The following is a 57,671-nucleotide window of genomic DNA, read 5'->3' as shown; positions in this document are numbered from 1 at the left end:
TGCGGCGCTAATCATTAAGCGGCGTGCGATGAATTGTGGCGACTCGCCTCCTTCAATCATGCGTGCCAGCCAATAAAGCGCAGCATCAGGATCGCTTCCTCGAATGCTCTTGATGAAAGCTGAGATGATGTCATAGTGCAATTCACCCTCTTTGTCATAGGCCATGGGATTGGTTTGGAGACGCTCTTCAACCAGTGCATTCGTCACAACAACATCCTTTCCCGAAACCTCGACGACTAACTCTAAAATATTTAAAAGTTTGCGAGCGTCTCCTCCACTATACCGCAAAAGTGCTTCCGTTTCTTGCAGCACGATATGCTTTTTCCGCAACTCCACATCGGTATTGATTGCACGTTTCGCCAACAGCAGCAAGTCATCCTTGGTCAAAGCCTTTAAAACATAAAGTTGGCATCGTGACAACAGTGGACGAATAACTTCAAACGAAGGATTCTCTGTCGTGGCACCTATCAACGTGACAACGCCACGTTCCACAGCCCCGAGCAAAGAATCTTGCTGCGATTTACTGAAACGATGAATCTCGTCAATAAACAATATCGGGGAGGTGGTGTTGAAAAAACGATTATTCTTTGCTTTATCAATTACTTCACGAACCTCCTTTACGCCACTCGTGACTGCACTCAATGTGTAGAAAGGTGTCTCCAACTTGTTAGCGACGATTTGTGCTATCGTCGTCTTTCCAACCCCTGGAGGGCCCCATAAAATAAAAGAAGAAATATGTTTTGCTTCTATCATTTTACGCAAGACAGCATCTCTCCCTATTAGATGTTGCTGTCCCACATAATCATCAAGCGTTCGAGGACGCATTCTTTCTGCTAATGGCTCGCTCATAATTTGGTGCAAAAATAAAGAAATCGCGTGATACCGCAAAAAAAATATCAATTAAAAGTTTGTGCATGTGGGGCAAAGTATATACTTTTGCAGCAAAGAAAATAGTATTTATGAAGCAACAAAAATCTCTTACTTTAAGGACTCTGACAAAGAGTAATATTTGGGATATTCAAGAAAATGATGTATTCCGTCTCTTAGACACCGCTGAAAGAGAAAGCGACTTGAAAGAAAACATGCGCCACTATGTGGATATTGTCAAAAGTGCTTTCGATATTGAGGAGGTAAAAATTGATAAACCGGAAGTGATTGCTAAGTTTGAAGAGCGAGGCTTTAAGGTGGGCTTTGTGAGACTGGATGATAGTGCTAAAATAAAATGGGCCATTAAAAAGAAACCGATTCTGCGTGTAACCGATCTCACGTATGAGAATATACGCCACATCTCAGCCACAAAGCTGTTAGAAGTGTTAGACCGTAACTTTGGAAGTGGCTGGGAGGGTGTACCTCAAAGCATCCAAGATATTATAGAACGAGGGTTTGATATTAGTACGACAACGCTGCCTAAAGATCGTCTACACAAGCCAGGTGGTATGTATGAAAAGAAAATTAAGGATGGCTATGAGGTTTTAGAAGTAGAGAAAGGAACTTGGGTAGAAGCTATCTTTGCAAAGGAAAAACCTGAAGTACAGACCATAAAAGAAGTATCAGATGATGACGATGATGACAACTTCGAAGACGAAGATAACTTAAATCCTGATGCAGAAGAAGAGATTACCCTCGATGATGAGTTTGAAGAAAACGATGAAGAAGAAGAGGGAGACGACTCTTATGATGATGACAAATTAATCGAAGAGAGTTATCGAACCACTTATGATGAAGATCCAGATAATTTAGATGTGGAGGCATCCTCTATGAGTGAAGAAGAGGATTTTTAAAATAAGAATATTGGGTATGGCGGAAGTTTCCACATGCCCAATGTTTGTTTTTAATCATCTTACGAGAGTGTAAAGTAAACTGTGTAAAACTAATCTTATTGTAGTATGACACAGTTTATTTACACTCTCAATGACGGTCATTAAAAATATAGAGAATAAGTTTCTAATGACCGATTTGGGTTTATGATTTCGCTATCTATATGGGGTTTTGCAGAGGTCTCACAACGTCATATCTCACTACCAAATCGGCAAGGGCTTCCTTTAAGCGAATATTTTCCTGACGAAGCTCCTTCACCTCGTCACTTGTTGCTTCACGGACGATGTCACCATCAAGGCGAGCTTTCCCAGCCTCAATAAACTCCTTGTTCCATTTGTAATAAGTACTATCAGATATGCCATACTTGCGGCAGAGCTCTGCGATGCTCTGTTCGCCACGGATTCCTTCCATCACAATCAATACCTTTTGTTCTGAAGTAAAAATTCGTTTCGTGTTACGGCGAATATCCTTTAATAAGGATTCTGATGTTCTCTGCTGGGAACCTGCTGAAAAATTCTCTTTTGTTGTCATTGTACAAATATACCTTTTTATTAATATAATTCATACTAAAACCCCGGACTCGCGTATAGCCTATGCAAAAATGGCAAAACATAAAAAATGGTGCTTGCATAGCCTATGCAAATGACAAAATATAAAAAACGATGCTTGCATAGCTTATGCAAATGCCAAAACGTAAAAAATGGTGCTTGCATAGCCTATGCAAATGGCAAAACATAAAAAACAGTGCTTGCATAGCCTATGCAAATGACAAAACGTAAAAAACGGTGCTTGCATAGCTTATGCAAATGCCAAAACGCAAAAAACGGTGCTTGCATAGCTTATGCAAATGCCAAAACATGAAAAATGGTGCTTGCATAGCCTATGCAAGCGATAACATAAACGTTTTCTTCGTTTTTATGCGTTCTGCAACGGATAAACGGGTGTCGTTCTGGATTGCTGCTCAGGATTCGAGCAAAATAAAAAAGAGTGGCAACACAGCCGTGCGCCACTCTTTTCGCTTTTATCATGCAATGACTTATTCAACCGCCTCTGGTTTCATGTTGGTGTAAACCGTTTGCACATCGTCAAACTCTTCCAAGCGTTCAACCATCTTGTCAATCGTTTCGCGCTCTTCGGGTGTCACGTCTTTGAGGTCGTTTGGTATATAAGTGAATTCAGCTCCCGTCACTTCAAAGCCTTCAGACTCTAAATGTTTTTGAATGTTGCCAAACTCTTTCGGGTCGCCATAAATGGTAACCTCATTCGTCTCGTCGTCTTCGTCATACTCGTCTTCAACGCCATAATCGATGAGGTCGAGCACCAACTCGTCCATATCCAGTCCTTCCTTTTTCTTAAAGGTGAACACACATTTGTGATCGAACAGGAATGACAGACTGCCCGTTGTGCCCATGTTGCCATTAAACTTGTTGAAGATGGAGCGCACATCGGCCACGGTGCGCGTAGTGTTGTCGGTCAAGGTGTCGACAAAAACGGCCACGCCGTGAGGACCATAACCTTCATAGGTCACCTCCTTATATTCGCTTTGGTCTTTTCCCATCGCGTTTTTAATTGCGCGTTCAATGTTATCTTTCGGCATGTTTTCGCGCTTGCAGTTGGCTATCAAAGCACGAAGCGTCGGGTTATTTTCCGGTTCCGGTCCACCGGCCTTTACTGCGATTGCTATTTGTTTACCCAATTTCGTAAACACGCGGGCCATGTGCCCCCATCGCTTTAGCTTTGTTGCTTTGCGATATTCAAATGCTCTTCCCATTTTTATTCTATTTTCTTATGATTTATACTTGGTTCGTTAGCCTGACATACTGCCGTTTGTTAGCGCAATTCAGCGCCCAACTGCGTGGTGAGCTGCTTAATCAGCTTCTGCATGATGGCATCAATCGCTTTATCGTTGAGCGTTTTCTCGGCATCCTGCAGAATGAAGTTCACCGCATAACTCTTTTTGCCTTCGGGCAAGTTCTTGCCTTCATACACATCGAAGAGTTCAACGCGCTGCAACAGCTTCTTCTCGGTTTGCTTAGCGATTTGCACTATCTGCGCAAACGAAACATCCTTGTCAAGCAGCAAGGCCAAATCGCGACTCACAGCGGGATATTTGCTGATTTCCTGGTACTCAACCTTTTGTTTGCGCACCTCACGCATCAGTGCTTCCCAATCGACGTCGGCGTAATACACGGCTTGCCCAATCGAAAATTCTTTGCACACAGCCGACGACAAGACACCTATCTCGGCAAGCACTTTGCCATTGCGTGTGCTGTAAGTCAAGCCTGCGCTGAAGATGTTGTTCTCACTGACCGTGATGCTCAGTTTCTCGACCGGAACACCCACACGTACAAAGATGTTGTGCAGATAGGCCTTTAGCTCAAACACGCTACTGTAGGCATTGGCCTGCAACCATGAGCCTTCCACCTGCTTGCCCGTCAGCCAGAGTGACAAATGCAAATCCTGGCTATAGGCCTTGTCGGGATGGTCGCTCTCCCACTTCTCCTTTGTATATTGATAGACATTACCAAATTCGAAGAAGCGCAGGTTGCTGTTCTTGCGGTTGATGTTGCGCACCAAACTCTCCAAACCACCGAAGAGCATCGTCTGGCGCATCACCCCTAAATCGGTGCTCAAAGGGTTTATAATCTTCACCGTTCGTGCTTCGGGATAGGCCGTCCATTCGTGCCCGGCATAATAAGAGAGTTTCGTGAGCGAGTTGTTCAATATCTCATAAAATCCATTGCCCACCAACTGCTCGGCTATCAGATTGCGCAGATGATGGCTCTCATCCTCTTCGCCGGCGATGACCAAAGCGCTGCTCAAGTGATTGGATATTTCCACATTATTATAACCATAGATGCGCAGCATATCTTCCACCACATCGCACGGACGTTGCACGTCGCTACGATAAGCGGGCACGAGCAATTCCAATCCCTCTTCATTTTCCGAGAGCACCCTCATCTCCAAGCCCTCTGCAATGCGCTTGATGGTGTCGGCGCCAATCTCTTTCCCGATGAGCCGATGCACATAATCGTAGGACAAGCTCACGCGGCTGCCCTCAATGGGCGAGGGATAAACGTCGTTGATGGACATGGAAACCTGTCCGCCCGTGAGTTCTTTGCACAAGATGGCCGCTTGCTTCAAGGCATAAACGACATCGTCGGGATTGATGCCGCGCTCAAACCGATAGCTGGCATCCGTGCTGAGCCCGTGCCGACGCGCCGTCTTGCGAATCCAAGTGGGATGGAAATAGGCTGCCTCCAACACCACGCTATGGGTTGTTGCATAGGTTCCGCTGCCCTTTCCGCCCAACACACCCGCAATGCACATGGGCTCGCGGGCATTGCAAATGCAGAGGTCGTGCTCGTCCAATGTGCGCTCTTCGCCATCTAAGGTGACGAATGGAGTTCCTTGAGGTTCGGTGCGCACCACAATCTGATGGCCCTCAACCATGTCGGCATCAAAGCAGTGCATGGGCTGTCCGTAGGCCATCATGACGTAGTTGGTGATGTCGACGATATTATTGATTGGTCGCAGCCCCACGGTGCGCAATTTGTTTTGCAGCCACTCTGGACTCTCTTTGATGTCGCAGTTGCTGATGCTCACGCAAGCATAGCGCTTGCAAGCCTCGCGGTTTTCAATCTCCACGGCAATAGGAAGCGACTCGTTGTCCACGCTAAACGCCTCGCAATCGGGACGATGCAGCCGTGTCTTATAGCCATTTTGCTTGAGCCACGCATAGAGATCGCGTGCCACGCCATAGTGCGAAAGCGCATCGCCACGGTTGGCCGTGATGTCAATCTCAATCAGCCAATCGCTCTCCACGTGATAATATTCTGCAGCCGGAGTGCCCACCACCGCATCGTCGGGCAACACAATGATGCCGTCGTGCGACGAGCCCACGCCAATTTCGTCTTCGGCACAAATCATGCCCATCGACTCCACGCCGCGCAATTTGCTCTTCTTGATGGTGAAGCTTTCGTCGCCATCATAAAGCACGCAGCCCAAATCGGCCACAATCACCTTTTGCCCGGCGGCCACGTTGGCAGCGCCGCAAACAATCTGGCTCGGCACATCGCGCCCCAAATCAACTTGCGTGATGTGCAGGTGGTCGCTGTTGGGATGGGCCTCGCACGAGAGCACCTGCCCCACGAAAAGCCCTTTCAAACCACCCTTTATGGTTTGCACCTCTTCCAAGGCGTCAACTTCTAAGCCGATTGATGTAAGCGCATCGGCCGTTTCCTGCGGAGTGAGCGTGAAATCGACATACTCCTTTAGCCATTTATACGAGATATTCATTTTTAATCTTTCGTTTCGTCAAAAACCGAGCACAAAGTTATAAAAAATCATATTGATACGCAAGAACAATATAAAAAAGGTGGAAGCCAACGCCTGTTCGCCGCGCCCAATAAGCCCGATGGGCCCGCCTACACCCTGCGATGAGCCGTTTAGTCCGCCGGCGAACTGTTCGCCGGCAACCTTTGGACACGGAGCCACATGAGAAATGGTAGGGGCGGCGCCTGTGTGCCCGCCCGAACGTCCGCGCAGCGGCATTTCCATCCGTAAAGAGCACGTCCCTCAGCCACAAAGGAGGCGTTTCCATGCGTAGAAATGTTTGTAGATTGCGCATGATGCACACCCGCTACCGATGGATGCCCCCTTGCAGGGTGACGCGGTCGGGCACACAGGCACCGACCCTACCAGCCTCCATCAAACCCTTCTGCCACGTAACTTTCCTTGATTTAGTCCATCGGCGAACTGTTCGCCAGCAACCTTTTCTTGATTTTGTCCATCGGCGAACTATTCGCCAGCATACATTTCTTGTATTTGTCCATCGGCGAGCACCTCGCCGGCAATCATTTCTCATGTTTGTCCATCGGCGGAGCCTCTTCCGGCAATCATCTCTTGTTTTTGTCCATCGGCGGAGCCTCTTCCGGCAACCTTTTCTTGTTTTAGTCCATCGGCGGAGCCTCTTCCGGCAACCTTTTCTTGTTTTAGTCCATCGGCAGAGCCTCTTCCGGCAACCTTTTCTTGTTTTAGTCCGTCAGCAGAGCCTCTTCCGGCAACCTTTTCTTGTTTTAGTCCGTCAGCGGAGCCTCTTCCGGCGATCATTTTTCGTTTTTGTCTGTCGGCAGAGCCTCTTCCGGCGATCATTTTTCGTTTTGTCTGTCTGCAGAGCCTCTTCCGGCGATCATTTTTCGTTTTTGTCTGTCGGCAGAGCCTCTTCCGGCAACCTTTTCTTGTTTTAGTCCGTCAGCAGAGCCTCTTCCGGCAACCTTTTGCGCGACCAAATTCCCATTCGGGTTGACGAAAGCATGCGTTTGTGATGGTGCACTCCCGCTTGGACGGCAACCACGATGACCACCGTTTTCTGCCTCGAAAAAGAGGGCACAGAAAAGGTATAGATGGGCTTAAAATCGCATAAATGTTAGGAAAATGTTCCACTATCTGCGTTTTATTTTGTAATTTTGAGCACAGATTTCAGCGTTTCACAACTTGAAATCAGCTTGATGGCACCAATCAATTATTCGCATACGGAAAGGTAGACAGACATGCACTTTAAATGGAACTATATAGCCCCCACGGCACAAGAACAGGCCGCAGCCTGCGAATTGGGCGAGAAGCTCTCGATGAGCCCCATCCTTGCGCAGCTCCTCATTCAACGCGGCATCACAACCGAGTCGGCGGCGAAACGATTTTTCAGGCCGCAGCTCTCCAACCTCATCAATCCTTTCTTAATGAAAGATATGGACGTGGCCGTCGATAGGCTCAACGACGCCATGGGGCGCAAGGAGCGCGTCATGGTTTATGGCGATTATGATGTGGATGGCTGCACGGCGGTGGCTTTGGTCTATAAATTCCTGCGCCTGTTCTATTCGAACGTCGATTACTACATTCCCAACCGCTACGACGAGGGCTACGGGGTGAGCCGCAAAGGCATTGAGTATGCAAGGGAGACGGGCGTGAAGCTCATCATCATTTTGGATTGCGGCATCAAGGCTATCGGCGAAATCGCCTACGCCAAGGAGTTGGGCATCGATTTCATCATTTGCGACCACCATGTGCCCGACGAGGCAATGCCGCCGGCAGTGGCCATCCTCAATCCCAAACGCCCCGACGACCGCTATCCCTTTAAGCATCTCTGCGGCTGCGGCGTGGGCTTTAAATTCATGCAGGGTTGGGCCAAAAACAATGGCATCCCGTTCTCCAAACTCTCTCCGTTTCTCGACTTCTGCGCCGTGTCGATAGCCGCCGACTTGGTGCCTGTGGTTGAGGAAAACCGCATCATGGCCTATTATGGCTTGAAACAACTCAACCAAAACCCAAGCCTCGGACTGAAAGCCATTATCGAGGTGTGCAATCTGGCCAATCGTGAGCTGTCGATGAGCGAAATCTGCTTCCGCATCGGTCCTCGCATCAATGCGTCGGGCCGCATGGAGAATGGTCGGGAGAGCGTCGAACTGTTGGTTGAAAACGACTATGCCAACGCCCTCGAAAAAGCGCGGCACATTGACCAATACAACGAGCAACGCAAAGACATTGACAAGCAGATGACCGAAGAAGCCAACCTCATTGTCTCGAAGCTGGAAACGCAAAAGCATCAATCGAGCATCGTGCTCTATGATGAGAATTGGAAAAAAGGTGTCGTCGGCATCGTGGCCTCTCGCCTGACGGAGATTTATTATCGGCCAACGGTGGTGCTCACACGCGATGGTGACTTGGCCAGCGGTTCGGCACGCAGCGTGGCCGGGTTTGATGTCTATGCCGCAATTAAGAGCTGTCGCGACCTGCTACTCAATTTCGGCGGTCACACCTATGCCGCGGGGTTGACGCTGCGCTGGGACGATATTCCCAAATTCAAAACGTTGTTTCAGCAATATGTGGAAGAACATATTGCACCCGAACAAACCGAAGCAACATTGCACATCGATGCGCTGATTGACTTCAAAGATATTAGCAGAAAATTCTTCCACGATTTGAAAAACTTTTCTCCCTTCGGACCTGAATGCACAAAGCCGGTGTTTGCCACATTGGGCGTCTACGACTACGGCACCAGTAAGGTCGTTGGCCGCGAGCAAGAGCACATTAAATTAGAATTGGTCGACTCGAAATCGAGCACCATTGTCAATGGCATTGCCTTTGGCCAAAGCGCCGCTGCACGCTACATCAAAAGCAAACGCGCTTTCGACATTGCCTACACATTAGAGGCCAACGTCTTTAAACGCAATCAAGTTCAACTGCAGATTGAAGACATCAGAGCCGAAGAAGCCGGCACACCTACCGAACCAATCACCGAAGAATAGTTACTCAAGATGGACTATCGCCAAATTCTGCGCGAACATTGGGGCTACGACAACTTTCGCGGCATTCAGGAAGAGATTATCCAAAGCATTTGTAGTGGTAAAGACACGTTGGGACTGATGCCCACGGGCGGCGGAAAGTCCATCACGTTTCAAGTTCCGGCCTTAGCTTTAGACGGCGTGTGCATCGTCATCACACCGCTCATTGCACTTATGAAAGACCAAGTAGACCATTTGAAGGCCAAGGGCATCAGTGCAGCAGCAATCTACTCGGGCATGACACGAAACGAGATTCTGAAGACCCTTGAAAATGCCGTCTTCGGCGCCATCAAACTGCTTTATGTTTCGCCCGAGCGCATCGGTAGCCCACTCTTTCAAAAGAAAGTGAGCCACATGCACGTGAGTTTCATCACCGTCGACGAAGCCCATTGCATCAGCCAATGGGGCTATGATTTCCGACCCGCCTACTTACAAATCATCAACCTCAGAAAAATAAAACCCGAAGCTCCCATCCTAGCACTCACCGCAACCGCCACGCTCAAAGTGATTGACGATATCCAACAGCGTTTGGCCTTCCACGAGAGAAACGTGTTCAGAATGAGCTTCGAACGCAAGAACTTGGCCTACGTTGTGCGCATTGCTGCTGATAAGGAAGCCGAGTTGGTGCATATTCTGCACGCTGTTCCTGGTTGCGCCATCGTCTACGTGCGAAGCCGCAAGAAAACAAAGGAAATTGCACAGCTGTTGCAAGACAACAACATCACAGCCACCTCCTATCATGCGGGGCTGGAGCATTTCACCAAAAACATGCGGCAAGAAGAATGGATGAATAATCATGTGCGCGTCATGGTAGCCACGAATGCGTTTGGCATGGGCATCGACAAACCCGACGTGCGCCTTGTGGTGCACGTTGATGGTCCCGACTCTATCGAAGCCTATTTCCAAGAGGCGGGACGTGCCGGAAGAGACGGTAAAAAGGCATACGCCGTGTTGCTGTATAACTCGGTTGATGCACGAAAGCTGCAAAAGCGCATTGGTGACAACTTTCCCCCAAAAGATTATATCCGAAAGGTCTACGACAGCTTGGCCTACTACTTTCAGATTGGCATCGACAGCGGCGTGGGCCACACGTTCAGCTTCGACATCAACAAGTTTTGCCAAATCTATCAGCTCTCTATCATTTACACCACGGCTGCCCTCCACATTCTATCACAGTTAGGCCACATCGTCTACGAAGACGACCCCAGCAGTTGCGCCCGAATTCTATTCTTGCTCTCGCGCGACCAACTCTACTATTTAGATCACCTCGCACCCAAAGAAGATGCCACCATCGAAGCTATCCTGCGCCTCTATGGCGGCGTTTTCAACGATTACGTCTACATCGACGAGCAACTCATTGCCCAACGCGCAGGACTCACTCCGCAAGAAGTCTATCTCATTTTAAAAGGACTGACCGAGCGCCGCATCGTGCACTTCATTCCGCAGCGCAAAATGCCCTTCATCCACTATCTGCGCGATAGAGTCGACGGCCATCGGCTCAACATCACATCAGAGGTTTATGAAGACCGAAAGGGCGAATTCGAAAAGCGCATTCAGGCCTTCATCAACTACGCTGAAAACAGCCACATCTGTCGCAGCCGCCAACTGTTAGCATATTTTGGCGAGGAGATGCAGAAGGATTGTAACCAATGTGACGTCTGCCTCGAAAGAAAACGTCAATCTGCCGATGAAGCGTCCACCTGCCAGACAGCCATCCTACAGCTGCTGGCCGATGGCGAGCCCCATGGCATGGCAGAAATGCAGACACTCCAATTTGCCAAAAAAGATTTGGAAGAGGCGCTGGCACAACTGCTCCATGAAGAGCAGATTGCATTTGACGGCACATTTATGCAACAAAAAAAGTGACACACCATTAAAACCCATAAAAAATGAAATATCTACTTGTATCCGACATTCATGGCGCATGGCCGACGTTAGAAAAGGTGCTCAGTCACTTTCACACCCTACGCTGCGATATGCTCTGCATTTTAGGCGACATCATTAATTACGGCCCGCGCAATGGCGTTCCCGAAGGATTAAACCCGAAGGAAATAGCCGAAAAGCTCAACGCCATGGCCGACAAAATTGTGGCCATCAGAGGTAATTGCGATTCAGAAGTCGACCAAATGCTGCTCGACTTTCCCATCATGCAAGACTATATGCTCTTGGTTGACGAGGGACATAAGCTGCTACTCACGCATGGTCACATCTACAACAAGGATCACCGTCCCAAAGGCCATTTCGATGCCATCATCTATGGGCACACCCACCTTTGGCAACTGTCGCGTGACGCGCAAGGCATCGTCTGCAACACCGGCTCCATCACCTTTCCCAAAGGAGGCAATCCTCCGACCTTTGCCACCTACGAGCACGGCACCTTCACCATTCTCACGCTCGATGGGATACCGCTCAAACAATGCAGCATCGAATAAAACGACGATTTATTCGGTGGGGCGGTAAGATCATCTTTATTACCGTCCCACTCCACCACTTTTTTAGGCCAAGTCTTTGCGCTTTCTAAAAAAGTTGGCTTATATGACAAAAGTGTGCTTAAAATCCTTGTAACTCACTAATGTCCATTACGCCTTTTTTCCAAAAACAAGCGAAACACCCCCTGTATCTCGTGTGTTTTTTTCAAAAACGTTTGAGAAACACCTGTTTCTTGCATGCTTTTCTCAAAAACGTTTGAGAAACACCTGTATCTCGTGTGTTTTTCTCAAAAACAGTTGAGAAACACCCGTATCTCAAATGTTTTCCAGCATGCAGGAACCGCCTGTAAAGAAAGGTCTTAAATTAATTCAATTCATAGGCTTTTTAATATTATTTAGGCGTGTAGATGGCCTTCACCTTTGCGATTTGTTGTAATTTTGCCACACATAAAAAATATCAATAAAATTCATATTATGGCAGAAGCAATAGATATTCGTGCCCTCAATATTATGATTGAGCAACAAAGTGGTTTTGTAACCAACCTTGTTTCGGGCATGGACAAAGTGATCGTGGGGCAAAAGCATTTGGTGGAGTCGTTGTTGATTTCTTTACTTAGTGATGGGCATATCCTCTTAGAAGGTGTGCCAGGCTTGGCTAAGACTTTAGCCATAAAAACATTGGCGCAGCTGATAGATGCCGACTTTAGCCGCATTCAATTTACGCCCGATTTGTTGCCTGCCGACGTAATTGGAACGCAGATTTATTCGCAAAAGGATGAGCGTTTCCATGTCAAAAAAGGACCTGTTTTCGCACACTTTATTCTTGCCGATGAAATTAATCGTGCTCCGGCTAAGGTGCAGAGTGCACTTTTAGAGGCGATGCAAGAGCATCAAGTGACCATTGGCGAATCAACTTTCCCGTTGCCAAGACCTTTCTTGGTGCTGGCTACGCAGAATCCGATAGAGCAGGAGGGCACCTATCAACTGCCCGAGGCGCAAGTGGATCGCTTCATGCTGAAAGTGGTGATTGATTACCCCACGTTGGAGGAAGAGAAACTCATCATTCGTGAGAACATAGCAGGTGCATTTCCAACGGTGTCTGCCGTAACCTCCGCAGATGAGATTTTAAAGGCACGGGAAATCGTTAATCAGGTCTACATTGACGATAAAATTGCACAATATATTGCCGACATCGTCTTTGCCAGTCGCTATCCTGAGCGTTATGGACTGGCAGAATTGAAAGATATGATCACCTATGGCGGAAGTCCGCGTGCCAGCATTAATTTGGCAAAAGCCAGTCGCGCTTATGCCTTTATCAAGCATCGCGGCTACGTCATTCCCGAAGATGTTCGCGCTGTTGCACATGATGTCATGCGGCATCGCATTGGCCTTTCTTATGAAGCTGAAGCCAACAACATCTCTTCCGAGGAGATTGTCTCAAAGATTATTAATAAGGTAGAGGTGCCTTGATGGAAGCATCAGAGATTATAAAGAAGGTAAGAAAGATTGAAATCAAGACTCGTGGCTTGAGTCAAAACATCTTTGCGGGGCAATATCATTCGGCCTTTAAAGGTCGTGGTATGGCCTTTAGCGAAGTGCGTGAATATCAATATGGCGACGATGTGCGCGATATTGATTGGAATGTTACGGCCCGTTTCCATCGTCCTTACGTTAAAGTCTACGAAGAAGAACGGGAGCTGACGGTGATGTTGCTCGTCGATTTGAGTGGCTCTTTAGACTTTGGTAGTGTGCAACAAACCAAACGCGACTTGGTGACAGAGATTGCATCGACCTTAGCTTTCAGTGCCATTCAAAACAATGATAAGATTGGCGTAATCCTTTTCACCGATCGAATTGAAAAGTATATTCCACCCAAGAAAGGGCGCAAGCACATTCTTTATATCATTCATGAATTGCTTAATTTCAAACCTGCAGGTGTAAGAACCGATATAGGCATGGCTGTATCCTATCTCACTCGGGTGATAAAGCGCAGGTGCACAGCCTTTTTGTTGAGCGACTTCTATTCGCGTTCTGATTTTAGTAAACCCATCCAGATTGCTAATTCAAAGCACGATGTCGTCGCTATTCAGGTCTACGACCCACGGGCGAAGTCGCTTCCTGACATCGGTTTGATGAAAGTGCGCGATGCCGAAACAGGACATGAAATGATTATTGATACGAGTTCGGCTAAATTGCGGCAGGCGCATGCACGCTATTGGATTGAGCGGGAAGATCTTTTGAACCGCACTTTTGCAAAAAGTAAGGTTGATTGGACTTCTGTAGCAACAAACGAGAATTTCACAAAGGCTTTGCTCTTACTTTTTAAGAAACGGATATAATGAAGATAACGAAATTACTGTTTGCTGTTGTTGCCGCTTTGTTTGCTGTGCCATTATGGGCACAACGCGTGCAAGTGGAGCAGAAAATAGATTCTATATCGATTCTCATTGGTCAGCAGGCACATCTTTCTTTGCAAGTGACAGCTCCACAAGGTGCACGTCTGCAATGGCCGAAGTTACATGTTCCAGGACAGCTTTTTCCTGGGGTTGAAGTCCTTTCTGTCGAGAAAAAATCTCCAACGGTTGTTGATGGCATGTCTGTTGAACAGCGCGTTTATACTTTAACCAGTTTCCGTGAACAGCTTTACGCTCTACCTCCTTTGGTTGTTCGTGTGAATGGTAAGCCCTATCAGGGTGCAGCTTTAGCTTTGAAAGTTTTGACTGTTCCTGTTGACACACTACACCCCAATAAGTTTTTTCCGCCGGCAGATGTGCAGGATAATCCCTTTTCTTGGAACGATTGGCGAGGAATTTTTTGGTTGAGTTTGCTCTTCCTTGTGTTGGGCATAGGTGCTGTTTATGTCTTTATATGTCTTAAACGCAATAAACCCATCATAGCTCGTGTGCGCATTGTGAAGCGTATTCCTGCTCATCGCAAGGCGTTGCATGCGATAGATGAAATCAAGGCCAATCAGTTGGTGCGTTCGGAAGACCAGAAGACATATTATACACAGCTCACCGATGCTGTTAGGCAATATATTCAGGAGCGTTTTGGATTTAATGCCATGGAGATGACCAGCAGTGAAATCATTGCAAAGCTACAGCAGGCCGATGACAAAAAAGGATTGGAGGAACTGCGAGAACTCTTTAGAACAGCAGATTTGGTGAAGTTCGCAAAACACAGTGCGCTGATTAATGAGAACGATTTAAATCTGCTCCATGCAGCAAAATTTATTGATGAAACCAAGACTGATGTGCAGGAAACAGTAGAAAAAGTTGTTGAGCAGTTGAGTGAAGATGAGGAAAAAACGCGTAAGAATCGTTTTACTTTAAAGGCCTTGCTCTATGTGTTGAGCATTGTGCTTATGGCATTACTCGCTTATATTGCGTATCAGTGGATTGAATTGATAGGATAAAAGATGGAATTTGCAAGTAAAGAATATTTTTTGTTGTTGCTTTTGTTGATGCCTTACATCGTTTGGTATTTCTTTTATCGTGCTAAGCGTGAGCCCAGCATGCGTATGAGCGACACCTATGCTTTTCAATATGCTCCTAAAAGCTGGCGCATGTGCATCATTCATTTGCCTATGTTATTGCGCTGCTTGACTTTTTTCCTTATCGTTGTTGTCATGGCTCGTCCACAGACACATAATTCATGGGGTGAGAAGCAAGTTGAGGGCATCAACATCATGTTGGCGATGGATGTATCGACCTCTATGCTTGCAGAAGATTTAAAGCCCAATCGGTTAGAAGCAGCCAAAAAAGTTGCAGCAGAATTTATTGCCGATCGTCCCAATGATAACATTGGATTAACGATTTTTGCCGGTGAGGCCTTCACGCAATGTCCGATGACCACCGACCACACTTCGCTTATTAACATGTTGCAGAGTGTGCGTACAGACATTGCTTCGCATGGGCTTATTGCCGATGGTACAGCTATAGGCATGGGGCTGGCCAATGCAGTGAGCCGTTTGAAAGATGTCAAAGGAAAGAGCAAAGTCGTTATTCTGCTCACAGATGGCAGTAATAATATGGGTGATATTTCCCCTATGACAAGTGCTGAAATAGCAAAACGTATGGGAATTAGAGTTTATACGATTGGTGTTGGAACAAATAAAGTGGCTCCCTATCCGATGCCTGTTGCAGGAGGTACGCAGTATGTGAACATCCCTGTGGAAATAGATAGTAAAACGTTACGTGAGATTGCACAGCTTACAGATGGTAATTTCTATCGTGCAACGAACAACAAACAGTTGCAACAAATCTATAATGACATCGATAAGTTAGAGAAAACGAAAATGGATGTGAAGAAGTTCTCCAAGTGGTATGAGGCTTATCAACCTTTTGCTTTGGTTGCATTCGTGTTACTTTTGTTGGAGTTGGTTTTGCGAACAACTGTCCTACGTAGAATTCCTTAAAGTAAGAAGAATTATGTTGAGATTTGAAGACCCCATATATTTATGGCTTTTGTTAATCATCCCCATCATGGCTTGTGTGCGTTTCGTGGTGTGGAGGCAGCGCAAGGCTAAGTTCTTACGTTTTGGAGATCCCGCTTTGCTACAGCAGATGATGCCCGATGTTTCAAAGTATCGCCCGACGGTTAAGTTCTGGCTGTTACAAGGGGCTGTGGCATTATTGATTATAGTGTTAGCTCGTCCTCAAGCCGGCATGAAGCTATCCCACGACAAACGTAATGGAATAGAAGCTGTAATTGCAATGGATATTAGTAATTCGATGCGTGCAGCCGATGTAGTTCCTTCACGTCTTGCAAAAAGTAAGTTGTTAGTAGAAAGTCTCTTTGACCATTTTACGAATGATAAAGTCGGATTAATTGTCTTTGCAGGCGATGCTTTCGTACAGCTTCCTATCACAAATGATTATGTTTCGGCCAAAATGTTTCTGCAGAACATCGATCCCTCTCTGATTGCGACACAAGGAACAGATATAGCTCGCGCCGTCGAGTTAAGTGAACAAAGTTTCACGCAACAGAAGGACATCGGTAAAGCAATCATCATTATTACGGATGGGGAAGACCACGAAGGTGGAGCCTTGGAGGCTGTTAAAGCTGCTCACCAACGTGGAAGGAATGTCTTTATACTTGGTGTTGGTGATACGAAAGGAGCACCCATTCCCGACGGGCATGGTGGCTATCTGAAAGATGAACGCGGCGAAACAGTTATGTCTGCATTGAATGAGCAGATGTGCAGACAGTTAGCAGCAGCAGGAAATGGAACGTATATTCACGTGGATAATACGAATGAAGCGCAAGAAAAGCTCAATGACGCATTAGATAAGCTGCAAACCGGTACGACCGATAGTGTGGTCTATAGTGAATACAGCGAGCAGTTTCAAGCTTTTGGTATACTCCTGTTGTTGCTATTGATTGTGGAGAGCTTGATACAAGAATCGAAGAGTCCTTTATTTAAAGGCGTTAACTTTTTTAGGAGACAGAAAGCATGAGTTATTTGAAAAGTGTCCTCTTGCTCCTCATGAGTATGTTGTGGTTTATTGCAAAAGCACAGACCGATCGACAGTTGATACGTAGTGGAAATCGCTATTTCCACCAACAAAACTATGTCAAGGCTGAGACTGAATACCGTAAGGCTTTGGTGAAGAATGTCAGCAACACACAGGCACTGTATAATTTGGGGACGGCACTGTTGGCGCAGCAAAAAGATTCAGCAGCAACCACCTGTTTTGAACGTGCGGGGAAGGCGGAGACAAGTAAATTGAGGAAGGCAAAGAGCTACCACAACATGGGGTATATCTGTCAACGTCACCAGATGTATGCTGATGCCATCAAAGCTTATGAAGAGGCGCTACGCAACGACCCTTCTAACCAGGCAACGCGTTACAATTTGGCATTGTGTCAAAAGTTACTGAAGAACAACCCGCAGAAGCCCAACCCCCAGTCGAAAGATAAACAGAAGGACAAACAGAAAAAACAGGACGATAAGAAAAATGATCGTAAGCAAGAACAAGACAACAAGCAGGACAAACAGCCACAAAAAGACCCGAAGAATGGCATGAGTAAGGACAATGCCGAACAGCTATTGAATGCAGCGTTGCAAAATGAAAAGGCTACGCAGCAGCGCATTTCAAGGGCATTGCAACAACGTGGAAGTAGAAGGTTACAGAAGAACTGGTAATAGTTAACATTGAACAATGCGCATATTCATCAAATATAGTTTACTTTTGGTGCTCCTCCTGTTGAGCACGGTGTCAGCCTCTGCACAACATATAACGGTGGCCGTTCCATCGAGTGTTGCAGCAGGTGAGAATTTCCGTCTTTCCTATACAGTCGATACACAGAATGTAGAAGAGTTTAAGGCGGGCACAATGCCTTCTGCTATAGAGGTTATTGCTGGTCCCTATACCTCCAGACAGTCGAGCTACCAGATGATTAATGGCCATACATCCAGCACTTCGTCTATCACTTACACTTACACACTCTATATTGCTAAGCCTGGTGTCTATACCATCGCGCCAGCCTGTGCTATCATCGGGGGACGAAAGATTTATGCAAAGGCCGTTAAAGTCTCTGTGGCAGGGCATGCAAAAGGGAGTAATAGCAATGGAGTTGCGGGAACTGGCGGAGCAAACATTCGTTCTGCCGGATCAAGAATATCAGGTAATGACCTTTTTATTCGTGTCAGTGCGAATAAAAAGCAAGTATATGAACAGGAGCCAATCCTACTCACTTATAAGGTTTATACATTGGTAGAGTTGACACAACTAAAGGGTGACATGCCCGATTTAACAGGCTTCCACACCCAAGAGATCAAGCTACCACAACAAAAGAGTTTCCATATTGAACGTGTGAACGGGCGCCCTTATCGTTGCGTCACCTGGAGTCAATATGTGATGTATCCACAAATGACGGGAAAGCTCACGATTCCCAGTATTACCTTCCAAGGCGTTGTGGTGCAGCAAGACCGCAGCGTTGATCCGTTTGAAGCATTCTTTAATGGTGGGTCGGGCTATGTTGAGGTGAATAAAAACATTCAGGCACCGAGCTTGTCGATTAATGTTCTACCGTTACCACATCGTCCGGCCAACTTCTCTGGCGGTGTTGGCGCATTCACCATCTCGGCACAGCTGACGAAAGCAAGTGTGAAAGTTGGCGACCCGGTAAACCTGCGCGTGGTAGTGAGTGGTACAGGGAACTTAAAGCTAATCAAGCAACCGGTTGTCGCTTTTCCGAAAGATTTCGAGCAATACGATGCAAAGGTTACGGATAAGACACAGCTCACAGCGACAGGCTTGCAAGGAAACATGCTTTATGATTTCGTAGCAGTGCCACGCCATCAAGGTGATTTCACTATTCCACCTGTCGAACTTACCTACTATCATTTGGGAACGCATTCCTATCGCACGGTGAAAACACAACCCTTGCGTGTGCATGTGCTTCCGGGGACTGGAGGAGAGACTTCGGTTGACGATTATGCCACTAAAGACAACGATATCCGTCCCTTAATGCGAGACAGTCGGTTATACAGCACATCGAATGACTTCTTCTTTGGTTCTGCGGCGTACGTCATCGCCCTTTGCCTACCGCTATTCCTCTTCGCAGTTTTGCTTATTGTGTTTAGGAAACGTGCAATCGCGATGAACGATAGGGTGGCATTGCGCGGAAAGAAAGCCAATAAGGTCGCTACGAAGCGTTTAAGAAAGGCGCACCAGTTGTTGCTGGCCGGCGATGAGGCACTCTTCTATGATGAAATATTGCGCACCTTGTGGGGGTATGTGAGTGATAAGCTCAACATGTCGGTAGAATTGCTGTCGCGCGAAAACATCGTAGAGCGGCTCCAACAACAGGCCGTCGCGCCGCATGTAATCGACCTCTTTATAGGTGCACTCGACGAATGTGAGTTTGAACGTTACGCACCCGGAGATGCAAAAGGGAACATGAATAAGACTTTGGAATCGGCCATGTTGGCCATTACGGAAATTGAATGCACTTTTAAAGCAAAGAAAAGTGCTACAAGTCGCCGACGAAACACGGCTACATTGTTCGCCGTTTTGATAGCTATCGCGATGCAATGGCTATCACTTTCCTCCGCACGGGCCATGACCATGCAAGAAGCTAATAAGGCCTACACAGAGCGAAACTATCAGCAGGCCATAAAAGATTACGAAGCATTACTGCATCAAGGGCGTAGTGTTGCCTTGTATTATAACTTAGGAAATGCTTACTATCGCACGGATAACATTACGCAAGCCATTTTGAATTATGAACGTGCACTGCGTCTCAGTCCTGGAAACAGTGACATTCGCTTCAATCTCCAGTTGGCGCGGAGCAAGACCATCGATAAATATGCCGACGGCGAAGAGATGTTTTTCATCACTTGGTATCACGCCGTTGTCAACCTCTTGGGTGTCGATGGTTGGGCGGTGCTCAGCATCATTTGTGTGGTTGTAGCGCTCTTCGCCCTGTTGATTTACTTGTTTACCGCTCCCTTGTGGCTAAAGAAAACAGGCTTCTTTACAACCATCGTGGGCTTTGTCTTCTTTGTGCTGGCTGTAGCAATGGCCTATCAGCAGCAGGTTTCCTTTGCTCACCAAGACGATGCCATCGTCATTGCGCCTGCAGTGGGAGTGAAAAAGACGCCCGTCCGTGGAGGAGCCGACGATTTCGTCATCCACGAAGGTACGAAAGTGCATATCAAGGACCGGAGCATACCGCTTTGGTGGGGGGTAGTTGCACCCGACGGAAGGGAAGGATGGCTGCTCCGTAGCACCGTCGAACACATATAAGGGGATAGACACATGTGGGACCTTACAACGCTCTTCACTTTAGACCGACAGCTGTTGTTGGCCATTAACAGTTGCGACAACCTCATGTTAACCGGCATCATGTCGGCGTTCACAACCGCATGGACGTGGGTTCCGCTTTATTTGTGTTTGTTCTATATGGTTATCAAGAACCATGAGACAATGCAACAGATTGCATTAGTCGTTTTCGGTTGCTTGTTGGCAGTCGGACTCTCGGGGGAAATCGATAACTTAGTCGTGAAGCCTTGGGTTGCACGTTTGCGCCCGTGCAACGACGACACGATAAAATACATGGTTAACACCGTTGTTTGGATTAGTAAGAACGATTATAGTTTCTTCTCTGCTCACGCTGCCAACACCTGCGCCATTGCAACGTTTTTCGCCTTCTTGGTACGCAGTCCACGCCTCACTGTCGGTCTCTTTCTCTGGGCGCTGATGAATGGGTTCACACGTATCTATCTCGGCATGCACTATCCCTCCGATGTCGTTATCGGGACGGCATGGGGCATCCTCAGTGGCTATTTAGCCTACAGCCTTTACCATTTTATCTACTGCCGCACCAATCCTTCCCAGCGCTATGTCTCAACGCAATACACTTCAGCCGGCTACAACTGTCAAGATGTTGACAGGGTGCTGAGCGTCTTAGTGTTATCAGCATTGGCAGATGTCATTGTTTCGCTGGTGATTGATTTCTAATGCAGATAATATTTAAACGTATGGACACAAAGCATATTAAAATAAGCGACTATCAGTATTGCCTCCCGGATTCGCGCATCGCAAAGTTCCCCTTGGCGCAACGCGATCATAGCAAGTTACTCGTTTACCGCAAAGGGGAAATCTCTGAGTCGCAGTTCTTTAATCTCCCCACGTTCCTACCACGACACTCCTTGATGGTGTACAACAACACACGCGTCATCCAGGCGCGCATGCACTTCCGAAAGACAACGGGAGCATTGATCGAGGTCTTCTTAATGGAGCCTGCACAGCCTGTCGACTATGAGCACATGTTCCAGTCCAAGGGGCATTGTGCGTGGCTTTGCATGATCGGGAACCTAAAGAAATGGAAAGAAGGCGTGTTGAAACGCAACTTTGACATCAATGGTCAAACGTTCACACTCACAGCAGAGCGGCGTGAAGAGACTGTGCAGACCTTAGGGAAAGGCACCAATTACTGGGTAGACTTCCGATGGGACAATGCACAAATCAATTTTGCCGACATTTTGGAAGCGGTAGGCGAGCTACCCATTCCGCCCTATCTCAATCGCGAAACTGAGGAGCGCGATAAGATTACCTACCAAACGGTGTATAGCAAGATCAAAGGCAGTGTGGCTGCTCCCACAGCGGGCCTTCATTTCACCCATGAAGTGTTACAAGCCATTCAGCAGCGCGGGATAGTAGAGGAAGAGGTCACCTTACATGTAGGAGCGGGCACTTTTAAACCTGTGAAAAGCGAAAGCATTGACGAACATGAGATGCACTCCGAGTATATCGTCGTGCACCGTCACACCCTTGAGAACCTTTTGCACTTCCATGGCGAAGCCATCGCCGTCGGAACCACCAGTGTGCGCACGCTTGAGAGTCTCTATTACATAGGCGTGAAACTTGCCGCAAATCCGGATGCGACAGAAGAAATGCTCCATGTCACACAATGGGAGCCCTACGAAGCGGGGCGTGACGGCACGTGGGTAGATGGCATCTCGTCCGAGCAGGCCATTCGCAACGTGTTGGACTGGTTGCAGCGCAACAATTTAGAAGCCTTGCATAGCAGCACACAGATCATCATCGCACCGGGGTATCACTATAAAATCGTGAAGATGTTGATCACCAACTTCCATCAACCACAAAGCACCTTGCTGCTCTTAGTGAGTGCTTTTGTGCACGGAGATTGGCGAAGGATCTATGATTATGCTCTGTCGCATGATTTCCGTTTCCTAAGCTATGGCGACAGCTCGTTGCTCATACCTTAGCCGATACAACCCATAAAACCATTAATTAAGCAATGAAAAAAGGAGATACAGTGCGCTTCCTGAACGAAACGGGGGGCGGAAAGATTACGGGCTTCTCGGGAAAGGACATCGTCCTCGTTGAGGATCAGGATGGCTTCGAGATACCCTTTCGCATCAATGAAGTCGTGGTGATTGACAGCAACGACCATGGTTCGGTCAGAATGGCTGCGTTGAACATCAATCAGGCTGCCATGGACAAAGAGGGAAACGCCATTCACAACGACCAACGCAGCATTAAGGCAATGCTCAACGCAGAGCAAAACGAACCGGCTTTCGATGGGACCGACGGCAACGAGCCTTTCGACACACCCGACGACACGCGCGAAGTGACCTTTCAAGCGCCGGTTGAAGAGCGCAAGGGGGGCAATCGGCTCACGGCTTATGTGGCGTTTGTTCCCTCCGATTCGACATTGCCCGCAGACACGACGTTCGACATCTACCTCGTGAACGATTGCAACTACTTCTTGCAGTTGAGTTACATGACAGGGGAGAACGACAGTTGGACGTTGGTCTTTCAAGGTGAGCTCGCGCCCAACACGATGGAGCTTGTCGCCACGCTCACCTACGCCGATTTGGCCGAGCTCAACCGTTTGGCCGTGCAAGGCATTGCCTATAAGCGCGAGAAAAGCTTCTTGCTCAAGCCAACCTTCTCGGTCTGCATCAAGCTCGACGCGACGAAGTGCTATAAGCAGAGCACGTTTCGCGACAGCGACTTCTTCGACACGCCGGCCTGGCTCCATGCCATCGTGGTCGACGATGAACCCGTCAAAGCATTGCAAGTGGATGCCGGGCATTTGGCAAAAGCAATGCAGACCAAGCGGCAGGACGACCGTCATGTCACGGCTGGCAGAGCTGCCACAGCGCCGAAAGGCAACGACCCGTTGGTGGTTGACTTGCACATCAACGCCCTGTTGGATAGCATACAGGGCATGACCTCAAAAGACATCTTAGACTACCAACTGCAAGTCTTCAAGGACACCCTCGAGGCCAACCGCAAGCATCGGGGACAGAAAATTGTCTTCATCCACGGCAAAGGGGAGGGCGTGCTGCGGCGTGCGCTCATCCATGCTTTGAACTATCAATATAAGAAATTCACCTATCAAGATGCGTCATTCCGCGAGTATGGCTATGGCGCAACACAAGTCACCATTCATTAGTTATGGAATATGGTTTTATCAAGGTAGGAACAGCCATTCCTGCCGTTCGTGTTGGCGATGTCCAATACAACACCGAACAAATCGAGGCGCTGTTGACACAGGCCGAAGAAGCGGGCATTGAAATCATTGTCTTTCCCGAGCTGTCCCTCACCGGCTACACTTGCCAGGACTTGTTCCGGCAGCGGTCATTGCTCGAGACCATCGATGCCGCTGTCACCCATTTGCTGCAATCCACCCTGCAGAAAGATGTTATTGCCATCGTGGGCGCACCGCTCGAGGTGGGCAACTTGCTACTCAACTGCGCCATTATCGTGCAACAGGGCAAGCTCTTGGGCATTGTCCCCAAGACCTATCTGCCCAACTACAACGAATTCTATGAAAAGCGATGGTTCACCTCGTCGCAGTCGCTACGACCGACAACCATTCGCCTGGCCGGCACGGCTATAGAGGTATCTGCGCAACCCAAGCTGTTCGAAACCGCTCAGGGCGTGAAATTCGGCATAGAAATTTGCGAGGACGTCTGGGCGCCAACGCCACCAAGCAATCATCTGACCCTGGCCGGCGCTGATCTCATCTTCAATCTCTCGGCCACCGACGAGTTAGTGGGTAAGCACGCCTATCTCAAAAGCCTCCTCGCGCAACAGAGCGCCCGCACCATCAGTGGTTACGTGTATAGCAGTTGCGGTTTCGGCGAGAGCACGCAGGATGTCGTCTATGGTGGCAACGCGTTGATTTATGAAAATGGCACACTATTGAGCGAAGGACAACGTTTTGCCTTGTCGCCGCAGTTGGTGACGGCACAAATTGATGTCGAACGCATCCGCTACGACCGTTGCAACAACACCACGTTTGCCACAGCCCAGTTCCACGAGGTGAGCGAAACCGCCATTGTGCCGTGTTGCCCATTAAAAAACTTTAAGCCTTTCCACTTGGAGCGCTGCGTCCCGTCAGCACCCTTTATCCCCGAAGCCATGGCAACGGAATCGGCTTGTGAGGAAGTGTTCCACATCCAAACCATGGGCTTGGCCAAACGGCTCCGGCATATTCACGCCGAAAAGGTTGTCCTTGGCATCAGTGGTGGCTTGGACTCAACGCTGGCATTGCTCGTATGTGTGCGTACGTTCGACCTCCTAAAGCTCAATCGGCAAGGCATTATCGGTGTGACGATGCCGGGCTTTGGCACCACCGACCAGACACATCAGAATGCACATCGGCTGATGCAGCTACTCGGTGTCACGATGCGCGAGGTGCCCATCGCAGCAAGTGTGACACAGCACTTCAAAGACATTGGGCATGATGGCGCCGTGCACGATGTGGTCTATGAAAACAGTCAGGCGCGCGAACGCACGCAGATACTCATGGACATCAGCAACCAGGTGGGTGGCATCGTCATCGGAACAGGCGACCTGTCGGAACTGGCTTTGGGATGGGCCACCTACAACGGCGACCAGATGAGCATGTATGGGGTGAATGCCAGCGTGCCCAAGACCTTGGTGCAATGCCTCGTGCAGCATGAAGCGCTGCACAGCAGCCAGGAACTATCGCTCGTGTTGAAGGACATCCTCAACACGCCCATTAGTCCTGAGCTTACGCCTGCCGACAATGCAGGACGTATCAGTCAACGCACGGAGGAACTGATTGGACCTTATGAACTCCACGACTTCTACCTTTATTACGTCATGCGCTTTGGCTTCACGCCTGCAAAAATCTTCTTACTGGCTCAAAAGGCATTCAATAACCGCTACGCAGACGAAGTGCTCAAGCATTGGCTCTGCTCTTTCTATCGGAGGTTCTTTGCGCAACAGTTCAAGCGCAGCTGCATGCCCGATGGGCCGAAAGTGGGGGGTATCAGCCTAAGCCCTCGTGGCGACTGGCGCATGCCGTCGGATGCTACCGCAGCGTTGTGGTTACAAAGTTGTGAAGCTCTTTAAACGAGCGCTGTCATATCGTCGTAGGACGATAACGCTCATTATCTATTCGACGGATGCACATGGTGTGCATCCGTCTTTGCTTTCAAGGCATCCATCACATCTATTTACATTGTTGCATGTCTGTGCATCCTATCTATCTTAACATTGTAATATGGCTGTCGTGCGTTCAATGATATGTTATAAAACATTGCGCCATGTTGAGAGATATCTTATATAATATCTTAAAACATGGCACCATATTGATAGACGTTTTATAAAAGTTGTCAAAACATGACACAATATTGATAAATATATTATAGAATGTATTCAAACACTGCACCATGTTGATAGATGTTTTATAAGATGTGTTCAAGCATTGCGCAATGTTGCAAAAACTATTAATGATATAGATTAAACCATGTGCAATAATAAAACAGATACAATATAAGCTGTTGTAACACTGGGCAAAGGTGATTGTGTTTCTATGAGAACACTACCAACACGGCACAACGAACAATATGCTATAGAAAAAGGCGCACGATTGGTGCGCCTTTACAGTAGAGATAATGGCAGATCCGATTATTTCTTCTTAAGGTATTCATCGGCGCGCTTGTCACCGAGTTCCTTTGCACGAAGCAGCGCCTTTCGTGCTTCTTCAGGTTTGCCCAATTCTTGCCGTGCGATGCCTAAGAGCAGGAATCCGTCGGCATAATCGGTTGCTATTTCCGTACAGCGTAGGGCTGACTGTTCGGCATCTTCATTGCGTTTCACCCGTAGGCAGAGCGAAGCCATCTCAGCATAGTAGACGGGTTCCTCTGGGTTGAGAAGAATGGTGCGCGCCAAGTCGTTGAGTGCCTGTTGGAACTGCTTGATCTTTAACTCACATTGGTAACGTTGATAGTAAAAGTCGCGGTAGCGTGACGGCCCTTGAGCAATACTGTCATAGGTATTGTAGTCCTTCACGGCCAAGCGGTATTGGCCCATCTCCTGATAGGTTGCACCGCGTGCCAACAGGTAGGTGGAGGCTATGCTATTCAGTGGTCTCGGACAAACGGCTACTGCGCTGTCTAAGAGTGCCAGTGCTTCAGTGATGGGAGCGCGCAACATTCGCTTGCATTGGGATGCCTCATAGAACAACTCGCCACTGCGCAGCGGTGTGTGGGTGAGTTGCATAAAGAGGTCGTAGGCTTTTTGATAGTCTTGCTTAGCGTAGTAGATTTGTGCCTGCTGATGGATGTATTGCGGTAGCGGCTGGATGGTGGCAGCCTTTTCGGCTGCTTGCAGTGCTTTGTCTAACGACCATGGCGCAAAGGCGCGGTTAGGATAGTGGATTTGCTTTTGCAAGATGACCTTGGCATATTCGCTGTAGGCCTCGTCCTTTCTCTCTACCTTCTCGAGAGCCGTTTGCATCACCTTTTCAGCTTCCTCGTCCTTTCCGGCATCGACGAGGCTCAGCGCCTTATTGGTGTAACCCTCCTTGGCGGCGGGGAACTGCTGGATGAAGGCGTCGATGAGCGATTGGTGGGTCAAGGAGTCTGTGAGATTGGCCGACATGAGCAATGCCACCGTCGCGTCGTCAAGCGAAGCGGGCAGGGCAGGGCGAATGGCGCAGGTACGCAACGTGGCATTGCTGAGGGCAAGGCTGTTGGCTTGCATCTCGGCAGCGAAACGGGCGTCGACCGCTGTAAAAGTGCTATCGGAGGTCGTCTGCAAGAGTCCGCAAAGCTGTCCTTGCGCATTGACGACAGGGCAACCCACTTGCTGCGCGGAAAGGGTTGAAGGGTTGAACACGTAATAGTTGAACCGCTCGTTGAACTGCTCAATGCGCTGAATGGTCAGCGGCAACGGTTTGGCTTTCTGCACACTGTAAGGCAGTAGCCAGGCTGTCTTCGTTGCGGCCTGTGGCGCAAGCGAAACGGTTGGCGTGCTGTGCTCGATGGTGAATTTGCACACATCATAGAGCTCGTTGGCACCTATCATCGCCACGACGGGATGTTCGGTTCCCGTGGCATCGATTACCACGGCACGGGCAGCCCCGACAAAGGGCTTCCAAGGCGCGATGGCCTCGCCTTGCGGACTGACGAACGTGCCATGGGCGGAGGCAATGATGTCGCCCGCAGCGTTGAAAGTGGTTAGTGAAAACACTGCTTTAGCGGCTTTCTGTGTGGCCGCTGACTGTGCGCTCACGGTGATAACCATGAGCACCGCGAATAGTGTTAATACAATTTTGTTTCTCATTATGTGATCGTTTTGTTTTGTTCTGAATGGACGTAAAAGGAGAGTGGGGCTGGGATGCCTATGTGTGGCTGAGCAGCGATTTGGCATTGCTGATGGCTTCGGGTGTGACGCTGCTGCCACTTAGCATCTGGGCAATCTCTTGAATGCGCTCGTCCTCGTTGAGCAACTGCATCTGGCTGTTGGTGCCTTTGCTCGTCTCTGTCTTTGATACTTTATAGTGGAAGGCTCCCCGTGCGGCAATCTGTGGCAGATGCGTAATGCTGATGACTTGGCGATGATGCGCACCCATCTCGTGCATTATCTGCGCCATCATTTCGGCAACACGACCGCTCACACCGGTATCAATCTCATCGAAGATGATGGTGGGCAGCTGCACAGTGCCGCTGATCATCGCTTTTAGCGAAAGCATGACGCGCGCAATCTCACCCCCTGAGGCAACTTGCGTAATGGGTTGCAGGGGCATGCTCTTATTGGCGCTGAAAAGGAAGGCAATGCGGTCGGAACCGTCATTGGCAAGCGGCTTGTTGGTAAAGTCAATCTGGAACTTCACGTTGGGAATGCCCAAGGGCGCCAGACGTTTGGCCATATCCGTTTCGATGGCTTTGGCTGCTTTCACGCGCGATTGCGTGAGCACGGCCGCCAAGGCCTTACATTCGCTTTCCAACTGCTGGAAGCGTGTGGTCAGCTCGGCCAGTTGCTCGTCGGCATTCTCGATGACGTTGAGCTTCTCGCCTAAGTCATCGCGTATGGCTATCAGCGCTTCCATCCCGTCGACATGATACTTTTGTTGCAGACTGTAGAGCAGGTCTAAGCGCTCACTGAAGCGATTGAGCTGGTCGGGGTCATAGTCGACGGCCTCCATTTGTTGGTTTATCTCTTGCCCGATGTCTTTGAGTTCGATGTGACATTCCTCCAAACGACTGCCGAACTCGTTGGCCCGCGGGAAGACTTTGGCAATGCTTTGCAATTCGCCGATGGAACGTTTCAGCAGGGTGAGTGCACCTTCGTTGTCACCATTGAGTTGGCGGTCGGCTTCGAAGAGTGCGGCCTTAATATCTTCGGCATGCGAGAGCAGTTCTGTCTCGCGTTCGAGGGTAGCAAGTTCGTCGGGCTGGAGGTTTGCTTGTGTGAGCTCATCAAACTGAAAGGCCATGAAGTCTTGTTGCGTTTTGTCTTGGCTGATGCGTTCCTTGAGTTGCTCAAGTGCTTGGTGTGCAGCGCGGAGGGCTTCGAAACGTTGGGCAAATTGCTTCCGCTGCGCTTCGTTGTGTGCCATGATGTCGACGACATTGAGCTGAAAATCCTCTTTCTGTAGCAAAAGGTTCTGATGTTGGCTGTGAATGTCGACGAGGGTCTCGCCTAACTCGCGTAGGGTTGTGAGTGATACAGGGGTATCGTTGATGAAAGCGCGCGATTTACCATTGCTGCTGATCTCGCGCCGAAGGATGCAGTCCTCGGGGTCGTAGTCAATCTCGTTGAGCTCGAAGAAAGCTTCCATGCCGTAGCCTTTGATTTTGAAATGGGCCTCGATAATGCACTTGTTTTCGCCTGTCTTGATGGCTTTGCTGTCGGCACGTTGCCCCAGGAGGAGATTGATTGCGCCGAGGATGATGCTTTTGCCCGCACCGGTCTCTCCGGTAATGACGGAGAACCCGCTATTGAACGTGATGTTGAGCTCGTCGATGAGCGTGAAGTTCTTAATGTATAACTGTTTGAGCATATTGTTTATCGTTTGATGCTCTCCCATGCGCCACTTTGGCTGGCGTTGATGGAGAAGAGGATGCTATATAGTTGTTCTTTCTCTTTGGTTGTGCCTTTTCCGTCGTAAATGGCGGCCAATTCGTCTCTCTTATAGTCGGTCCACAGTTGGGGCAGCAGACTGTTGGGACGGTTTTGGTGGGCTGACGACAGAAGGTTTGTAAGGGCGGCCGAGATGTTGACGCGAGCCTTCTCAACCTGTTGGCTCATTTGGTCTAATCCCGTGCGATAATAGGCATATTGCAGCTGGCGAAACGGGCGTAGCCGCTCATCCATGTAATCATTGATGAAGGCAAAGCGACTCTTGTCGTTCGCAAGGCTTTCCCAGCCTTTATAAGGAAGAGCTTGTGCGGCATGTGCGGTGTTGAGACAACGTTGCAGCACGTCGGTTCCGCCAAGTGGGGCAAAACTGTCCAAGTTGATGCCGATGATGAGATAAGCATAGTAGGCACAGAGCGCGCTTAGCTGTTGGACGACGTGATCTTCGCTGAAAGTGAGCTGTGACAGATCGGCGTAGTCGAAATCAAAGTGTTCATCCACATTTTTGTAAATGATTGTGCTGTAGGTGGTGCGATAGACGGGACGGTTGGCTTGCACTATGGCGCTACACTTGAAACCATTGGCATGGTCGTAATCGTTCACCGTGATGCTGAAGCTACACGGGATACGTTCGACCGTCAGGAAGTGGAGCGGTGTCCATTTCTGGTCATTGAGAAACTGTGTGAGTGCGGTTTGTAAGTGGTCGAAGCGCGTTGCCTCAACGCCTTGAATCTTAGAATGATTGATGTGAACCGTAGCTTGCAGTTCTTGCGATAGGATGGAAGTGCTAAAGCAGCAAAGCAAGCTCGTCAATAATGTCATGCGCCACTTGAACTTTGGGCTTTTTCGCATAATCTTTCTTCCCTTGTTGATGAATGATGGTAATTTGGTTGTCGTCACTGATGAACGTTGTACCCGGGTTGCACATGGAGTTGAGTACGATAAAGTCGGCATGCTTTCGGTGTAGCTTGTCGATAGCGTGTTGCTCCTCATCATGCGTTTCTAAGGCAAAGGCCACCAAACGTTGATGGGGCTGTTTCATTTCACCTAAGGCTGCTGCAATGTCGTGGGTGGGACGCAGTCGTATCACGAGGTCGTCTTGGTGGCGCTTGATCTTTTCCTCTGCCACATGGAGAGGCTGGAAGTCGGCAACGGCAGCGCAGAGGATGGCTGCATCGGCCGTGGTGAAATGGCTAACGGCTGCGGCATACATTTCATCGCTACTTTCGACATTGATACGGTGGATGGCAGATGAACACGATAGAGCTACCGGACCTGCGATGAGTGTCACATCGGCTCCCCGACGCAGGCATTCTTCGGCGATGGCAAAACCCATCTTTCCACTGGAGTAATTACCGATGAAGCGCACGGGATCAATCTTCTCATAGGTAGGTCCTGCCGTGATGAGCACGCGTTTGCCTGCTAAATCGTGCGCCTCTTGATGGTGGTTTGCTCCGACCTCTTCCTGTTTGTGATATAGTTGATCTTGGTTTGCTCCGACCTCTTCTTGCTTGTGATATAGTTGTTCTTGGTTTGCTCCGACCTCTTCCTGTTTGTGATATAGTTGATCTTGGTTTGCTCCGACCTCTTCCTGCTCGTGAGCCTGAAAGAAGAAGTCTTTGAGGGTTGCAACGATACGTTGCGGCTCCTCCATACGCCCCTTCCCCTCCAAACCGCTGGCCAAGAAGCCTGATGCTGGTTGGATGATGTGATTACCAAAGGACTGGAGCAATTGAAGATTGGCTTGCGTTGTAGGATGTTGAAACATGTCTAAATCCATCGCTGGTGCTATGAACACAGGTGCTTTCATGCTCAGGTAAGTCGTTATGAGCATGTTATCAGCCACACCATGAGCCAACTTTGCAATGGTACCGGCTGTACACGGAGCAATAAGCATGAGGTCGGCCCAAAGACCTAAATCAACATGCGAGTGCCATGTACCATCGGACTGTGTAAAGAATTCGCTAATAACGGGACGGTGGGAAAGTGTCGAAAGTGTTACAGGTGTGATGAATTCCTTCCCGGTAGGGGTAATGATGACCTGTACTTCGGCACCGCACTTAACCAGCTCCCGGATGAGAGAGCATGCTTTGTAGGCCGCGATAGAGCCTGTAATTCCTAAAACAATATTCTTTCCTGTAAGCATTACCGCTGCTGTCTTGTATGTGTGATTGCTGGAGCTGTTATGCCCATTAGTGCTTATTGAACTCCCTAAGCCGGATGCGAGTGAGAACTTGCTTGGTGTTGTTAGGGAATTCGGCTCCGAGCATCCAAGAATAGTAGCCGGGATCTTTGTGCAAGACTTCTGACACTGGCATGTCCTTATATTTACCAAAGTTAAATACTTCTTGCAGTTGCGGGGTTCCATCGGCGTTAGATAGTGGCGTCCCATCTTTATCGACTATGGGAGCCCAAATCATTCTTCCGGCGAAATCAACGTTGTCATTTTGCTTTGAAAAGGCTGCTAACTCGCTCATATCGTTGGGTAGCACACGTTCCGGATCGTCTTGATTGGCCTCACTGTACATCTCTAACTCGCCCAACAATACGCGATAAGTAGCTTCTGTATCTTGATCTGCACGATGAGCTTCAAAATCTTCATCCATTTCGCGCCCGCAATAGAACTTATACGCCGCAGCAAGATTCCGTCGCTCCATCTTGTGAAAAATCGTTTGCACGTCTATCAATCTGCATTTTGTGAAGTCGAAATCGACACCTGCTCTTAAGAATTCTTCAGCTAAGATGGGAACGTCAAATCGATTTGAATTGAATCCTGCAAAATCACAACCTTTAAAACTCTCAGCTAATTGGGGAGCCATCTCCTTAAATGTCGGCTGATCAGCTACCGTCTCGTCACTAATCCCTGTTAGGTCTGTCACAAAAGCAGGGATGGCTCTCTCAGGATTAATGAGGTGATTACCTCTAACCTCTGTTCCATCAGGAGTTACTTTAATATAAGAGAGCTGAATAATGCGGTCTGTTATAATGTCAAGCCCCGTTGTTTCGAGGTCGAAAACAACGAGGGGCTTTGTTAAATTGAGTTTCATATAAATGATATATTGACTTTAGTCGCTGAGTAACATCGGCATAATGAGCGCTAAAACATTTTCATTCTCTGGCTGAACAGCAGGAACAATAACACCTGCTCTGCTTGGATCGGCTAATTGGAAAATTACTTCATCACAATCTATATTATTTAATATTTCTTGCAAAGAACTGCCTTTAAAGCCAATGTTCATCGTGGGACCAGTATAATCACATACGATTTGTTCATGGGCACTTGTAGCAAAGTCGATATCTTCAGACAATGCTTCCAACTTCCCTGGTTCAATATGAAGACGGACGAGCTGACTGCTTTCGCTGGCAAAGGGGAGTATACGACGCAGGATTGCAATCAGACTCTTGCGATCAATGCTCATATTATTGGGGTTCTCGGGGATAACGCTATTATAATTTGGATAGCTACCTTCAAGCAGTCGGCAAATGAGTTGCCCATTCTCGAACTTTATCTCTGCACTCCTGTCATCGAATTTAATGGTTACATCACTATCGCCTTTCGTGAGTACACTCTTGATTAAGTTCGCAGGTTTCTTGGGTAGGATGAACGACGCCGGCGTATCACTTTTGATGTTGAGAATTTGATTGCGCACCAATTTGTGTCCGTCTGTGGCTACGATGGCCAAATAGTCGGGCTTTAAATCAAAATAAATGCCATTCATCACCGGACGCAATTCATCAGTAGCCGTAGCAAACAAAGTGCGGCTCACATTATTTATTAATGTGGTCGCATTGATAACAATCGTGGTTGCGCTGTCGGGTACAACTTGCGCACGTGGATACTCTTCTGCATTCTGAGCCGTAAAATTATATGCACCATTCTGATAGCTAATCGTAATGGTGAGCGCAGCAAGGTCGATTTCGAATGTCAGCGGCTGTTCCGGAAGCTCTTTTACTGCGTCTAAGATGGTGCGATTGGGCACAGCGAAACTGCCTTCTCCATCGTGTTCATCGAGTGTCATTACGGTTGTCATAACATTCTCGCTGTCAGAGGCTGTTAACTTCAACTGTCCATTTCTTACATCAAAGAGAAAGCTGTCAAGAATGGGCAGTGCATTTTTGCTGTTAATTACTTTTGCGAGTGACTGGAGGCGTGCATTAAGTGCACTACTTGATAATGTAAATCTCATCAGTATTCCCTGTTTAATAGTTATTTATATTTATTTTTGAACACAAAAATACAAATTTCTTGTGTGCCTCACAAAAAAAAGACTGAAATATTGCATTTGTTAGAACAATTTTATTAATTTCGCAAGGCAAAAGTAAGGTTGTAGGGCCTTAAGCATAATGCATCAATAAAATAATAAAAAAATACATTCAAATTATGGAGTTACAAGGAAAAGTTATTGCAGCGCTTGATGTGCGAACCGGAACATCTGCACGTGGAGAATGGAAAGCGCAAGATTTTGTAATTGAGACGCATGAAAACTATCCACACAAAATGTCGTTTACTGTTTTCGGAGAAGATCGCCTTCAACGTTTCAACATACAGATAGGCCAGGAGGTGAACGTTTCTTTCGACATTGATGCACACGAATATCAAGGTCGTTGGTTTAACAGCATCCGCGCTTTCGATGTGCGGCAAATCGATCCTGCCACCTTAGGTGCCGGTGCTGCACCTGCAGGTTTTGGCGCAGCGCCTGCTCCTGCACCTGCGGCAACTGCCAATCCTGCTGCACCCGCTGCCCAAGCGCCATTCGAGCAACCGTCAGCCGAAGCAACTGCTGATAATGAAGATTTGCCATTTTAAGTTAGACGAAGAATCCAACTGTTTTTCTGTTATCAATTTAAGTTTTATCAGGGAGCGCCCTTTTTCGGGTGCTCTTTTTTTGATGCCTGCACGAAACCGTGGCCTTTCAAGTAGGATGCAGCAGGTTATAGTCGCAAAAGAGGCTTTGCCGATGCACTGCAAGCCATGTATAGTCGCAAACAAGGCTTCGACGATGCACTGCAAGCGTGTATAGTCGCAAACAAGGCTTCGACGATGCACTGCAAGCGTGTATAGTCGCAAAAGAGGCTTCGACGATGCACTGCAAGCGATGTATAGTCGCAAAAGAGGCTTCGACGATGCACTACAAGCGATGTATAGTCGCAAAAGAGGCTTCGACGATGCACTGCAAGCGATGTATAGTCGCAAAAGAGGCTCCGACGATGCACTGCAAGTGATGTATAGTCGCAAAAGAGGCTTCGATGATGCAATGCAAGCAATGTATAGTCGCAAAAGAGGCTTCGACAGTGATATAATGTTAAACAGTGTGCGGTTTGCATTCGAAATTCGATAATTTCTCCGTTTCAGCAAAAAGCGCTAACTTTGTGGGCATGATTAAAAATGCAGTAACGTTATGCCGCTGAAGCTGTCCGATAAATTGCCGGCCATCGATATTTTGAAACAGGAGAACATCTTTGTCATGGGCGAAGCGCGCGCGCAAGGCCAAGATATTCGTCCGCTAAGGATTGTGATTTTGAACCTGATGCCGCTTAAAATCACAACAGAGACCGATCTTATCCGCTTGCTTTCGAACACACCTTTGCAGATAGAGATTGTTTTTATGCGGCTGAAGAGCCATACGCCCAAGCATACGCCCATTGAGCACATGATGATGTTCTATAAAGACTTTGCAGAACTGTCGCAGCAAAAATTTGATGGCATGATTGTTACGGGCGCACCCGTTGAAACAATGGATTATGAGGCTGTGGGCTATTGGAATGAAATCGTGCAGATTTTCGACTGGGCACGCACGCATGTCACGAGTACACTCTATCTCTGTTGGGCAGCTATGGCCGGGCTTTATCATTTCTATGGTATTCCAAAACATGCGTTAGCGCGGAAAATGTTCGGCGTTTATGCACAAAAGGCGCTGATGCCGCTACTTCCCATTTTCCGTGGTTTCGATGACACATTCTTTATGCCGCAAAGTCGCCATACCGAATTATGGCGCAGTGACCTGTTGCAACATCCCGAGTTGCAGATGATAGCCGAGTCATCGGTCAGCGGCGTGGGCATGGTTATGGCGCGTGATGGCCGCGAATTTTTCATCACGGGCCATTTGGAATACTCCCCAACGACGCTTGATGCTGAATATAAACGTGATTTGGGTGTGCGCAATGATGTCGATATGCCGCAGAATTACTATACTCATGATGATTGTAATGCAGCGCCCATAGTGCGTTGGCGTGCACATGCCCATTTGTTTTATAGCAACTGGATTAACTACTATGTTTATCAGGCGACGCCCTATAATGTCAATGATATTAAGTAAATGCAGACGTTAGAATTATTAGCACCCGCCAAAACAGCCGCAATAGGCATCGAAGCCATTCGGCATGGTGCCGATGCGGTTTATATTGGTGCAGAAAGCTTTGGTGCCCGTTCTGCGGCTGGAAACAGCATTGCGGATATAGCGCAACTGTGCCAATATGCACACACCTTTGGTGCTCGCGTTTATGTTACCATCAACACCTTGGTTTATGAGCACGAAATCGCAGCACTGAAACAGTTACTCAGTGCTTTGGATGCGATAGAAGTCGATGCGCTGTTGTTGCAGGATATGGGCGTATATGCACTGATTAAGCGGTGGACAACTGCTGGAAAGTGGCATTTTCAACTGCATGCTTCTACACAAACCGACAATCGGTCGGCAAACAAAGTGGCTTGGTTGCAGGCTTTGGGCTTTCAGCGTGCGGTGTTGGCACGTGAGCTTTCGGTCAAGGAGATTGCAGCCATTCATGCCCAAGTACCCCGAATGGAGTTAGAAGTTTTTGTGCATGGGGCGCTATGCGTAAGCTATTCGGGGGTTTGCTATGCTTCGCAACATTGTTTTGGCCGTAGCGCTAACCGTGGAGCTTGTGCACAATTCTGCCGCATGAAATTTGATTTGGTCGATGCTACAGGAAAAGAAATCGAGCACCAACGCCATCTACTTTCGCTGAAAGACCTCAACCAATTGAACCAAATCGAGCAGTTGGTGACGGCAGGAGCCTGTTCTTTCAAGATTGAAGGCCGATTGAAAGAAGCCGACTATGTGAAGAATGTCGTGAGTGCCTACAGCCAGCAACTCAATGCTGTTGTAAAGCAGTATCCGAAACACTATCGTCGTGCTTCATGGGGCGAGGTGGATTATTATTTTACGCCCGATTTAAATAAAACGTTCAATCGTGGTTACACCCATTATTTTCTTGACGGACGCGCGTCTCATATCGCCAACTTCGACACGCCCAAAGCTATGGGTGAGTTTGTGGGCACCGTGAAAGCCATTCGTGGTCACGCATTGATTGTGGCAGGGGTGGCCTCGTTCTCTAATGGCGACGGACTCTGTTTCGTTAATGCACAGCGTGAGTTAGAAGGGTTTAGGGTGAACAGAGTTGAGGGCAACAAGCTCTATCCTCAGCGCATGCCGCAACAACTGTGCGAGGGGATGCGCCTCTATCGCAATCAAGATGTCGCGTTTGATAAGATTTTGGCTAAGCCCACGGCCGAACGCCGCATGGCACTTGACATGCTGTTGGGCACCACCGCCGATGGATTCTTTTTGCAAGCCAAGCACGATGGAATGGAAGAGGCGGTAAGTTATACCATTACTTTCGCCCACGAGAAGGCAAAAAGCTTGCAAGCAGACAATATGAGAATGCAACTCACAAAGCTGGGTGGAACAGAATTTGTGTGCCGGCAGCTTACTTTTTCAGATGGCGTCGAGCAGCTGTTTTTGCCTTCGAGCTTGTTGACACAACTGCGTCGTGGTGTTGTGACACAATTAAAAGCGCTGAAACCTTTGCGCAATCAGTTGCTCATTGTCCCCAAAACCAAGCCATTTCAGCAGGCTATCTCAACGCTTTTCCCTGCCACTTATCAGCAACATCCCTACCTTTATAATATAGCCAACGACGCAGCCCGCGATTTCTATGCGGCCGAAGGGTTAGACCATTTGCAGCCTGCTTTTGAACTTGCGCCGCCGACAAAGCCTCTCATCATGCAATGTCGCCATTGTCTCCGCTACGAGTTAGGTTTTTGTGTGAAACGGGGAGGGCAGCGCCCCACGTGGAAAGAGCCGTTGACATTGCGTTTGGGCGATGGCCGTCGGTTTACATTGGATTTCGATTGCACGGCTTGTCAGATGAACATTTACGCTGAAACATAATCCCTATCAATAGAAGGAGAACAACATGAAGAGAATTTCCCCATTTGGTTTCCGGCCATTGCTTATTTTGCTTGCCTGCCTGCTCCTCACAACGGCTTGCCATCATGCACAACCTTCAAAGGCCGATGCGTGGACCATGTATGATGCGAAGCAGCGCGATTCGCTCTCTTTCCAGGCGAAACACCACTACACCAACAACTATAATTTCTTGGTGAAGGCCGACTCTTTCCCGTTGGTACGTCAGCAACCCGAGGAAGCACATGCCGATTTGCCGTTGGACACCATCTACGTGTATCGCAACAACCATCTGGTGGTGGCCGACATTCGCATTGTTCCCAGCGACCAGGTCGATTCCGTTTGGGTACAGGTGGCGCGCGATCAGGCCACTTTTGGCTGGACGCACGAGCGCAATTTGCTAAAAAATGTGGTGCCCGATGATCCCATCTCACAATTTATCTCGCTTTTCTCCGACGTGCATCTGCTGCTGTCGTTCATAGCGCTTGTGCTTATCTTTGCGTTTTACATGGTGCGCAAACTCATGCGTAAACACGCCCACTTGGTGCATTTCAAGGACATCGATTCGTTTTATCCCACCTTGCTGGCCATCATCGTGGCCACCTCGGCCGCCTTTTATGCCAGCATTCAGCTGTTCGCGCCCGACGTGTGGCGGCACTTCTATTTCCATCCCACGCTCAATCCTTTCTCTGTTCCGCCCCTTTTGGCCATCTTCCTTTCGTCGGTTTGGGCGATGCTCATCGTGGGAATGGCAGCTGTCGACGACATTTTCCACAAACTGCCCGTCGCCGAGGCCATCCTCTACACCTGCGGTCTGATGGGCATCTGCGCCGTCAACTACATCGTGTTTAGCATTTTGAGCCTCTACTATGTGGGCTATTTGCTGCTGGTGGCCTATGTTTATTTTGCGCTCTATCGGTATAGTACGAAAAACCGAACGCTTTTCATCTGCGGAAATTGTGGGAAACCTATGCGTCGCAAGGGGCGGTGTCCGAATTGTGGCGCATGGAACCGATAGCATAGTCCATTCTCTTGTTTTTGATAAAAATACCCCGTCGGGAGTCCCCGAACGCTTGTTTTTGCTAAAAATGCCTCGTCGGGAGTCCCCGAACGCTTGTTTTTGATAAAAACGCCCCGTCGGGAGTCCCCGAACACTTGTTTTTGCTAAAAATGCCTCGTCGGGAGTCCCCGAACGCTTGTTTTTGATAAAAATGCCCCGTCGGGAGTCCCCGAACACTTGTTTTTGATTAAAATGGCTCGTCGGAATTTTCCGAAGCCTTGTTTTTGATTAAAATGCCCCGTCGGGAGTCCCCGAACGCCTTTTTAGACACTACCAAGAAAATGAAGCAATGGGCTATCGGCTCCACCAATGTTTTTTCTTGGGTGGTGTGGCGTATGCACTACCTGAAATTTGGTCGGTGAGCAGGCGTCGATAGCTGATTCTATCGTGAATCATGTGGTAGATTTGCCCCCAATCGGGCAGTCCGCCAATATTTCGGTCGTCAATAAACACATCGGCTTTGAGCTTGCGCGAGTAGTGATTATTATTTTTCTGCAATTCTTCAGGGTAATCTCTATTTACAGCCCAAAACTCCACACCGCGTGCTCTGCACCAGGCTACAGCCTCGTTGAGGAGTTTTCCTTCGCGCACACTCCATAAAATCAGCTGGTGACCATCGGCAATGAGTTGCCTGAGCGTCTCTGTGGCAAACGGGAGTTCTTCACCAATAGCTGGATATTGGTGGGTTACGATAGTGCCATCAAAATCAACTGCAATAATCATTATTGTTTAATTGAATTGTCGTCTTTACTAATATAGGTGTTACTTTGGCTGTTGTAGCTGCCATACGAGCTATAAGAGCTGTAAGAACGATAGCCTCCTGCACCATAGGCTCCTTTCGAATAGTAGCCATAGCGAGCATATTTGCCGTATTTTGCATATTTTCCGTAACCATAATAATAACCATATTTTTTCTTGGTCATGTCGAGCCCGTTGATGACAATGGCCATATTGGGCAGTTTTCGTTCCTCGTTTAAACTGTTAATGAGTATGAAACTGTCTTTCGGGGTATAGTCGGCGCGGCAGACATAGACGGTGGCATCAACGATACGGGCAATTTGCAGAGTGTCGGTGACGAGACCGACAGGTGCGGTATCGATGATGATGTAGTCGTAGATGGTTTTGAGTTGGGCGACAATGTCATCCAGACTTTCGCGCGCCAAGAGCTCGGTGGGGTTTGGTGGCGTAGGTCCAGCCATGAGCAAATCAAGGTTTTTGTTTACACCCGAAGGCAGAATTTGTTTTTGGATGTCTTCCATTGTCGAATGGCTGTGCACCAAAAGATTGGTGATGCCATGATGATGGTCGTGAATTTCAAACAATTCTGCCAATCGTGGCTTGCGAATGTCTAATCCCAAGATGATGACTCTTTTGCCTAAGAGGGCAAAGCTCACGGCTAAGTTGGCTGCCATAAATGTTTTTCCTTCACCCGAAGTGGTTGATGTAAAGACGATCACTCTTTCACCATCTTTCATCATGAATTGCAGGTTGGTGCGCATGCCACGGAAAATCTCTTCCATGAGATTATTCTTATTCTCATGCACCACGATATCGGCCTTTGTTTTTGCCTGCTCACTGGCGATTGGTACGTCGCCAAGGATGGGGAGCTGTGTGAGTTGGATGACATCGTTTCGTCCTTCAATTTTATAGTGGAAAAATTCTAAAATATAGATGATAACAATGGGAACCACGAGCCCTATGATGAGTGCAACCATATAGAACATGGACGAATTAGGGCTGAGTTTACCGGCAAATTCGGGCTCATCAATGAGTTTTCCTTTATCAACCGTAGCAGCCAATGAGATGGAGTTCTCTTCCCGTTTTTGCAACAGCATGAGGTAGAGCCCCGATTTCACTTCTTGCTGGCGGCCAATCTGTGTTAGGATACGTTCCTGTTCTGGCGTATTTCCTACCTGTCCGTTGTATTTGCTGAATTGGTTGGTCACCGCATTGCGCTGTATTTCTAAAGCCTTCTTAGCTTGCAGCATGGCACGGCGAATGCTGTTGTTGATGTCGATTAATTGTGCAGTGAGCGGCGTAATCGTCGGACTTGCCTCGCTGGCGGTGTGCAAAAGACGCTTTCTCTCTAATGCAATCTCATTGTATTTATTAATGAGCAGGTTGGTACTTTTATCGGAGATGCCAATATCTGCAGGTAGCGGCTCATATTTATTGCTGGGCATCTTGATGAATTTGGTCAGTTCATCAAGCAGCATAATCTGTGTGTTGGCATCCACCAAGCGCTGGCTGAATTGGTCTTGGTTGTTCATGGCCTGCGAAGCGTTCAGCCGTAACTCGACCATGTTATTGCGCTTTTTGAAATTCTCGAGTTTATCTTCGGTCAGCCCTAACTCAGAATTGATTTTCTCCAATCGTGTGTTGATGAAGTTTTCGGTCTTTACCGCTATTTGGTTTTTATCGTCGTTGGCCTGACGGTTGTAGCAAATTGAGAGCTGTTTCAAGTAGTCAATACCCCGTTGAATATTGATGTCGGTCAAAGCCAATTGAGCAATGGTGGTTGAATTGCCGGTTTGTTTGACCGACAATGCTCCTTGATATTGATAGGCCGCATCGTTGGGCGATTGCAGCGTGATATTGACTTTCGCCTCGCCAAAAATGTCTACCGCTTCAGGCGACAGGTTTTCAGTGAAAGTCAGTACGCCCGCACGCGTATAAATATTTGTTGGGAAGGATGTCAACTCGCGTTCGAAAGTGTAAGGGCCTCGGCTGTTTGTTGCATCAATAGGCACGAAATAGGTTCCACGCACATAATACCCCTTTTTCGTTTTTGTCAAGGTCATGCTGATGGGGCGATTGATTTTTTCCAAGCTTGCCGCATCAATATCAACCATTACGGGTTCTGTTCGGTAGAGCAATTTATCTTTAAACTTTCCGTCTAACACATAGTTGACGTAAAGTTTCAAATCTCTCACAGCACTCTCTGCCAACGTGTGAGAAGAGAGAATCTCCATTTCGTTGTCAATACCAGTAGAGTTGGACATCACGCCCAAGTTGGTTGTATTCTGAATGCTGTTTCCTCGTCGGTTGTTGCCATCGTCTTTGATAAGCAATTTGGCCGAAACCTGATAAACGGGTGTGGTGTAGCGTAATCGAATGTAGACGATGCCTAAACAGAATACCACGGCGATGATGAACCATTTCCAGTTGAGGATAATGGCAACATAAAGGTTTCTGAAGTTTAACCGGTCGATTAAACTCTTGGTTTGTTTATCTTCTTTTTGTAGCGTTTTGTTGTCATCCATATTTTCTACAAATTTACTTTAGTCCTTACTTATGTTATTTTCTTTTTCCTTCGGCCAATTCCATGAGATATTTCCCATAATCATTTTTAATCATAGGTTTGGCATCTTCGATTAGCTGTTCTTTGGTAATCCAACTTTTCCGATAGGCAATCTCTTCTAAGCATGCTACCTTCAATCCTTGTCGTTTCTCAATCACTTCTATAAATGTGCTGGCTTCCGAAAGACTATCGTGTGTGCCCGTGTCAAGCCATGCGAAACCTCTTTGCAATGGTTTTACTTGCAGGCTCTTGCGGTTGAGATATTCTTGATTTACAGTGGTTATCTCTAATTCACCGCGGTCACTGGGTTTAATGTGCTTTGCTATTTCTACCACGCTGTTGGGATAGAAATATAACCCCACCACAGCATAATTGCTCTTTGGTTTTGCTGGCTTTTCTTCAATGCTAAGGCAATGCCCCATTGCATCGAACTCGGCAACGCCATAACGTTCAGGGTCGTTTACATAATAACCGAAAACACTGGCCTTTTTATCTTGCTCTGCATCGTGGACGCTCGCTTTTAATAGTGCACTGAAGCCCGATCCATAGAAAATGTTATCGCCCAAAACCAAGCAAACGGCATCATTGCCGATGAAAGTCTCTCCAATGATGAATGCTTGAGCCAAGCCGTCGGGACTCGGTTGTTCGGCGTAAGAGAAAGAAACGCCTAACTCATGTCCGTCGCCTAAAAGGCGTTGAAAACCGGGAAGATCATAGGGGGTTGATATGATGAGTATCTCACGGATACCTGCCAGCATGAGAACCGATATGGGATAATAAATCATGGGCTTATCGAATATCGGAATAAGTTGCTTGCTGATGCCTCGTGTTATGGGGTAGAGGCGTGTGCCCGAGCCTCCTGCTAAAATAATTCCTTTCATACTATCATTTGTTCGTTTGATGATTACTGATTTTAATAGGCATGCTTATCGGGGATGAACATGCTTGAAATGGTTCTGAGAATAATGCGCAGATCGAGCGCAAACGACCAGTGTTCGATGTACCAAATGTCGTGCTCCACGCGCTCTTCCATCTGCCATAATTCAGTTGTCTCACCCCGATAGCCCGTTACTTGCGCCCAGCCTGTGATGCCGGGTTTACAGAAATGGCGCACCATATATTTATCGATGAGATCGCTATAAACTTGTGTATGATAAAGCATGTGGGGGCGTGGCCCAACGATGCTCATGTCCCCTTTTAATACATTCCAAAATTGGGGCAGCTCATCTATGTTGGTTCGCCGCATGAAATTGCCAAAGGCAAACTTGCGTGGATCATCTTTGGTGGCTTGCTCGGTGTCGGCAGTTGTATTGACGTGCATGCTTCTGAATTTATAGCATGTAAATGGTTTCCCCGCAAACCCTGTGCGTTGTTGTTTAAAGAAAATGGGGCCCGGGCTTTGCATTTTAATGCAAATGGCAATGATGGGAGTAATGAGCAAGAGAAAAAGGCAGGCTATGCTGGCACCGATAATATCGAAAAGGCGCTTGAGAATGCGGTTGTTAGCATAGCTTAGCGGGTCGACATGATTGGTGTAAAGCAACGTGTCACCCATATATTCTGCACGCAAAGGCAACCGATAAGGACTGAATTTGCGAGGAACATAATGGAAACGCAGCACATTGGCATCGCAGAACTTCATCACATCGACCATGAAATCATTGTAATCGTGGCTCAAACTGCAAAACACCTCTTGCGCTTTGGGCAACACGTCCAGCATCTTGTGTTGCTTCCAATCGTCTAACGTGCCAAGGCGTTTCAACTCCTTTGGTGCCCGCGGAAAGTCATGGTCGGCATAAAATCCCAAAATGCGATAGCCCATGGTTGTGTCCTCTTTCATGTCTCGGTAGAGATCTAAAAGTGAAGGGTCATTGCCAATGAAAATGATGTTGTGTACATTGTGTCCTTTGAGTCGCAGAAATTTCAAGATGAAACGCTCGAAAAAGCGGCTCACCATGATGGCGATGAAGCAAAAGACGGCATAGGGGATGGCCAAATGAAAGAAATTTACCTTGGGAAACATGAAGCTCATGAGGATGAAAAGGCTCACGACATGAGCTCCTGTGAGCTGCAACACGCGGATGGCGATTTTATTAAATTCAACCCAACGATAGTGCACAATCGTGTGGAAAAAATATTGTGCAAAGGCCATCGACACATTCGTCAGGAGAAATATCACTTTAAAAGAATGCCGAAAGTCGTAAGGGACATTGTCTGCAAATAGTGTGAAAACGGCTATCAGCATGATGTTTGCAATCGCGAAATCGCTGACGCAAACCAACTGTTTTGCCAAAGTCTTGCTGTTAAAGTTAGAATTCATTCCACACTGTTATTTGTAAATTCGTAATAGGTAACGCGCATATCAAGCCGCGTGCAAAGTTAATAAAAAAACAAGATATAGGGGCGTTATGCTAAAAAAATAGTTGCTTTTTCATCATCTGCAGGTCATATTTCTCGTTGCCGCAGTTTTGCATTCATCGCGGAAATATATTTTTTCGTTACGTGCGAGGTTACATTCATCGTGAAAATGTATTTTTTCGTTGCGGGCAGGGTGCATCCATCGCGAAAAAGATATTTTTGGAGGATTTTTGCTTTGCTGCCGCGCAACATTCATAGCCGTTCCAACTCTTCAAGGGTTCTCTCCACCTTGTTGAGTTGCTGTTTGCCAAAGCTGTAACTGAAGCGCAATACGATTTTGCGGCTCTCGCCATAGCCCCACGACGCAAGGTATAGGGCGTCCTTCGTGCCGTAGCTATCCCAGCGTTCAGAGTGCAAGATGTCGGTCATCAACAGCGATAGCCGCATGCGCCCATCGTCCCACCTTTTGTTGAGCCCCAAATCGATGCTGCCCGTTGCGCGACTCACCTCATAGCTCCCACCCTGACGTTTGGAATGATAGCGCCCCGAGATTTCGGCATTGATGCCCCAAGGCAGAAACAGGGTGTTGCTCATCGACAGGCTGCACGATGGGCGTTTGTAGTGTTGCCGATAGGTTTCGTAATCCAACTTGTTGATGAAGTAGTAGCATCCCAGGTTGGTGTTGAAGTCCCACCAGGCGGTGAAGCGTTTTGAGAAGATGGCTTCTGCGCCCATTTGCTGCTGCTTGCCGATGTTCTTCGTCGTCATGATGGTTTTGTTGTGGTCGAAAACATCGGTCAGCGCGGTGAAATAGTCGTCGAGTTGGTTGTAATATACGTTCATCGACAGGTTGCCGCGGGTGTAATTCAACGTTATTTTGTGGCTGATTTGGGGTTTCAGGAATGGATTTCCTTTCCAATAGGAGAGTTCGTCGAGCAGATATTCAAAGGGATTGAGATCCTCGTAGCGCGGTTTGTCTTGCCGCCGGCTGTAGAATAGCGCCACTTTATTTTTCTCGTCGATGGTGTAGGTAGCCGACAAATTGGGGAACAGCTGCAGTTTCGAGCGACGATTTTCTTCTGTCGTTTGCTGCCGATAAGCGTTCAGCCGGTTGTGCGTGTGCATATATTCCATGCGCATGCCCGCGCTCAACGTCACTTTCTGCCACGCATGGGCGTATTGCAGATAGCCCTCGAGGTTCTTTTCGTTGTAGTAGAAATGATTTGAGCGCTGCGGGTCGGTTGCTCCGTTCTTTTTAAAAAGGAAATCGTTATCGCTTTTGATGAGCGACATTTTAAGCCCCGCGAGCCATTCGTCTTGTTCGTTCGGATGAAACTTATAGTCGGCCAGCAGGGCGTAGATGTCAATCGTTTTGTCGGGCTGCGAATAGAACCGGTCGGAACGAATGAGGGTATTGGCTGCCGAAAAATAGTGATTGGGCTGTTCGCAGTGTGCAGTGCCATCGAAATGTGTCCAGTCGACCGTGAACGACAAGGAATGCTCTTTGGTGGGTTGATAGCGATAGTTCAGGCTGTTGTTGTAGCGCACTTGCCGTTGCTTCTTGTAATCGTTGCTTGCCTTCAGTGTGCCGTCCAACAGCGATGTACCTCGGTAGACATAGGTGGTGGTTTGCGTTAGACCAGGACCAGCCAGCATGCTCACCGAACTATTAACAAGCCATTGGCTTTTACTACTGGGTTGCCAGGAAAAATCGATGCCCGCCGCGATGGTGTTTCGCTTGTCGGTGTCTACCGTCGAAGATTGGCTCTTGTCGCCCTCCTGCATCTTCTCGTAACCATAATCCATGGCGTAATGCCCCAGGCTGTGGTTGTAGCTAAGACCTAATTGCCACTTGTTCGTGTTGTAGGCGAAGGCGAGGTCGGTGTTTTGCTTTAGGTTTTCCCAGTAAGAGAGGCCGTTTGAGGCGGTCAGGAAGATGCCCGATTTTGCGGCCGTCTTCAAAACGATATTGATGATACCGCCGGCTCCATCGGCTTCGAAACTTGCATTCGGATTTGGCGCCGTTTCTATGTGTGCAATTTTTGAGGAAGGCAGCGCGCGAAGGTAGGCCGTCAGTTCGTCGCCTTGCAGCATTAATTTCTTTCCATTCACATAGATGGCGGTGCCGCCGAGCGTTGCTAAGGAGATGTTGCCCTTGTTGTTGACCGAAACGCCTGGGGAATGTTTTAAGACATCGATGGCGTTGCCGACATCTGCAAGATAGGATTGCGCCACATGGATGCGTATTTTTCCATTTGACGCGCTGGTTATCGGACGCGACTTGCGGGCAGTGATCACAACATCTTTCAGATGGATTTCGTCGGGCACCAAGCGGATGTCAGCTATCGTGGTGCCTTCGCCCACCACGATGTCCTGCTTCACCTCTTTGTAGCCCAACATTCGTATGTAGAGTAGGAAGTGGCCTTGCTGCGCGGCGAACGAGAAGTGCCCGTCACGGTTGGTGAGCGTGGTTCCGACGAGAACGTTGTTGGGTTGGGCGATGAGCATCACGGTGGCAGCATCTGCACCTCGTCCATGCTCATCTAAAACGGTTCCGTTGAGCTTGCCTTGCCCGCTTACAAACAGGGAAACTCCCATGCTGATGCAAGACAGCAGCGCTCTTATAAAAAAGGTATTCATCGTGACTGATTTTTTATTTGTGAACGGTCTAAGGCAATCAAAAATGGCTTTCAAATTGCCAAATGTAGTTTATCGGTTGCAAATATAAGCATTTTCCTCGTTTATGCAAGCGATTTGCCTTGTAAAATGGTTGTGCCCGAGGGTCGTTTGTACGAAATGAAAGATTAAAAGGTGCGTTTCGACGGCCTTTCGTATGTAAAAATTAGGTCAATCGCGTGAAATGTTGTACCTTTGCGCAAACATTGAATTTGAAACATAACTTAGAATCATAACGAAACAAAAAATGGGATTTTTTTCTAATATTCTCAAGAGAAGGGAAGCAACCCCCAAGGCGGGCGGGATGGAAGACTACATGATGCTCATCAGCGTTTATTTTGAAGCATCGCTCGCATCCAACTTGGGCATTAACAATTTGGGTATGCTTCCCGAGTTGCGCACGTTTAAAACCACGCTGCATGTACCCACGCTCAACAACAAGTTGGGATTGGGTGAGCGCAAACAATGTGAGAAGATGATGCGCGAGATTTATGGCACCAACGACAATTTCTTCCGCGAAGTAGATGCGAGCATTCGCAAAAACTGCCGCAAATTGCAGGATGTGCAGCCTTATATGGCTCAGTTCCAAGCCTTCTGCCAGGACTTGATGATGCTCATTGGCAACCTGATGAAATTGAAGTTGCGTCTGCCGTCGTTCATGAAGAAAGCGCTCTACACCATGACGGAGAAGACCATCAACGACGTGCTGACCAAGAACGATTTCACCGACCCGGGGGTGATGAAAACCGTCTTGCACGTGCGCCAGTATCAAAAGCGGTTAGGATTTTCGTCCAAATGGATGACCGATTTCGTGTTCCAAGTGGTGCTGTTGAGCAAAAAGGAACCGCGTGTGAAAGACGATGCCGCGGCGAAAAAATAGTTTCTTAAAGATTGTGCACACCATTTCACGAGTTTTTATGGCTGCTCTTGGCAACGTGCCACATGGGGCGTTACGCGGGGCAAAACTTAAAACAAGATTTGGCTGTTCCAATCTAAATCGTTAAATTTGCGACTAAATTATAATCTTATGGACGCGACCGAAGAGGCGTTAAATTTGTTTTCTACTCGCATTCGGCAACTCATCTTCCAGTATGACGAACTGAAAAAGGAGCATGCTACGCTCGAAGCGCGCTTGATGGCATGCAGGCAGGAGAACGAAACACTTCAGGCGCAGTTGGTGCAGGCTCAGAAAGATTATGATCGATTGAAAACCGCGAAGATGCTCGAAGTGACCGACACCGATGTCGAAAGTGCTCAGAAACGGTTGCAGAAGCTCATTCGCGACGTCAATAAATGTATTACGCTGCTCAGTGAACAGTAGTGAAGAATGGCTGAAGAGAAGAACAAAACGCTGCGCATCACGTTGCATGTCTATGATAACGAAATCCCGCTAACAGTGTTGCGGGAGGACGAAGCCTTATACCGTGAGGCGGCAAAGGTTATCACCGACACGATGAATGTTTACGCAGAAAAATATAGAGGGCAAATAGGCCGGGAACGATTGCTTTACATGGCGCTCATCAACATTGCATTTCAATATGCACGTGAAGCCCGACGCAACGACACCGAGCCCTTTCACGAGATTCTTCGAAAGCTTACTTCTGAAGTCGAAGCGGCGTTAGCATAGGAGTTAAGCATATTCATAAAATAAATCATACATGTTTCTAACAATTATAACAGTCTGTGTGGCACTCTGCATTGGAGGCGCAGCAGGATATAGCATTTTCCGCTATGTGATTAAAGGAAAATACAATGAGATGGTGGCGGCCGCCAATAAAGAGGCCGAGGTGCTGAAAGAAAAGAAGCTCCTGGAAGTGAAAGAAAAGTTCCTCAACAAGAAAAGTGAGCTTGAAAAAGAGGTGCAGCAGCGCAATCAAAAGATTCAGCAAAATGAGAATCGATTGAAACAGCGTGAGATTACCCTCAACCAACGTCAAGAAGAATTGGGGCGTCGGAAACAGGAGGTGGATCAAGAGCAGCTGCGCATCGACAATGAAATCAAACTTCTGGGGCTTAAGCAGCAAGAAGTGGAGAAAATGCAGAAGCAAGAGCAGGAAAAGCTCGAAGAACTTTCCGGACTGAGTGCCGAGGAGGCGAAAAGCCGATTGGTGGAGAGTTTGAAGGACCAAGCTAAGTTGGATGCTGCCAGCTATGTCAACGAAATTATGGACGAGGCCAAGCTTAATGCCAATCAGCAAGCCAAAAAGATTGTGATTCAAACCATTCAGCGCGTGGCTACCGAAACGGCCATCGAAAATTCGGTGAGTGTGTTCCACATCGAAAACGATGAAGTGAAAGGACGCATCATTGGCCGCGAAGGGCGCAACATTCGCGCATTGGAGGCCGCTACGGGCGTTGAAATCGTTGTCGACGACACGCCCGAAGCCATAGTCATCAGTGCTTTCGACCCCATTCGCCGCGAAGTCTGCCGTTTGGCGCTCCACCAATTGGTTTCCGATGGGCGAATCCATCCCGCGCGTATAGAAGAGGTGGTGGCCAAGGTGAAGAAACAACTCGACAACGAAGTGATTGAGACGGGCAAGCGCACGGCTATTGATTTAGGCATTCATGGGCTCCACCCCGAACTCATCCGCATCATCGGAAAGATGAAATACCGGTCGAGCTATGGGCAAAACTTGTTGCAGCATGCCCGCGAAACGGCCAATCTCTGTGCTGTCATGGCCAGCGAGTTGGGGCTCAATCCCAAAAAGGCTAAGCGCGCCGGATTGTTGCACGACATAGGCAAAGTGCCCGATGAGGAAAGTGAATTGCCCCACGCTTTGTATGGTGCGAAGATAGCAGAGAAATATAAAGAGAAGCCCGACATTTGCAATGCCATTGCCGCCCATCACGATGAAGAGGAAATGACCACGTTGCTGGCACCGATTGTGCAAGTGTGTGATGCCATCTCCGGTGCGCGTCCGGGTGCACGTCGTGAGATTGTTGAGGCCTATATCAAGCGGCTCAATGACCTCGAAGCCATAGCGATGAGCTATCCGGGTGTGACGAAAACCTATGCCATTCAGGCTGGACGAGAATTGCGTGTGATTGTGGGTGCTGACAAGATGACCGACGAAGAGAGCACCAAACTCAGTGACGAGATTGCAACGAAGATACAGAATGAGATGACTTATCCAGGTCAGGTGAAGATTACCGTGATACGCGAAACGCGTTCTATTGCTTACGCAAAATAAACCTCATTCTACTTGACACAAGCGGAGAATTTCAACAGAAGTTCTCCGCTTTTTTGTGGCTTGCCAGCCTTGTGGTGGTGCACTTTGTGGCCTGAAAATGCTTGTTCGGGGGTGACAATCGCCTGTTTTTGATAAAACAGCACAATCTCCCCGGGAACTAACATGTTTTTTCTTTGAAACGGATTAGATCCCCGGGAACTAACGTGTTTTTTCTTTGAAACGGATTAGATCCCCGGGAACTAACGTGTTTTTTCTCTAAAACGGATTAGATCTCCAGGAACTAACGTGTTTTTTCTTTGAAACGGATTAGATCCCCGGGGACTAATGTGTTTCAGTTTGGAAATAAAAAATCCCCCGGGGACTAATGTGTTTCAGTTAAGGAAATGAAAAATCCCCTGGGGACTAACGTGTTTCAGTTTGGAAATTGAAAAATCCCTCGGGGACTAACGTGTTTCAGTTTGGAAATTGAAAAATCCCCCCGGGGACTAACGTGTTTCAGTTTGGAAATTGAAAAATCCCCCGGGGACTAATGTGTTTCAGTTAAGGAAATGAAAAATCCCCTGGGGAATAACGTGTTTCAGTTTGGAAATCGAAAAATCCTCCGGGGACTATGCCGTTTTTGAGAGGGTGGGAGCGAACGCCCTTAAATTTTGTTGATGTCCACATAACCGTGCATGACGGCGTAGATAGTGAGGGCGCTGACGCTTTTCATGCCGAGCTTCTCGGTGATATTTTTTCGGTGGCTGATGACCGTTGTAAGGCCAATGTTAAGCTGGCGGCCAATTTCTTTGTTGATGAAGCCTTGTGCAATGAGTGCAAGTACTTCGATTTCGCGGTCGGTGAGCAGTTTCGTTTTGAGCGCTTTGGGCATTTCGGGCAAATTCCTTCCGCCGGGATGTCCATATTGCTCTAATTGCAGAATGGCCTTCACAAGTTGCTCTTCGCTGGTGCTGATGCAAAGCGTTTTAAACTCCATCACCTTGTGCTCGTGAGTTTGTTCTGTGGTAAGGACAATCGTTTTTTGGTGCTGTGCCAAGAAGAAGGGGCGATTTTCGAGCATGATTTTCAGGGCCACAAAATAATGTATGAACTGTTGGGCACCGGCAGTTTCGAGCTCATTGAGTGTCGAAAAGGTTTCGATGTCGGCAATGGGCATCACGTTTTGTAGCAGACTTTTCAGCCCGATTGTTGCCAGGACATTGTTGTCGATGATGGCGATTTTGGGTCGCATTGCCGCATGAGGTGGCATGTGGTCTGTGGGGTGAGGATTGTTTTCGCTCATTTTTTCATCAGATTGATTTTATAAAAAGGGAGCAATCACATGGCCTATGAATCCGCGGAAGCGCTGCCATGGTGTTCGCCATTGTTTCCATTTTTCTTCGGTGAGGCAGAAACTATCTTTCTTTTCGCGATTGAACAGGTCGTCCAACTGCTTTGTGGTGCAGGGGTCGAGGATTACGGCATTCTCTTCATAATCCCAACTGAGGCTCCGTGCATTGAGGTTGGCACTGCCAACGGTGCAAAGTTGTCCGTCGACGGTGATGATTTTGGTGTGATGAAACCCAGGTTCGTAGAGCCAGATGTGGCAACCTCGTTTCATGAGTTTGTGGGCGTTGTAGAAACCACAGTCGGGAGTGAGGGGAATATCGCTGCGCACGCTCAGCATGATGTCGACTTTCACGCCTCGGGCTGCAGCACGCTTGAGCGCTTGTTTCAGCTTGTGGTTGAGGGTGAAATAGGGGTTGATGATTTTAATACTGTCGCGGGCGTGGTTGATGGCCGAGAGATAGAACTGGCGGATAATCTTATTACTGGTGTGGGGCTCACGATTGATGATGCCCACCTGCTTGTGCCCTTTGCTTGTGCACACGTCAGGTTTGAGTCCTTGAAACACGTTGGGCTGCAACTTTCCACCGCGGAAATATGGTGCCCCACCGACGTGCTGCCCTGTAGTTTTGTTCCAAATGTTGAGGAAAATCTGTTGTAGGGTATTCACAGCGCTACCTTCTATGCGGCAATGCATGTCGTGCCATTCGCCCACAGCCTCTGTGCCTTTGATGTAGTAGTCGGCCACATTCATGCCGCCCGTATAAGCCACGGAACCATCGATGACCACAATCTTGCGGTGGTCGCGTGCAAAGACGTGATTGATCCAAGGGAAAGTGATGGGGTCGAATTCGTAGATTTCGATTCCTTTCGCGCGTATGGTGTCAAGATGCTGCCGCTTGAGCGGACGATTGTTGGAGGAATTTCCAAAGGCATCGAACAAGGCGCGCACTTCTACGCCTGCTTGTGCTCGTTCTTCTAAGAGGCTAAAGAGCAGGCTGGCGATGGAGTCGTTGCGAAAGTTGAAATACTCTAAATGGATGCTCTTTTTGGCTTGACGAATGGCGCGAAACATATCGTCGAACTTCTCTTGTCCCGAGGGCAGCAATACCACGGTGTTGTCGTGGGTGAAACTAACGCCATGGCTCATTAAGTCGCGCTTAACAAGGGTGTCGGCTGATTGTGCCACGCTTTGTAAGGCGCAACTCAAGAGCAAACTGATGGTGAACAGTGTAGATTTCAAATCGTGGAAATAGGTTTTATTACAACATGCAAGCGTAATGATCAACTACGCCAAGCAAGTGTTTTTGTTCGTCAGTTACGAGCACGGTATGGATTTTGTGCCGGTGCATGATGGCTTGAATTTCGGTGATTTTGGTGGTGGGCAACACGTGTTTTGGCGTGCGTGTCATGATGTCGCTCACGGTGTGGTTGAAGAATTCGGCTTGCCAGCGCTCCATGGCACGACGAATGTCACCGTCGGTAATGAGGCCAATCACTTTATTGTCTTCTAAAGCAACACCCAAACCTAATTGGCCTTTGCTCACGCAGATGATAGCTTCGCCCAAGTGCATATCTTGTGGGATGATGGGCAGGTCCTCTGTGCGCATCACGTCACCTGCTGTCATGAGCAAACGTTTGCCCAGCTCACCACCAGGATGGAATTGGGCGAAGTCCTGTGGGCGGAAGTTGCGCACTTGCATCAGCGCTATGGCTAAAGCATCGCCCATGGCCAAAGCTGCCGTGGTGCTGCTGGTTGGTGCAAGATTAAGTGGACACGCTTCCTTTTTCACCCACACTTGAATGTGCGCATTGCTATATTTCGCCAACAGCGATTGCGGGTTGGCTGTCATCGAAATGATGGGAATGTTCATGTGGAGCACCATCGGAATGAACCGCAACAATTCGTCGGTCTGCCCCGAATTGCTCAATGCCAGCACTACATCGTCGGCAGTCATTACACCCAAATCGCCATGGTACACATCCAAAGGGTTGATGAAAAAGGCGGGTGTCCCTGTAGAAGCCAGTGTGGCTGCAATCTTTGCACCGATATTCCCACTCTTTCCAACACCTGTCACGATGATTTTTCCGTGACAGTTATACATCATCTCCACCGCCTTAGTGAAGTTCTCGTCTACTTGTGGAATGAGTTCGTGAATGGCTTCAGCTTCTTCTTTAAGCGCTTGAATGCCCCATTGGCAGGCTTGTTGGATGCGTGTCTGTATATCGTTATCTTGCTCCATTTTACAATAGTTTTTCAATGAGTCCTTGCAAGTTGTCGAGTTGCAGCATGTTGGGGCCGTCGCTTAATCCATGGTCGGGGTCGGGATGCACTTCAAAGAAATAGCCCGTTGCTCCAAAAGCCTTTGCTGCAAGCGCCATGGCAGGCACAAATTTGCGGTCGCCACCCGTTGAACCATTCCCGGCTCCGGGGCGTTGTACGCTATGTGTGCAGTCCATTATCACAGTGGGGACGAAAGCCTTCATGTCGGGAATGTTACGGAAATCAACCACCAAATTATTGTAGCCAAAACAATTACCACGTTCGGTGAGCCACACCTCCTTGGCGCCACTCTCCATGGCTTTCTCCACAGGATAGCGCATATCTTGGCCGCTTAGGAATTGCGCTTTCTTGATGTTCACCGTCTTCCCAGTTCGGGCAGCAGCGACAAGTAAATCGGTTTGGCGACAAAGGAATGCCGGAATTTGCAGCACATCGCACACTTCGCCGGCGGCTTCTGCTTGATAACTCTCGTGAATGTCGGTGAGTAGTTTCAGCCCATATTTTGCTTTGATGTCGGCCAACATTTGCAATCCGTGTGTCAATCCCGGACCTCGGAACGAGCGGAGCGATGTGCGGTTAGCTTTGTCGAAAGAGGATTTAAAGATGATATCAGTGCCCAATTTGTTGTTGATTTCAACCAATTTGCGGGCAACGATATCTAAAATTTCTGCGGATTCAATCACGCAGGGGCCAGCAATGAAGATGGGTTGCATAAGCATAAACGTTTTTACTTGGTGTGCAAAATTACATAAAAAGGAAGAAAAGCGCAAACTTTTCCTCCTTATTCTATTGCTTTTGCAAGACGTTTTCCTATTCTTTAGGTGCTAATTCCTATTCTTTTTTAAAGGCATTCCAAACGGCTTGTTGTTTGTTTTAATTTTGACTCGTTTCGTTGTTCACAATGTGCACATCTTGTTGTGGGAACGGAATCTCGATGTTGTTGGCGTTGAGTGTGTCGTATGCACATTCCAGAATGCGACTGCAATCAATGGCCTGAGTCAGCACGGGCACCCACGCTACAATCTTGAGCGTCACGGCACTGTCGGCCAATTCTTTCACCATCACCGTCACACCGCGGGTGACGTCAACGCAAGGCAACTTGAGAATGTTCTTCTGCAAGAGCTCTCTCACTTGTTTGAGGTTGTTGCCATAGGCCACACCCACTTCTAAAACAGCGACCTCGTAGCCATGGTTTTTCGTCATGTTCTTATAGTTCTTGGTGAGTAGCTGGCTGTTTTGGAAAGAAATAACCGAGCCATCGTTGGCCTCGATGGTTGTAGAGATGTAGCTGATGGAACTCACACGACCGCGGATGCCATCGCAAATGATATAGTCGCCCACCTTTACACGACCCGCCATGAGCGAAATGCCGTAGTAGATGTTTTCGAGAATATCTTTCATGGCAAAACCAACACCTGTTGAAAAACCGCCCGAAACAACCACAAGCCAAGTGTTGTCGATGTGGAAGACGGCTAAAGAGCAAATGGTCCAAAAGCCCCATACGGCCACCTGAACTACATTCTTGGCCATGGTGAAACGGCTCGCGGCCGTACTGAGGTCGGAGCGTTCGAAGTGGAGTTTTAAGAACGCTTTTATGCTATGGTTGAGGTATTTGAATAAGAAGTAAATCGACACCACCTCAGCCACCGAAAGGATGCTGGCCGAGAACCATTTGGTGTTGATATAGGCATGGCGATAGATGTCCCAGATTTTATCGCTGAGATTAAACACATCAGCCGCCCAATAAATAGCCAAGAGGAATGAGGCGATGGCGAGCACGGGTAGCACCACCTGATAAACAAGGCTAAAGCTCCATGTTTTGGTGATTTTTTGCTCTCTCATGCGATGCTTAATGCCCCAGGCTTTGAGCCAACCACGCAGACAAGTGATGGTGAGGATGCACGTGAGTTGCATCATCCACCAAATGAGCACTTGCACGCTGAGCAGCGTGTAGCCCATCCACGAAGCCAGCAAGGACAGTCCAAACACCAGCAGCGACGCATAGGAAAGCAGCGTGTCGCTCTGGGGAACATGGCGCGTGTGACGGCGAATAACCAACCATTGCCACAAGGTGAAGACGAGCAGCATAGGGGGCAGCAGTAAATTCACTAAGTTGTCGGGGATGAGCACGATGCGGAAGATAATCACGCTAAGGCTCATGCCCATGAGAGGCGCATAGAGATAGAACGCGCTTTTAATTTGGCGCCCGCCTAAACGCAGCAATAACGAGACTAAAATCACGGCCACCAACCAAGTGTAGCCCACGAGCAAACTGCTCGCCATGACAATAAAATGTTGTGAGGCGAAGAAGAAACGGATGAGTCCTAAGATTACGGCCAACGTGATTGCCGATGAGGCCATGACAATATATTTCCGCCGGGCGATGATGGCGGGGCGGCGCAAGCGTTTGGGCATGAGATAGCGGGCGATGAGAAAATTGGCAGCAGCAGCGATGAGCCCATAGAACACAATGAGACTGAAAAGCGTGACGATGTAACGCCCGTCCCATTGCGAGCGCACCTTGGTCTTCTCAAAATATTTGCTTTGCACGGCCAGTTTCGACTCTTTCAGGTTCTCGGGCAGCTGTTTGAGCAAGCTGAAATAGTTCTGTCCTGCGTTGTTGAAAATCGAGAATTGAATTTCGCGGTAACATTGGTTGGCGTAATCGTTGATTGCTTGTAATTGCTGCTCAATCGAGTCATAATAACGAATGTAATCGGTGAACTGCTTGCTGTTGTCGCTCAAGGTGTGGCGGATGTTGATGGCCAGCGTCAGACACACCCCCTTATCAAGGCGCGCCTTGGGACCGAGATTGGCCACGTTCATGGAGCTGAGCGTGTTGATGAGATTATCGTAGCGTGCAATCTCCGACTTATTTTGGTCGATGAGTTGCCGAACAGGCAGCAGGTTTTGCTTAAAGTCCTCATATTGCTTGGTGGCCTCGTGGCAAGCATAAGCCAAGTCGAACACATATTCGGGCTTTTGTGAATAGAGCATCAGCGCATTTTGGTTGCTCCGCGCCATCACGTTGAACAACATGTCTTGAACCGCATTTTGCTGGTCTTTCATGTCGCCCGATTGCCGGTCTAAGTCATTGCGATAGTTGGTAAGTTCGGTGCGAAGAATAGAGAGTGTGCTTTCAATGTTACCCTCTTTGAGCACAGCGCGAGCCGGCAACAGCAACAGCAGTGACAGCAGCAGCAAGGACAGTTTTTTCGTCATATTTTGAATGTTAAATGCGTCTTGTTTCGTGCAAAAGTAATAAAAAGTGGAGTAGGAGCAGGTGTTCGCCCCTGATTTTTGCAGTTTTTTATGGATGATGAGCCGTCCCACGCAATCCAAATAGGGTAGATGTCCCAAAGGTTGCCGGTGAGGTGCTCTCCGATGGACAAAATCAAAAATGATTGCCGGCGAGGTGCTCTCCGACGGACTAAATCAAGAAAAGGTTGCCGGCGAGGTGCTCGCCGATGGACAAAATCGAAAATGATTGCCGGCGAACTGTTCGCCGATGGACAAAAACAAGAAAAGGTTGCCGGCGAGGTGCTCGCCGACGGACTAAATCGAAAAAGGTTGCCGGAAGAGGCTCCGCCGATAGACTAAAACAAGAAAAGGTTGCCGGAAGAGGCTCCGCCGATGGACTAAAACGAAAAAGGTCGCCGGAAGAGGCTCCGCCGATGGACTAATTCAAGAAAAGGTTGCCGGAAGAGCCTCCGCCGATGGACTAAAACAAGAAAAGGTCGCCGGAAGAGGCTCTGCCGATGGACAAAAGCAAGAAAAGGTTGCCGGAAGAGGCTCC

General features: G+C 48.1%; 46 protein-coding genes and 1 pseudogene (1 of these 47 cut by a window edge). 25 read left to right on the top strand and 22 right to left on the bottom strand.

Annotation, left to right across the window (positions count from 1 at the left end; all coding sequences use genetic code 11):
• Positions 1 to 849: the 5' portion of a replication-associated recombination protein A gene (locus tag HMPREF9431_RS03140; protein ID WP_004379646.1), read on the bottom strand. 423 nt of this gene lie to the left of the window's left edge; 849 of the gene's 1,272 nt are visible here — the first part of the coding sequence; the start codon lies at positions 847 to 849; its stop codon lies off the left edge, out of view.
• 110 nt (positions 850 to 959) lie between these two features.
• Between HMPREF9431_RS03140 and HMPREF9431_RS03135 the strand changes: the two genes are divergently transcribed.
• Positions 960 to 1,781: a hypothetical protein gene (locus HMPREF9431_RS03135; RefSeq protein WP_040561083.1), complete on the top strand. Its 822-nt coding sequence runs from the start codon at positions 960 to 962 to the stop codon at positions 1,779 to 1,781.
• A gap of 235 nt (positions 1,782 to 2,016) precedes the next feature.
• On the opposite strand, the pseudogene HMPREF9431_RS03130 reads toward HMPREF9431_RS03135, so the two are convergent.
• The 5 genes and pseudogenes from HMPREF9431_RS03130 to HMPREF9431_RS03105 form a co-directional block, all read right to left on the bottom strand.
• A pseudogene (locus HMPREF9431_RS03130) lies at positions 2,017 to 2,349 on the bottom strand (transposase); the annotation flags it as partial.
• A gap of 505 nt (positions 2,350 to 2,854) precedes the next feature.
• Entirely contained in the window at positions 2,855 to 3,589 is a 735-nt protein-coding gene (locus HMPREF9431_RS03120) for a YebC/PmpR family DNA-binding transcriptional regulator (protein ID WP_004379642.1), read from the bottom strand.
• A gap of 59 nt (positions 3,590 to 3,648) precedes the next feature.
• Positions 3,649 to 6,117 (bottom strand): phenylalanine--tRNA ligase subunit beta, encoded by a 2,469-nt coding sequence (gene pheT, locus HMPREF9431_RS03115; RefSeq protein ID WP_004379641.1) that lies wholly within the window; start codon positions 6,115 to 6,117, stop codon positions 3,649 to 3,651.
• Between the two features lie 18 nt (positions 6,118 to 6,135).
• Positions 6,136 to 6,378 (bottom strand): hypothetical protein, encoded by a 243-nt coding sequence (locus tag HMPREF9431_RS03110; RefSeq protein ID WP_040560762.1) that lies wholly within the window; start codon positions 6,376 to 6,378, stop codon positions 6,136 to 6,138.
• Between the two features lie 303 nt (positions 6,379 to 6,681).
• Positions 6,682 to 6,972: a hypothetical protein gene (locus tag HMPREF9431_RS03105; RefSeq protein WP_040560761.1), complete on the bottom strand. Its 291-nt coding sequence runs from the start codon at positions 6,970 to 6,972 to the stop codon at positions 6,682 to 6,684.
• 398 nt (positions 6,973 to 7,370) lie between these two features.
• On the opposite strand from HMPREF9431_RS03105, the gene recJ reads away from it, so the two are divergent.
• The 14 genes from recJ (at position 7,371) to HMPREF9431_RS03035 (ending at position 25,455) form a co-directional block, all read left to right on the top strand.
• Complete coding sequence (gene recJ, locus HMPREF9431_RS03100; protein ID WP_004379639.1) at positions 7,371 to 9,122, top strand: single-stranded-DNA-specific exonuclease RecJ; 1,752 nt, start codon at positions 7,371 to 7,373, stop codon at positions 9,120 to 9,122.
• Positions 9,123 to 9,131: 9 nt separating this feature from the next.
• On the top strand, positions 9,132 to 11,024 hold the full coding sequence (locus HMPREF9431_RS03095) for a RecQ family ATP-dependent DNA helicase (protein ID WP_004379638.1): 1,893 nt from the start codon (positions 9,132 to 9,134) through the stop codon (positions 11,022 to 11,024).
• 23 nt (positions 11,025 to 11,047) lie between these two features.
• Positions 11,048 to 11,590: a phosphodiesterase gene (gene yfcE, locus HMPREF9431_RS03090; protein WP_004379637.1), complete on the top strand. Its 543-nt coding sequence runs from the start codon at positions 11,048 to 11,050 to the stop codon at positions 11,588 to 11,590.
• Between the two features lie 471 nt (positions 11,591 to 12,061).
• A complete protein-coding gene (locus HMPREF9431_RS03085; RefSeq protein ID WP_004379635.1) occupies positions 12,062 to 13,057 on the top strand; it encodes an AAA family ATPase in 996 nt (331 codons plus the stop codon).
• A complete protein-coding gene (locus HMPREF9431_RS03080; protein WP_004379634.1) occupies positions 13,057 to 13,926 on the top strand; it encodes a DUF58 domain-containing protein in 870 nt (289 codons plus the stop codon). The genes HMPREF9431_RS03085 and HMPREF9431_RS03080 overlap by 1 nt, the downstream gene beginning before the upstream one ends.
• A complete protein-coding gene (locus HMPREF9431_RS03075) occupies positions 13,926 to 15,002 on the top strand; it encodes a hypothetical protein (RefSeq protein WP_004379633.1) in 1,077 nt (358 codons plus the stop codon). Before HMPREF9431_RS03080 ends, HMPREF9431_RS03075 begins: the two co-directional genes overlap by 1 nt.
• A 3-nt stretch (positions 15,003 to 15,005) precedes the next feature.
• Positions 15,006 to 16,004: a vWA domain-containing protein gene (locus HMPREF9431_RS03070; protein ID WP_004379632.1), complete on the top strand. Its 999-nt coding sequence runs from the start codon at positions 15,006 to 15,008 to the stop codon at positions 16,002 to 16,004.
• Between the two features lie 13 nt (positions 16,005 to 16,017).
• On the top strand, positions 16,018 to 17,046 hold the full coding sequence (locus HMPREF9431_RS03065) for a vWA domain-containing protein (RefSeq protein ID WP_004379631.1): 1,029 nt from the start codon (positions 16,018 to 16,020) through the stop codon (positions 17,044 to 17,046).
• Positions 17,043 to 17,735, top strand: coding sequence for a tetratricopeptide repeat protein (locus tag HMPREF9431_RS03060; protein WP_004379630.1), 693 nt, complete (start codon positions 17,043 to 17,045; stop codon positions 17,733 to 17,735). Before HMPREF9431_RS03065 ends, HMPREF9431_RS03060 begins: the two co-directional genes overlap by 4 nt.
• 16 nt (positions 17,736 to 17,751) lie before the next feature.
• Positions 17,752 to 20,343 (top strand): BatD family protein, encoded by a 2,592-nt coding sequence (locus HMPREF9431_RS03055; RefSeq protein ID WP_004379629.1) that lies wholly within the window; start codon positions 17,752 to 17,754, stop codon positions 20,341 to 20,343.
• Between the two features lie 12 nt (positions 20,344 to 20,355).
• On the top strand, positions 20,356 to 21,057 hold the full coding sequence (locus HMPREF9431_RS03050; RefSeq protein WP_004379628.1) for a phosphatase PAP2 family protein: 702 nt from the start codon (positions 20,356 to 20,358) through the stop codon (positions 21,055 to 21,057).
• Positions 21,058 to 21,077: 20 nt separating this feature from the next.
• Positions 21,078 to 22,328 carry an S-adenosylmethionine:tRNA ribosyltransferase-isomerase gene (locus tag HMPREF9431_RS03045; protein ID WP_004379627.1) on the top strand — a complete coding sequence of 417 codons (1,251 nt, stop codon included), beginning with the start codon at positions 21,078 to 21,080 and terminating at the stop codon, positions 22,326 to 22,328.
• Positions 22,329 to 22,360: 32 nt separating this feature from the next.
• Positions 22,361 to 23,524, top strand: a complete 1,164-nt coding sequence (locus tag HMPREF9431_RS03040) for a DUF2027 domain-containing protein (RefSeq protein WP_004379626.1) — start codon at positions 22,361 to 22,363, stop codon at positions 23,522 to 23,524.
• 2 nt (positions 23,525 to 23,526) lie between these two features.
• Positions 23,527 to 25,455, top strand: coding sequence for an NAD(+) synthase (locus HMPREF9431_RS03035; RefSeq protein WP_004379625.1), 1,929 nt, complete (start codon positions 23,527 to 23,529; stop codon positions 25,453 to 25,455).
• Between the two features lie 558 nt (positions 25,456 to 26,013).
• Here the strand turns inward: HMPREF9431_RS03035 and HMPREF9431_RS03030 are convergent.
• Genes HMPREF9431_RS03030 through dnaN form a run of 6 tightly spaced genes read right to left on the bottom strand, consistent with a single transcriptional unit; the run spans position 26,014 to position 33,656 of the window.
• Positions 26,014 to 27,672 (bottom strand): tetratricopeptide repeat protein, encoded by a 1,659-nt coding sequence (locus tag HMPREF9431_RS03030; protein ID WP_004379623.1) that lies wholly within the window; start codon positions 27,670 to 27,672, stop codon positions 26,014 to 26,016.
• 58 nt (positions 27,673 to 27,730) lie between these two features.
• Positions 27,731 to 29,392, bottom strand: a complete 1,662-nt coding sequence (gene recN / locus HMPREF9431_RS03025) for a DNA repair protein RecN (protein WP_004379622.1) — start codon at positions 29,390 to 29,392, stop codon at positions 27,731 to 27,733.
• A gap of 5 nt (positions 29,393 to 29,397) precedes the next feature.
• Complete coding sequence (gene porD / locus HMPREF9431_RS03020) at positions 29,398 to 30,291, bottom strand: type IX secretion system protein PorD (protein ID WP_004379621.1); 894 nt, start codon at positions 30,289 to 30,291, stop codon at positions 29,398 to 29,400.
• Positions 30,257 to 31,615, bottom strand: coding sequence for a bifunctional phosphopantothenoylcysteine decarboxylase/phosphopantothenate synthase (locus HMPREF9431_RS03015; protein ID WP_004379620.1), 1,359 nt, complete (start codon positions 31,613 to 31,615; stop codon positions 30,257 to 30,259). Before HMPREF9431_RS03015 ends, porD begins: the two co-directional genes overlap by 35 nt.
• Positions 31,616 to 31,661: 46 nt before the next feature.
• Positions 31,662 to 32,516, bottom strand: coding sequence for a 3'-5' exonuclease (locus tag HMPREF9431_RS03010; RefSeq protein ID WP_004379619.1), 855 nt, complete (start codon positions 32,514 to 32,516; stop codon positions 31,662 to 31,664).
• A gap of 18 nt (positions 32,517 to 32,534) precedes the next feature.
• Positions 32,535 to 33,656, bottom strand: coding sequence for a DNA polymerase III subunit beta (gene dnaN / locus HMPREF9431_RS03005; RefSeq protein ID WP_004379618.1), 1,122 nt, complete (start codon positions 33,654 to 33,656; stop codon positions 32,535 to 32,537).
• Between the two features lie 194 nt (positions 33,657 to 33,850).
• Here dnaN and HMPREF9431_RS03000 point away from each other — a divergent pair, with 194 nt between their 5' ends.
• The 5 genes from HMPREF9431_RS03000 to HMPREF9431_RS02980 all read left to right on the top strand — a co-directional run bounded on the left by HMPREF9431_RS03000 (position 33,851) and on the right by HMPREF9431_RS02980 (position 38,694).
• A complete protein-coding gene (locus HMPREF9431_RS03000; RefSeq protein WP_004379617.1) occupies positions 33,851 to 34,276 on the top strand; it encodes a DUF3127 domain-containing protein in 426 nt (141 codons plus the stop codon).
• Positions 34,277 to 34,523: 247 nt separating this feature from the next.
• Complete coding sequence (locus HMPREF9431_RS02995) at positions 34,524 to 34,808, top strand: hypothetical protein (RefSeq protein ID WP_081463307.1); 285 nt, start codon at positions 34,524 to 34,526, stop codon at positions 34,806 to 34,808.
• 60 nt (positions 34,809 to 34,868) lie between these two features.
• Positions 34,869 to 35,786, top strand: a complete 918-nt coding sequence (locus HMPREF9431_RS02990) for a homoserine O-succinyltransferase (RefSeq protein WP_004379616.1) — start codon at positions 34,869 to 34,871, stop codon at positions 35,784 to 35,786.
• A complete protein-coding gene (locus HMPREF9431_RS02985) occupies positions 35,787 to 37,661 on the top strand; it encodes a peptidase U32 family protein (RefSeq protein ID WP_004379615.1) in 1,875 nt (624 codons plus the stop codon).
• A 25-nt stretch (positions 37,662 to 37,686) separates the two neighbouring features.
• On the top strand, positions 37,687 to 38,694 hold the full coding sequence (locus tag HMPREF9431_RS02980; protein ID WP_004379614.1) for a hypothetical protein: 1,008 nt from the start codon (positions 37,687 to 37,689) through the stop codon (positions 38,692 to 38,694).
• A 336-nt stretch (positions 38,695 to 39,030) separates the two neighbouring features.
• Here HMPREF9431_RS02980 and HMPREF9431_RS02975 read toward each other — a convergent pair whose 3' ends face one another.
• The 5 genes from HMPREF9431_RS02975 to HMPREF9431_RS02955 all read right to left on the bottom strand — a co-directional run bounded on the left by HMPREF9431_RS02975 (position 39,031) and on the right by HMPREF9431_RS02955 (position 47,035).
• Complete coding sequence (locus tag HMPREF9431_RS02975) at positions 39,031 to 39,459, bottom strand: BT0820 family HAD-type phosphatase (RefSeq protein ID WP_004379613.1); 429 nt, start codon at positions 39,457 to 39,459, stop codon at positions 39,031 to 39,033.
• On the bottom strand, positions 39,459 to 41,999 hold the full coding sequence (locus HMPREF9431_RS02970) for a GumC family protein (protein WP_004379612.1): 2,541 nt from the start codon (positions 41,997 to 41,999) through the stop codon (positions 39,459 to 39,461). The genes HMPREF9431_RS02975 and HMPREF9431_RS02970 overlap by 1 nt, the downstream gene beginning before the upstream one ends.
• A gap of 34 nt (positions 42,000 to 42,033) precedes the next feature.
• Complete coding sequence (gene rfbA, locus HMPREF9431_RS02965) at positions 42,034 to 42,918, bottom strand: glucose-1-phosphate thymidylyltransferase RfbA (protein ID WP_004379611.1); 885 nt, start codon at positions 42,916 to 42,918, stop codon at positions 42,034 to 42,036.
• Between the two features lie 32 nt (positions 42,919 to 42,950).
• Positions 42,951 to 44,357, bottom strand: a complete 1,407-nt coding sequence (locus HMPREF9431_RS02960) for an exopolysaccharide biosynthesis polyprenyl glycosylphosphotransferase (protein ID WP_004379610.1) — start codon at positions 44,355 to 44,357, stop codon at positions 42,951 to 42,953.
• 290 nt (positions 44,358 to 44,647) lie between these two features.
• Positions 44,648 to 47,035, bottom strand: coding sequence for an outer membrane beta-barrel family protein (locus HMPREF9431_RS02955; protein ID WP_004379609.1), 2,388 nt, complete (start codon positions 47,033 to 47,035; stop codon positions 44,648 to 44,650).
• A 283-nt stretch (positions 47,036 to 47,318) separates the two neighbouring features.
• On the opposite strand from HMPREF9431_RS02955, the gene HMPREF9431_RS02950 reads away from it, so the two are divergent.
• From HMPREF9431_RS02950 to rny, 4 genes are all read left to right on the top strand, one after another.
• Entirely contained in the window at positions 47,319 to 47,951 is a 633-nt protein-coding gene (locus tag HMPREF9431_RS02950; RefSeq protein WP_004379608.1) for a hypothetical protein, read from the top strand.
• 147 nt (positions 47,952 to 48,098) lie between these two features.
• Entirely contained in the window at positions 48,099 to 48,392 is a 294-nt protein-coding gene (locus tag HMPREF9431_RS12765; RefSeq protein WP_004379607.1) for a hypothetical protein, read from the top strand.
• A gap of 6 nt (positions 48,393 to 48,398) precedes the next feature.
• Complete coding sequence (locus HMPREF9431_RS12760; RefSeq protein WP_004379606.1) at positions 48,399 to 48,698, top strand: cell division protein ZapA; 300 nt, start codon at positions 48,399 to 48,401, stop codon at positions 48,696 to 48,698.
• Between the two features lie 31 nt (positions 48,699 to 48,729).
• Positions 48,730 to 50,265, top strand: a complete 1,536-nt coding sequence (gene rny, locus HMPREF9431_RS02935; protein ID WP_004379605.1) for a ribonuclease Y — start codon at positions 48,730 to 48,732, stop codon at positions 50,263 to 50,265.
• Positions 50,266 to 50,908: 643 nt separating this feature from the next.
• Here rny and HMPREF9431_RS02930 read toward each other — a convergent pair.
• From HMPREF9431_RS02930 to HMPREF9431_RS02910, 5 genes are all read right to left on the bottom strand, one after another.
• A complete protein-coding gene (locus HMPREF9431_RS02930; RefSeq protein WP_004379604.1) occupies positions 50,909 to 51,547 on the bottom strand; it encodes a response regulator transcription factor in 639 nt (212 codons plus the stop codon).
• Between the two features lie 18 nt (positions 51,548 to 51,565).
• Positions 51,566 to 52,834 (bottom strand): phospholipase D-like domain-containing protein, encoded by a 1,269-nt coding sequence (locus tag HMPREF9431_RS02925; protein WP_004379603.1) that lies wholly within the window; start codon positions 52,832 to 52,834, stop codon positions 51,566 to 51,568.
• 19 nt (positions 52,835 to 52,853) lie between these two features.
• On the bottom strand, positions 52,854 to 53,834 hold the full coding sequence (locus HMPREF9431_RS02920; RefSeq protein WP_004379602.1) for a KpsF/GutQ family sugar-phosphate isomerase: 981 nt from the start codon (positions 53,832 to 53,834) through the stop codon (positions 52,854 to 52,856).
• A 1-nt stretch (position 53,835) separates the two neighbouring features.
• Positions 53,836 to 54,588, bottom strand: a complete 753-nt coding sequence (gene kdsA, locus HMPREF9431_RS02915) for a 3-deoxy-8-phosphooctulonate synthase (RefSeq protein ID WP_004379601.1) — start codon at positions 54,586 to 54,588, stop codon at positions 53,836 to 53,838.
• A 160-nt stretch (positions 54,589 to 54,748) separates the two neighbouring features.
• Positions 54,749 to 57,097, bottom strand: a complete 2,349-nt coding sequence (locus HMPREF9431_RS02910; RefSeq protein WP_004379600.1) for a mechanosensitive ion channel domain-containing protein — start codon at positions 57,095 to 57,097, stop codon at positions 54,749 to 54,751.
• 162 nt (positions 57,098 to 57,259) lie between these two features.
• On the opposite strand from HMPREF9431_RS02910, the gene HMPREF9431_RS12165 reads away from it, so the two are divergent.
• Positions 57,260 to 57,475 carry a hypothetical protein gene (locus HMPREF9431_RS12165; RefSeq protein ID WP_155812923.1) on the top strand — a complete coding sequence of 72 codons (216 nt, stop codon included), beginning with the start codon at positions 57,260 to 57,262 and terminating at the stop codon, positions 57,473 to 57,475.
• The last annotated feature ends 196 nt before the right edge of the window (positions 57,476 to 57,671 follow it).

It is taken from the genome of Segatella oulorum F0390, from assembly GCF_000224615.1.
In the GTDB taxonomy this organism is placed as follows: Bacteria; Bacteroidota; Bacteroidia; order Bacteroidales; family Bacteroidaceae; genus Prevotella; species Prevotella oulorum.
This window is presented reverse-complemented; position numbering and strand designations above follow the sequence as displayed.

What these genes read in the sequence shown, in the direction of transcription:
- recJ (WP_004379639.1), top strand. Translation starts at nt 7,371, where the DNA reads ATGCACTTTAAATGGAACTATATAGCCCCCACGGCACAAGAACAGGCC.
- HMPREF9431_RS03105 (WP_040560761.1), bottom strand. Translation starts at nt 6,972, where the DNA reads ATGATCGCCGGAAGAGGCTCTGCCGACAGACAAAAACGAAAAATGATC.
- yfcE (WP_004379637.1), top strand. Translation starts at nt 11,048, where the DNA reads ATGAAATATCTACTTGTATCCGACATTCATGGCGCATGGCCGACGTTA.
- porD (WP_004379621.1), bottom strand. Translation starts at nt 30,291, where the DNA reads ATGACATTATTGACGAGCTTGCTTTGCTGCTTTAGCACTTCCATCCTA.
- HMPREF9431_RS03120 (WP_004379642.1), bottom strand. Translation starts at nt 3,589, where the DNA reads ATGGGAAGAGCATTTGAATATCGCAAAGCAACAAAGCTAAAGCGATGG.
- HMPREF9431_RS03055 (WP_004379629.1), top strand. Translation starts at nt 17,752, where the DNA reads ATGCGCATATTCATCAAATATAGTTTACTTTTGGTGCTCCTCCTGTTG.
- HMPREF9431_RS03075 (WP_004379633.1), top strand. Translation starts at nt 13,926, where the DNA reads ATGAAGATAACGAAATTACTGTTTGCTGTTGTTGCCGCTTTGTTTGCT.
- HMPREF9431_RS03010 (WP_004379619.1), bottom strand. Translation starts at nt 32,516, where the DNA reads ATGAAACTCAATTTAACAAAGCCCCTCGTTGTTTTCGACCTCGAAACA.
- HMPREF9431_RS03085 (WP_004379635.1), top strand. Translation starts at nt 12,062, where the DNA reads ATGGCAGAAGCAATAGATATTCGTGCCCTCAATATTATGATTGAGCAA.
- rfbA (WP_004379611.1), bottom strand. Translation starts at nt 42,918, where the DNA reads ATGAAAGGAATTATTTTAGCAGGAGGCTCGGGCACACGCCTCTACCCC.
- HMPREF9431_RS03030 (WP_004379623.1), bottom strand. Translation starts at nt 27,672, where the DNA reads ATGAGAAACAAAATTGTATTAACACTATTCGCGGTGCTCATGGTTATC.
- HMPREF9431_RS02930 (WP_004379604.1), bottom strand. Translation starts at nt 51,547, where the DNA reads ATGAGCGAAAACAATCCTCACCCCACAGACCACATGCCACCTCATGCG.
- rny (WP_004379605.1), top strand. Translation starts at nt 48,730, where the DNA reads ATGTTTCTAACAATTATAACAGTCTGTGTGGCACTCTGCATTGGAGGC.
- HMPREF9431_RS12165 (WP_155812923.1), top strand. Translation starts at nt 57,260, where the DNA reads ATGGACAAAATCAAAAATGATTGCCGGCGAGGTGCTCTCCGACGGACT.
- HMPREF9431_RS12765 (WP_004379607.1), top strand. Translation starts at nt 48,099, where the DNA reads ATGGACGCGACCGAAGAGGCGTTAAATTTGTTTTCTACTCGCATTCGG.
- dnaN (WP_004379618.1), bottom strand. Translation starts at nt 33,656, where the DNA reads ATGAGATTTACATTATCAAGTAGTGCACTTAATGCACGCCTCCAGTCA.
- HMPREF9431_RS03050 (WP_004379628.1), top strand. Translation starts at nt 20,356, where the DNA reads ATGTGGGACCTTACAACGCTCTTCACTTTAGACCGACAGCTGTTGTTG.
- HMPREF9431_RS03095 (WP_004379638.1), top strand. Translation starts at nt 9,132, where the DNA reads ATGGACTATCGCCAAATTCTGCGCGAACATTGGGGCTACGACAACTTT.
- HMPREF9431_RS03035 (WP_004379625.1), top strand. Translation starts at nt 23,527, where the DNA reads ATGGAATATGGTTTTATCAAGGTAGGAACAGCCATTCCTGCCGTTCGT.
- HMPREF9431_RS02960 (WP_004379610.1), bottom strand. Translation starts at nt 44,357, where the DNA reads ATGAATTCTAACTTTAACAGCAAGACTTTGGCAAAACAGTTGGTTTGC.
- HMPREF9431_RS03080 (WP_004379634.1), top strand. Translation starts at nt 13,057, where the DNA reads ATGGAAGCATCAGAGATTATAAAGAAGGTAAGAAAGATTGAAATCAAG.
- HMPREF9431_RS12760 (WP_004379606.1), top strand. Translation starts at nt 48,399, where the DNA reads ATGGCTGAAGAGAAGAACAAAACGCTGCGCATCACGTTGCATGTCTAT.
- HMPREF9431_RS02980 (WP_004379614.1), top strand. Translation starts at nt 37,687, where the DNA reads ATGAAGAGAATTTCCCCATTTGGTTTCCGGCCATTGCTTATTTTGCTT.
- HMPREF9431_RS03135 (WP_040561083.1), top strand. Translation starts at nt 960, where the DNA reads ATGAAGCAACAAAAATCTCTTACTTTAAGGACTCTGACAAAGAGTAAT.
- HMPREF9431_RS02975 (WP_004379613.1), bottom strand. Translation starts at nt 39,459, where the DNA reads ATGATTATTGCAGTTGATTTTGATGGCACTATCGTAACCCACCAATAT.
- HMPREF9431_RS02950 (WP_004379608.1), top strand. Translation starts at nt 47,319, where the DNA reads ATGGGATTTTTTTCTAATATTCTCAAGAGAAGGGAAGCAACCCCCAAG.
- HMPREF9431_RS03015 (WP_004379620.1), bottom strand. Translation starts at nt 31,615, where the DNA reads ATGCTTACAGGAAAGAATATTGTTTTAGGAATTACAGGCTCTATCGCG.
- HMPREF9431_RS03110 (WP_040560762.1), bottom strand. Translation starts at nt 6,378, where the DNA reads ATGGAAATGCCGCTGCGCGGACGTTCGGGCGGGCACACAGGCGCCGCC.
- HMPREF9431_RS03060 (WP_004379630.1), top strand. Translation starts at nt 17,043, where the DNA reads ATGAGTTATTTGAAAAGTGTCCTCTTGCTCCTCATGAGTATGTTGTGG.
- HMPREF9431_RS02920 (WP_004379602.1), bottom strand. Translation starts at nt 53,834, where the DNA reads ATGGAGCAAGATAACGATATACAGACACGCATCCAACAAGCCTGCCAA.
- HMPREF9431_RS02990 (WP_004379616.1), top strand. Translation starts at nt 34,869, where the DNA reads ATGCCGCTGAAGCTGTCCGATAAATTGCCGGCCATCGATATTTTGAAA.
- HMPREF9431_RS02955 (WP_004379609.1), bottom strand. Translation starts at nt 47,035, where the DNA reads ATGAATACCTTTTTTATAAGAGCGCTGCTGTCTTGCATCAGCATGGGA.
- HMPREF9431_RS02985 (WP_004379615.1), top strand. Translation starts at nt 35,787, where the DNA reads ATGCAGACGTTAGAATTATTAGCACCCGCCAAAACAGCCGCAATAGGC.
- kdsA (WP_004379601.1), bottom strand. Translation starts at nt 54,588, where the DNA reads ATGCAACCCATCTTCATTGCTGGCCCCTGCGTGATTGAATCCGCAGAA.
- recN (WP_004379622.1), bottom strand. Translation starts at nt 29,392, where the DNA reads ATGCTCAAACAGTTATACATTAAGAACTTCACGCTCATCGACGAGCTC.
- HMPREF9431_RS03040 (WP_004379626.1), top strand. Translation starts at nt 22,361, where the DNA reads ATGAAAAAAGGAGATACAGTGCGCTTCCTGAACGAAACGGGGGGCGGA.
- HMPREF9431_RS02910 (WP_004379600.1), bottom strand. Translation starts at nt 57,097, where the DNA reads ATGACGAAAAAACTGTCCTTGCTGCTGCTGTCACTGCTGTTGCTGTTG.
- HMPREF9431_RS03065 (WP_004379631.1), top strand. Translation starts at nt 16,018, where the DNA reads ATGTTGAGATTTGAAGACCCCATATATTTATGGCTTTTGTTAATCATC.
- HMPREF9431_RS03045 (WP_004379627.1), top strand. Translation starts at nt 21,078, where the DNA reads ATGGACACAAAGCATATTAAAATAAGCGACTATCAGTATTGCCTCCCG.
- HMPREF9431_RS03000 (WP_004379617.1), top strand. Translation starts at nt 33,851, where the DNA reads ATGGAGTTACAAGGAAAAGTTATTGCAGCGCTTGATGTGCGAACCGGA.
- pheT (WP_004379641.1), bottom strand. Translation starts at nt 6,117, where the DNA reads ATGAATATCTCGTATAAATGGCTAAAGGAGTATGTCGATTTCACGCTC.
- HMPREF9431_RS03070 (WP_004379632.1), top strand. Translation starts at nt 15,006, where the DNA reads ATGGAATTTGCAAGTAAAGAATATTTTTTGTTGTTGCTTTTGTTGATG.
- HMPREF9431_RS02970 (WP_004379612.1), bottom strand. Translation starts at nt 41,999, where the DNA reads ATGGATGACAACAAAACGCTACAAAAAGAAGATAAACAAACCAAGAGT.